The sequence below is a fragment of the Brevundimonas mediterranea genome, from assembly GCF_014196125.1.
GTDB lineage: Bacteria > Pseudomonadota > Alphaproteobacteria > Caulobacterales > Caulobacteraceae > Brevundimonas > Brevundimonas mediterranea.
The window spans coordinates 563,366-617,824 of the sequence record NZ_JACIDA010000002.1; the positions used below are offsets into that span (position 1 = coordinate 563,366).

At 68.1% G+C, this 54,459-nt stretch carries 56 protein-coding genes (2 of these 56 only partly in view); 18 read left to right on the forward strand and 38 right to left on the reverse strand.

Annotation, left to right across the window (positions count from 1 at the left end; all coding sequences use genetic code 11):
- The 4 genes from GGR11_RS11545 to GGR11_RS11560 all read right to left on the reverse strand — a co-directional run.
- A protein-coding gene (locus tag GGR11_RS11545; protein WP_008262883.1) for a PTS sugar transporter subunit IIA crosses the window boundary here: on the reverse strand, positions 1–105 show its 5' portion. Its footprint begins 300 nt before the window's first position; the window shows 105 of its 405 coding nt (coding positions 1–105); the start codon lies at positions 103–105; its stop codon lies off the left edge, out of view.
- 119 nt (positions 106–224) lie between these two features.
- Positions 225–653 (reverse strand): HPr kinase/phosphorylase, encoded by a 429-nt coding sequence (locus GGR11_RS11550; RefSeq protein ID WP_183197144.1) that lies wholly within the window; start codon positions 651–653, stop codon positions 225–227.
- Positions 650–2,290 (reverse strand): stimulus-sensing domain-containing protein, encoded by a 1,641-nt coding sequence (locus GGR11_RS11555; protein ID WP_183197146.1) that lies wholly within the window; start codon positions 2,288–2,290, stop codon positions 650–652. The genes GGR11_RS11550 and GGR11_RS11555 overlap by 4 nt, the downstream gene beginning before the upstream one ends.
- Positions 2,259–2,963 (reverse strand): two-component response regulator ChvI, encoded by a 705-nt coding sequence (locus GGR11_RS11560; RefSeq protein ID WP_183197148.1) that lies wholly within the window; start codon positions 2,961–2,963, stop codon positions 2,259–2,261. The genes GGR11_RS11555 and GGR11_RS11560 overlap by 32 nt, the downstream gene beginning before the upstream one ends.
- 200 nt (positions 2,964–3,163) lie before the next feature.
- On the opposite strand from GGR11_RS11560, the gene GGR11_RS11565 reads away from it, so the two are divergent.
- Positions 3,164–4,882, forward strand: coding sequence for a hypothetical protein (locus GGR11_RS11565; protein ID WP_183197150.1), 1,719 nt, complete (start codon positions 3,164–3,166; stop codon positions 4,880–4,882).
- Between the two features lie 3 nt (positions 4,883–4,885).
- Here GGR11_RS11565 and GGR11_RS11570 read toward each other — a convergent pair whose 3' ends face one another.
- From GGR11_RS11570 to ahcY, 3 genes are all read right to left on the reverse strand, one after another.
- Positions 4,886–5,245: a TFIIB-type zinc ribbon-containing protein gene (locus tag GGR11_RS11570; RefSeq protein ID WP_183197152.1), complete on the reverse strand. Its 360-nt coding sequence runs from the start codon at positions 5,243–5,245 to the stop codon at positions 4,886–4,888.
- Positions 5,246–5,480: 235 nt separating this feature from the next.
- Entirely contained in the window at positions 5,481–6,689 is a 1,209-nt protein-coding gene (locus tag GGR11_RS11575) for a BaiN/RdsA family NAD(P)/FAD-dependent oxidoreductase (RefSeq protein ID WP_183197154.1), read from the reverse strand.
- Between the two features lie 33 nt (positions 6,690–6,722).
- Positions 6,723–8,114 (reverse strand): adenosylhomocysteinase, encoded by a 1,392-nt coding sequence (ahcY, locus tag GGR11_RS11580; RefSeq protein WP_008261797.1) that lies wholly within the window; start codon positions 8,112–8,114, stop codon positions 6,723–6,725.
- Positions 8,115–8,260: 146 nt separating this feature from the next.
- Between ahcY and GGR11_RS11585 the strand changes: the two genes are divergently transcribed.
- Positions 8,261–8,662, forward strand: coding sequence for a Tat pathway signal protein (locus tag GGR11_RS11585; RefSeq protein WP_183197156.1), 402 nt, complete (start codon positions 8,261–8,263; stop codon positions 8,660–8,662).
- A gap of 17 nt (positions 8,663–8,679) precedes the next feature.
- Here GGR11_RS11585 and GGR11_RS11590 read toward each other — a convergent pair whose 3' ends face one another.
- Complete coding sequence (locus GGR11_RS11590; RefSeq protein ID WP_008263111.1) at positions 8,680–9,447, reverse strand: DUF6065 family protein; 768 nt, start codon at positions 9,445–9,447, stop codon at positions 8,680–8,682.
- Between the two features lie 36 nt (positions 9,448–9,483).
- On the opposite strand from GGR11_RS11590, the gene GGR11_RS11595 reads away from it, so the two are divergent.
- Positions 9,484–10,011 (forward strand): prolyl-tRNA synthetase associated domain-containing protein, encoded by a 528-nt coding sequence (locus tag GGR11_RS11595; RefSeq protein ID WP_183197158.1) that lies wholly within the window; start codon positions 9,484–9,486, stop codon positions 10,009–10,011.
- Between the two features lie 131 nt (positions 10,012–10,142).
- Positions 10,143–10,490, forward strand: coding sequence for a PilZ domain-containing protein (locus GGR11_RS11600; protein ID WP_052005148.1), 348 nt, complete (start codon positions 10,143–10,145; stop codon positions 10,488–10,490).
- Between the two features lie 6 nt (positions 10,491–10,496).
- Here the strand turns inward: GGR11_RS11600 and GGR11_RS11605 are convergent, their stop codons facing one another.
- Both GGR11_RS11605 and GGR11_RS11610 read right to left on the reverse strand, forming a co-directional pair.
- The gene (locus tag GGR11_RS11605) at positions 10,497–11,360 is read right to left on the reverse strand and encodes an HAD family hydrolase (protein ID WP_183197160.1); all 864 of its coding nucleotides are present in this window, start codon (positions 11,358–11,360) and stop codon (positions 10,497–10,499) included.
- A 41-nt stretch (positions 11,361–11,401) separates the two neighbouring features.
- Positions 11,402–11,941 (reverse strand): S-type pyocin family protein, encoded by a 540-nt coding sequence (locus GGR11_RS11610; RefSeq protein ID WP_246331776.1) that lies wholly within the window; start codon positions 11,939–11,941, stop codon positions 11,402–11,404.
- A gap of 115 nt (positions 11,942–12,056) precedes the next feature.
- On the opposite strand from GGR11_RS11610, the gene coaBC reads away from it, so the two are divergent.
- On the forward strand, positions 12,057–13,286 hold the full coding sequence (gene coaBC, locus GGR11_RS11615) for a bifunctional phosphopantothenoylcysteine decarboxylase/phosphopantothenate--cysteine ligase CoaBC (protein ID WP_183197161.1): 1,230 nt from the start codon (positions 12,057–12,059) through the stop codon (positions 13,284–13,286).
- A complete protein-coding gene (gene dut / locus GGR11_RS11620) occupies positions 13,283–13,741 on the forward strand; it encodes a dUTP diphosphatase (RefSeq protein WP_183197163.1) in 459 nt (152 codons plus the stop codon). The genes coaBC and dut overlap by 4 nt, the downstream gene beginning before the upstream one ends.
- A gap of 10 nt (positions 13,742–13,751) precedes the next feature.
- Here the strand turns inward: dut and GGR11_RS11625 are convergent, their stop codons facing one another.
- Positions 13,752–14,687, reverse strand: a complete 936-nt coding sequence (locus GGR11_RS11625; protein WP_183197165.1) for a DMT family transporter — start codon at positions 14,685–14,687, stop codon at positions 13,752–13,754.
- A 151-nt stretch (positions 14,688–14,838) separates the two neighbouring features.
- On the opposite strand from GGR11_RS11625, the gene GGR11_RS11630 reads away from it, so the two are divergent.
- Positions 14,839–15,207, forward strand: coding sequence for a hypothetical protein (locus GGR11_RS11630; RefSeq protein WP_183197167.1), 369 nt, complete (start codon positions 14,839–14,841; stop codon positions 15,205–15,207).
- Positions 15,208–15,451: 244 nt separating this feature from the next.
- Here the strand turns inward: GGR11_RS11630 and dapB are convergent, their stop codons facing one another.
- The 3 genes from dapB to dnaK all read right to left on the reverse strand — a co-directional run bounded on the left by dapB (position 15,452) and on the right by dnaK (position 19,481).
- Entirely contained in the window at positions 15,452–16,201 is a 750-nt protein-coding gene (gene dapB / locus GGR11_RS11635) for a 4-hydroxy-tetrahydrodipicolinate reductase (RefSeq protein ID WP_183197169.1), read from the reverse strand.
- The gene (gene dnaJ / locus GGR11_RS11640; protein ID WP_183197171.1) at positions 16,198–17,400 is read right to left on the reverse strand and encodes a molecular chaperone DnaJ; all 1,203 of its coding nucleotides are present in this window, start codon (positions 17,398–17,400) and stop codon (positions 16,198–16,200) included. The genes dapB and dnaJ overlap by 4 nt, the downstream gene beginning before the upstream one ends.
- Positions 17,401–17,573: 173 nt before the next feature.
- Complete coding sequence (gene dnaK, locus GGR11_RS11645) at positions 17,574–19,481, reverse strand: molecular chaperone DnaK (protein WP_183197173.1); 1,908 nt, start codon at positions 19,479–19,481, stop codon at positions 17,574–17,576.
- Between the two features lie 219 nt (positions 19,482–19,700).
- On the opposite strand from dnaK, the gene GGR11_RS11650 reads away from it, so the two are divergent.
- Positions 19,701–20,330 (forward strand): alpha-ketoglutarate-dependent dioxygenase AlkB, encoded by a 630-nt coding sequence (locus GGR11_RS11650; RefSeq protein ID WP_183197175.1) that lies wholly within the window; start codon positions 19,701–19,703, stop codon positions 20,328–20,330.
- Here GGR11_RS11650 and GGR11_RS11655 read toward each other — a convergent pair.
- Together GGR11_RS11655 and GGR11_RS11660 are read right to left on the reverse strand one after the other, a co-directional pair.
- Positions 20,317–21,126: a siderophore-interacting protein gene (locus GGR11_RS11655; RefSeq protein WP_183197177.1), complete on the reverse strand. Its 810-nt coding sequence runs from the start codon at positions 21,124–21,126 to the stop codon at positions 20,317–20,319. The two genes, GGR11_RS11650 and GGR11_RS11655, sit on opposite strands and share 14 nt — an antisense overlap.
- Positions 21,123–21,761 carry a PadR family transcriptional regulator gene (locus GGR11_RS11660; protein ID WP_183197179.1) on the reverse strand — a complete coding sequence of 213 codons (639 nt, stop codon included), beginning with the start codon at positions 21,759–21,761 and terminating at the stop codon, positions 21,123–21,125. Before GGR11_RS11660 ends, GGR11_RS11655 begins: the two co-directional genes overlap by 4 nt.
- 107 nt (positions 21,762–21,868) lie before the next feature.
- Here GGR11_RS11660 and GGR11_RS11665 point away from each other — a divergent pair, with 107 nt between their 5' ends.
- Genes GGR11_RS11665 through GGR11_RS11675 form a run of 3 tightly spaced genes read left to right on the forward strand, consistent with a single transcriptional unit; the run spans position 21,869 to position 24,085 of the window.
- Positions 21,869–22,618, forward strand: coding sequence for a dienelactone hydrolase family protein (locus tag GGR11_RS11665; RefSeq protein WP_183197181.1), 750 nt, complete (start codon positions 21,869–21,871; stop codon positions 22,616–22,618).
- Between the two features lie 56 nt (positions 22,619–22,674).
- Positions 22,675–23,154, forward strand: coding sequence for an Rrf2 family transcriptional regulator (locus GGR11_RS11670; protein WP_183197183.1), 480 nt, complete (start codon positions 22,675–22,677; stop codon positions 23,152–23,154).
- Complete coding sequence (locus GGR11_RS11675; RefSeq protein ID WP_246331778.1) at positions 23,132–24,085, forward strand: NAD(P)/FAD-dependent oxidoreductase; 954 nt, start codon at positions 23,132–23,134, stop codon at positions 24,083–24,085. Before GGR11_RS11670 ends, GGR11_RS11675 begins: the two co-directional genes overlap by 23 nt.
- A gap of 20 nt (positions 24,086–24,105) precedes the next feature.
- On the opposite strand, the gene GGR11_RS11680 is transcribed toward GGR11_RS11675, so the two are convergent.
- From GGR11_RS11680 to typA, 6 genes are all read right to left on the reverse strand, one after another.
- On the reverse strand, positions 24,106–24,570 hold the full coding sequence (locus GGR11_RS11680) for an OsmC family protein (RefSeq protein WP_183197185.1): 465 nt from the start codon (positions 24,568–24,570) through the stop codon (positions 24,106–24,108).
- Between the two features lie 14 nt (positions 24,571–24,584).
- Positions 24,585–25,280, reverse strand: a complete 696-nt coding sequence (locus GGR11_RS11685; protein WP_183197187.1) for a GNAT family N-acetyltransferase — start codon at positions 25,278–25,280, stop codon at positions 24,585–24,587.
- A 75-nt stretch (positions 25,281–25,355) separates the two neighbouring features.
- A complete protein-coding gene (trpS, locus tag GGR11_RS11690) occupies positions 25,356–26,396 on the reverse strand; it encodes a tryptophan--tRNA ligase (protein WP_183197189.1) in 1,041 nt (346 codons plus the stop codon).
- A 123-nt stretch (positions 26,397–26,519) separates the two neighbouring features.
- Positions 26,520–28,115 carry a murein biosynthesis integral membrane protein MurJ gene (gene murJ / locus GGR11_RS11695; protein WP_183197191.1) on the reverse strand — a complete coding sequence of 532 codons (1,596 nt, stop codon included), beginning with the start codon at positions 28,113–28,115 and terminating at the stop codon, positions 26,520–26,522.
- Between the two features lie 35 nt (positions 28,116–28,150).
- A complete protein-coding gene (glnD, locus tag GGR11_RS11700; protein WP_183197193.1) occupies positions 28,151–30,853 on the reverse strand; it encodes a [protein-PII] uridylyltransferase in 2,703 nt (900 codons plus the stop codon).
- A 46-nt stretch (positions 30,854–30,899) separates the two neighbouring features.
- On the reverse strand, positions 30,900–32,732 hold the full coding sequence (gene typA, locus GGR11_RS11705) for a translational GTPase TypA (protein ID WP_183197195.1): 1,833 nt from the start codon (positions 32,730–32,732) through the stop codon (positions 30,900–30,902).
- A gap of 225 nt (positions 32,733–32,957) precedes the next feature.
- Here typA and GGR11_RS11710 point away from each other — a divergent pair, with 225 nt between their 5' ends.
- Positions 32,958–33,263 carry a UrcA family protein gene (locus GGR11_RS11710; RefSeq protein ID WP_183197196.1) on the forward strand — a complete coding sequence of 102 codons (306 nt, stop codon included), beginning with the start codon at positions 32,958–32,960 and terminating at the stop codon, positions 33,261–33,263.
- Here GGR11_RS11710 and GGR11_RS11715 read toward each other — a convergent pair.
- From GGR11_RS11715 to GGR11_RS11745, 7 genes are all read right to left on the reverse strand, one after another.
- Positions 33,260–33,793 (reverse strand): GNAT family N-acetyltransferase, encoded by a 534-nt coding sequence (locus tag GGR11_RS11715; RefSeq protein ID WP_246331780.1) that lies wholly within the window; start codon positions 33,791–33,793, stop codon positions 33,260–33,262. The two genes, GGR11_RS11710 and GGR11_RS11715, sit on opposite strands and share 4 nt — an antisense overlap.
- Positions 33,748–34,212: a DUF6265 family protein gene (locus GGR11_RS11720; protein WP_183197198.1), complete on the reverse strand. Its 465-nt coding sequence runs from the start codon at positions 34,210–34,212 to the stop codon at positions 33,748–33,750. Before GGR11_RS11720 ends, GGR11_RS11715 begins: the two co-directional genes overlap by 46 nt.
- Positions 34,213–34,275: 63 nt before the next feature.
- The gene (locus GGR11_RS16950; protein WP_183197200.1) at positions 34,276–35,097 is read right to left on the reverse strand and encodes a DUF6597 domain-containing transcriptional factor; all 822 of its coding nucleotides are present in this window, start codon (positions 35,095–35,097) and stop codon (positions 34,276–34,278) included.
- A gap of 1 nt (position 35,098) precedes the next feature.
- Positions 35,099–35,533, reverse strand: coding sequence for a DUF1178 family protein (locus GGR11_RS11730; RefSeq protein ID WP_183197202.1), 435 nt, complete (start codon positions 35,531–35,533; stop codon positions 35,099–35,101).
- 7 nt (positions 35,534–35,540) lie between these two features.
- Complete coding sequence (locus tag GGR11_RS11735) at positions 35,541–36,380, reverse strand: carbon-nitrogen hydrolase family protein (protein ID WP_183197204.1); 840 nt, start codon at positions 36,378–36,380, stop codon at positions 35,541–35,543.
- Positions 36,381–36,384: 4 nt separating this feature from the next.
- Positions 36,385–36,642 (reverse strand): glutaredoxin 3, encoded by a 258-nt coding sequence (grxC, locus tag GGR11_RS11740; protein ID WP_008262738.1) that lies wholly within the window; start codon positions 36,640–36,642, stop codon positions 36,385–36,387.
- 62 nt (positions 36,643–36,704) lie between these two features.
- Positions 36,705–37,499, reverse strand: coding sequence for a ComF family protein (locus GGR11_RS11745; protein ID WP_183197206.1), 795 nt, complete (start codon positions 37,497–37,499; stop codon positions 36,705–36,707).
- Between GGR11_RS11745 and GGR11_RS11750 the strand changes: the two genes are divergently transcribed.
- Positions 37,498–38,412 (forward strand): methyltransferase domain-containing protein, encoded by a 915-nt coding sequence (locus tag GGR11_RS11750; RefSeq protein WP_183197208.1) that lies wholly within the window; start codon positions 37,498–37,500, stop codon positions 38,410–38,412. The genes GGR11_RS11745 and GGR11_RS11750 overlap by 2 nt on opposite strands.
- Positions 38,413–38,432: 20 nt before the next feature.
- Here GGR11_RS11750 and GGR11_RS11755 read toward each other — a convergent pair whose 3' ends face one another.
- Genes GGR11_RS11755 through GGR11_RS11770 form a run of 4 tightly spaced genes read right to left on the reverse strand, consistent with a single transcriptional unit; the run spans position 38,433 to position 41,372 of the window.
- Positions 38,433–38,612 carry a Flp family type IVb pilin gene (locus tag GGR11_RS11755; protein WP_183197209.1) on the reverse strand — a complete coding sequence of 60 codons (180 nt, stop codon included), beginning with the start codon at positions 38,610–38,612 and terminating at the stop codon, positions 38,433–38,435.
- Between the two features lie 24 nt (positions 38,613–38,636).
- Positions 38,637–39,050: a (deoxy)nucleoside triphosphate pyrophosphohydrolase gene (locus tag GGR11_RS11760; RefSeq protein ID WP_183197211.1), complete on the reverse strand. Its 414-nt coding sequence runs from the start codon at positions 39,048–39,050 to the stop codon at positions 38,637–38,639.
- The gene (argJ, locus tag GGR11_RS11765) at positions 39,047–40,441 is read right to left on the reverse strand and encodes a bifunctional glutamate N-acetyltransferase/amino-acid acetyltransferase ArgJ (protein WP_183197213.1); all 1,395 of its coding nucleotides are present in this window, start codon (positions 40,439–40,441) and stop codon (positions 39,047–39,049) included. The genes GGR11_RS11760 and argJ overlap by 4 nt, the downstream gene beginning before the upstream one ends.
- 1 nt (position 40,442) lies before the next feature.
- Complete coding sequence (locus GGR11_RS11770) at positions 40,443–41,372, reverse strand: peptidylprolyl isomerase (protein WP_183197215.1); 930 nt, start codon at positions 41,370–41,372, stop codon at positions 40,443–40,445.
- 281 nt (positions 41,373–41,653) lie between these two features.
- On the opposite strand from GGR11_RS11770, the gene secA reads away from it, so the two are divergent.
- The gene (gene secA / locus GGR11_RS11775) at positions 41,654–44,503 is read left to right on the forward strand and encodes a preprotein translocase subunit SecA (RefSeq protein ID WP_183197217.1); all 2,850 of its coding nucleotides are present in this window, start codon (positions 41,654–41,656) and stop codon (positions 44,501–44,503) included.
- Positions 44,504–44,590: 87 nt separating this feature from the next.
- On the opposite strand, the gene hemW is transcribed toward secA, so the two are convergent.
- Positions 44,591–45,763, reverse strand: a complete 1,173-nt coding sequence (gene hemW, locus GGR11_RS11780) for a radical SAM family heme chaperone HemW (protein WP_183197219.1) — start codon at positions 45,761–45,763, stop codon at positions 44,591–44,593.
- A complete protein-coding gene (gene rdgB / locus GGR11_RS11785; RefSeq protein WP_183197222.1) occupies positions 45,756–46,358 on the reverse strand; it encodes an RdgB/HAM1 family non-canonical purine NTP pyrophosphatase in 603 nt (200 codons plus the stop codon). Before rdgB ends, hemW begins: the two co-directional genes overlap by 8 nt.
- A gap of 461 nt (positions 46,359–46,819) precedes the next feature.
- Between rdgB and GGR11_RS11790 the strand changes: the two genes are divergently transcribed.
- The 3 genes from GGR11_RS11790 to GGR11_RS11800 are packed head-to-tail and all read left to right on the forward strand — an operon-like array spanning position 46,820 to position 48,335.
- Positions 46,820–47,476: a DUF2975 domain-containing protein gene (locus GGR11_RS11790; protein ID WP_183197224.1), complete on the forward strand. Its 657-nt coding sequence runs from the start codon at positions 46,820–46,822 to the stop codon at positions 47,474–47,476.
- Between the two features lie 23 nt (positions 47,477–47,499).
- The gene (locus GGR11_RS11795; protein WP_008258757.1) at positions 47,500–47,739 is read left to right on the forward strand and encodes a helix-turn-helix domain-containing protein; all 240 of its coding nucleotides are present in this window, start codon (positions 47,500–47,502) and stop codon (positions 47,737–47,739) included.
- Positions 47,736–48,335, forward strand: a complete 600-nt coding sequence (locus GGR11_RS11800; protein ID WP_183197226.1) for a Smr/MutS family protein — start codon at positions 47,736–47,738, stop codon at positions 48,333–48,335. The genes GGR11_RS11795 and GGR11_RS11800 overlap by 4 nt, the downstream gene beginning before the upstream one ends.
- 72 nt (positions 48,336–48,407) lie before the next feature.
- Here the strand turns inward: GGR11_RS11800 and GGR11_RS11805 are convergent, their stop codons facing one another.
- A complete protein-coding gene (locus GGR11_RS11805; protein WP_008261977.1) occupies positions 48,408–49,049 on the reverse strand; it encodes a TetR/AcrR family transcriptional regulator in 642 nt (213 codons plus the stop codon).
- Positions 49,050–49,249: 200 nt separating this feature from the next.
- Entirely contained in the window at positions 49,250–51,085 is a 1,836-nt protein-coding gene (locus GGR11_RS11810) for a cation:proton antiporter domain-containing protein (RefSeq protein WP_183197228.1), read from the reverse strand.
- 155 nt (positions 51,086–51,240) lie between these two features.
- Here GGR11_RS11810 and GGR11_RS11815 point away from each other — a divergent pair, with 155 nt between their 5' ends.
- Positions 51,241–53,361: a M13 family metallopeptidase gene (locus GGR11_RS11815; protein WP_183197230.1), complete on the forward strand. Its 2,121-nt coding sequence runs from the start codon at positions 51,241–51,243 to the stop codon at positions 53,359–53,361.
- 373 nt (positions 53,362–53,734) lie between these two features.
- Here the strand turns inward: GGR11_RS11815 and hisS are convergent, their stop codons facing one another.
- Positions 53,735–54,459 carry the end of a histidine--tRNA ligase gene (gene hisS / locus GGR11_RS11820; protein WP_183197232.1) on the reverse strand. The gene runs 766 nt beyond the window's last position, so 725 of the gene's 1,491 nt are visible here — the last part of the coding sequence; its start codon lies off the right edge, out of view; the stop codon is at positions 53,735–53,737.

Sequence of the window (54,459 nt, forward strand, 5' to 3'; positions counted from 1 at the left end):
GATGCATATGGCCGCGACGCCGCGCTGCGGCCCGACCACATGCTCCATCGCCGAAAGAAACTCCGAGGCCAGTCCCCCATGGGTGACGATAACCAGGCCAATCATGAGAACTTCACTCGCATCCCGCCCTGAACCGTCCCCGGACCTCCCCGCGCCCGCCAGGGAGGCCGGACGCATCCGTTTTGGACCGCAAGGGGCGTGTCATAGACCCGTTATGCGCGGGTTCAAAGCGTCTGAAGCGCGACTGCGACCATCTCGACGGCCGAGGCGGGGCGGGAGTCCAGCGCCAGCAGGGGCAGGTCGATCCCGCAGAAGCGCCGTGTCTGCGGCTCCGGAAGCCGTTCGACCGCCTCGGGAACACAGGCGACGGCCAGGACGACTCTGGCGACCAGCCGTGTCCTGACGGACACGATTCCGACCCCGCGCGCCTCGATCCGGCCGGCGATGGCGGCCGGGGCGGTCGCATGAAGCGCGCCGCCGGACGCCCAGACCCGGGTATAGTCGTCGCTGACCAGCCGCCAGCCCCGCCCGATCAGCCGCAGGGCCAGATCGCTCTTGCCGGCGCCCGACGGACCCAGGATCATCACCGCCGTCCAGGCCCCGTCCCGGCGGACGGCGACCGTGGTGGCGTGAACGGGCGACGGGTCGATCATGAGCGACGACCGGGCGACGCGGCGGACGGCAGGCCGATCTCGAACCGGGCGCCGATCACCTGGCCGTCTGCGCCGATCCGGTTGTCGGCCGTGACGCGGCCGCCATGCGCCTCGACGATCTGGCGGACGATGGACAGGCCCAGGCCCGAGTTGGAGCCGAAGGCCGCCCCCTTGGGCCGCGAGGTGTAGAAGCGCTCGAACACCGTCTCCAGATTTTCGGGCGGGATCCCCGGCCCCTGATCCTCAACCCTGATGCGGATGGGTAGGTCGCCCTCGACCTCTTCCAGCACGACCCGAACCTCGCCGCCGGCGGGGCTGAAGGAGCGGGCGTTGTCGATCAGGTTGCGGAACACCTGTCCCAGGGGGCCGTCGCGGCCGGCGACCCGGAGGCCCTGGGTCGGAGGTTCGAACCGGACGGGAACATCATCCGGCCGGGCGGTGGTCTCATAGACGCCGACGATATCGGCCAGCAAACGGTTCAGTTCGATGGCGCGGGGCCGGTCGCGCGACAGTTCGGCGTCCAGACGCGAGGCGTTGGAGATGTCGGTGATCAGCCGGTCCAGCCGGCGCACATCCTGTTGCAGCAGATTGGTCAGCTTCTCCCTCTGGGCGTCGGTCTTGACCAGGGGCAGGGTCTCCAGGGCCGAGCGGATCGAGGTCAGGGGGTTCTTGATCTCGTGCGACACATCGGCGGCGAACCGTTCGATGGCGTCCATCCGCGTGGACAGGGTGTCGGTCATCGATTCCAGCGACCGGGCCAGGTCGCCGATCTCGTCCTTGCGCTCCTCCAGGTCGGGCAGGGAGATGGCGCGGGCGCGCTGAAGCCGGACCTGGTCCGCCGCCGCCGCCAGCCTCAAGACCGGCCGCGCCACGAACAGATGCAACAACAGGGACGCCAGCAGGTTCACGGCCAGGGCCACCAGGGCGAAAGGCACCAGGGCGCGTCTCTGATCGTCCAGAATCTCATCGACATTGCCGGCTTCCAGGGTCAGCACGCCCAGCACCTGGCGGACATGCCGGATGGGGATGGAGACGGAGACGACGCGGTCGCCGGATTCGTTGCGCCGGACGGTCGTCTGCGGTTCTCCGGCCAGGGCGCGCTCGACCTCGGCGGCGACCTCGGCCTCGACAGCCTTCTTGTGTTCGGCGTCGCGAAGGCTCTTCTGGGCGATCTCCCCGGAGGGGGGCGTGCCGGCGGGACGCGCAGGCGGCAGGACTTGGCCGGGGATGTTCTCGGTCACCTCGTAGCTGTCGATGACCGGCAGGCCGTTGATGTCGTACAGGCGAACCCGCTGGCCGTTCGGGACGAAATTGTCGCGCAGCCATTTCGCCGCCTCGCCCACGTCCAGCTCCGGGGTCGGCACGCCCCGGCTGATGCCCAGTTCGCCCAGGACATTGCCCAGCAGTTCGGCCTGGACGGTCAGCGATTCCTGACGCGCCTGGATCAGCCCCTGACGCCATTCGTTCAGAACGAGGGCTCCGCCGAACAGGATCAGCAGGCTGAGAAGGTTGAGCGCCAGAATGAAGCCGCCCAGCCGCGAACCGCCGAAGCGGAACCTCGGCCGGCGGACAGGTTCCTCGTCGGGCTCGCGCCCGACGGGAAGATCAACTTTCGCGGTAGCGGTAGCCGACGCCATACAGGGTCTCGATCGCGTCGAACTCATTGTCCACGGCGCGGAACTTCTTGCGCATCCGCTTCACGTGGCTGTCGATGGTGCGGTCGTCGACATAGACCTGGTCGTCGTAGGCGGCGTCCATCAGGTTGTCGCGGCTCTTCACGAAGCCGGGGCGCTGGGCCAAGGCCTGCAGCAGCAGGAATTCGGTGACGGTCAGCTTCACCGGCTTGCCGTCCCAGGTGGATTCGTGACGGGCCGGATCCATGCTCAGCTTGCCGCGCTTGATCGCCTTGCCCGAAACCTCGGCCGAGGGTTCGGGGTCGATACCGTCGGCGCCGGTGCGGCGCAGCAGGGCCTTGACCCGTTCGATCAGCAGACGCTGGCTGAAGGGTTTGTGGATATAGTCGTCGGCGCCGAGGTTGAAGCCGAGGATCTCGTCGATCTCCTCGTCCTTGGACGTCAGCATGATGACGGGAATCTGCGACGTCTGACGCAGGCGGCGCAGCACCTCCATCCCGTCCATGCGCGGCATCTTCACGTCGAGGATGACAAGGTCGGGCGGCGCGCTTTCCAGCGCGGCGAGACCTGAGGCTCCGTCGTGATAGGCCGTGATCTTGTGGCCGTGGCTTTCCAGCGCCAGCGAGACGGACGCCACGATGTTCTCGTCGTCATCGACCAGGGTGATGTTGGCCAAGGTTGTCTTCTCCTGAACTTCCCGTTCCCGCGAACGAGAACGCACGGCAAGCGTAACCGTTCGATCACGGTCACATTAGGGCTAAGGCAGATGGGCCGCCAACCCGGATGTTTCAACGATAGCCGGGTTCGTTTCCAACGGCGCGATGAAAATTCGTCGTGAAAACCCCCCTTTAAAGCCTTGGCCCTCAATGATCCCGGATGGCCGGTCCGATCCACTACGAAGTCTATGTCCGAAAGACCGCTCCGGCGGGCTGGACCCTGTTGATCGCCACCGAGGACCGCAAACACGCCCTGGAAACGGCCGAGGACCAGCTGCGCGACCGGCTGGCCGCCGCCGCCCGCGTCACCAAGGAGACGCTGGATCCGGACACGATGGAGTTCAACAGCCTCAACATCCTGACGATCGGCGCGCCCGAGGAGAGGAAGAAGCCCAAGACTGTCGAGGCCGTTCGCCCGGCGTGCAGCGCCCCGGCCGAACTCTATACGCCCCACGCCCGCGCCCTGATCGGCCGTGTTCTGGAGGACTGGCTGAAGCGCCAGGGGGCGACGGCGTTCGAACTCCTGCACCGGCCAGACCTGGCCGAGCGACTCGACGCCTCCGGCGTGGAGCTTCAGCACGCCGTCCAGAAGGTCGCCGTGCCGGAAAGCCAGGCCAGCGGCCAGGACCTGCACAGCGTCGTGCGCCACTACCAGCGGCTATCGGAGGATGCGGTCGCACGGCTGCTGAAGGCGGGCCGCTCGGGCCTGTTTCCGTCCTTGGAAAAACGGTCGATCGCCGAGCTGGCGCAGGGGTTGAGCGGATCGGCGGACCGCGCCTTCGTCATGGGCGGCGTCGTCGCCCAGGCCCTGGCCGACCGCAAGGGGGCGCGGGACCGGCTGGACGGCCTGATGGACATGATCGACGCCGCGCCGCCGGCCGGGCCGGCGCGCGGGCTCGTCGTGGGCGCCGTCGAACAGATCGCGGCCGAAATGCTGGCGGTGCGCGCCAACCTGGCGGAAATCCTGGGCCCGTCTCTGGACCACGGCGCCAGCCTGGCCGCAGTGGTGCGCATGGTGGCCCCCCGAGAGGTCGAACGGCTGATCGGTCTGGATCCCCGCATGGCCCTGATGACGCCGGCGGTCGAAGGTCCCGCCGCACGACTGGGCGCGCGCCTGGCGGGGGGCGAGCTCCCGCAGCTGTCGGCGTCCCTGGCGCGGATGGTGACGCGCGAACTGGCCAGCCCGCGGCGGCTGCGGCCCAACGACCCGGTGGGGGAGATCGACATCCTGCGCACCCTCGCCATGGCCCTGACGGCGGCGGCGGGCCGGCTTCTGACCTTGGAAGAGGTGCAGAACGCCTTCGTCGACCGATCCAAGAGCCTGGTCACGCCCGATTTCGTCGGCGCCTATGTCCGCCAATGCCCGACCGCCCTGTCCGAGGCCGAACTGCTGACGCGGCTGTGCGAGAACGTCACCGGAGGGGCCAACAAGCGGGCGGCGGCGCGCTGGCTCAGCGCCTGCGTGGCCTCCGTCCGGCTGGAAAGCGAGATGCGCCAGTCGGCGCCGGGCGGCCCCAGCGTGTCGCAGAAGCTGCTGGTCCTGGCGCGACTGCAGCGGTCGGTGCGGGCCGTGCAGCTGGGCGAACTGGATGAAAGACAGATTTCGACGGCCATCGGCGCCCTGGGCGGAACCCTGGAGGCGGACGCAGGGCTGCTGGCCCAGATCGGCCGGGCCCAGGCCACGCCGGTTCAGAAGCTGACGGCCCTGATGAAGATGACCAACGGCGAGACCGCGCCCCTGGGGCCGGCCGCGGACCGCGCCCGCGCCGAGGCGGTCAAGATGCTGCGAATTCCCGAAATCCGCGAGGCGGCGGACGCCGATACGGAAGCGTCTGCGGCGCTGCAGAGCCTGATGCAGGCGGCCCGGCTGAAGGTCTGAGCCTCAGTCGAAGATGTCGAAGATGCTGTCGCGTTTCTTCTTCTTGTAGCGATAGTCGTCGTCCCGATGGCGATCATCGCCGCGCCGGTCGTCCCTATAGCCCCGGTCGTCGGCATAGGGCCGCCCCCCGCCCCAGGGCTGGGACTGGGGTTGGACAGGCGCGACATGGGCTTGAGGCTGAGCCTGGGGGGCGGCGGGGGCCGCGGACGCGCGACCGTCTTCGGCCGCCGAGGCCATCAGTTTTTCCAACTCGCCGCGGTCCAGCCAGACGCCGCGGCAGGCGGGGCACATGTCGAACTGCACGCCGTCCCGATCCAGCGTCTGCATGGCGGAATTGTCGTTCGGGCACATCAGAAGAGGCATCGGGGCTCCAGATCAGTCAGGAATCGGTCGGTTCGGGCGTCGGCGCGACCGGCCCAGAGGGGGGCACAGACCTATCGCGCCGACGCATCCGTGCGGTCCGACATCGCGTCGATACGAGGCGGCGAAAGGAAGACGCCGGATCGCGAAGACGCCAGAGGGGCCCGTTCCGCAGGATCCAAGCTAGGCGCCCGGCCGGCTCGCCGCCATGCGTCGTGGCGCCACAGGCCTTCCCCGCTCAGCAGACCTGACCGGCGGCCCAGCCGGAGGACCAGGCCCACTGGAAATTATAGCCGCCCAGCCAGCCGGTGACATCGACCGCCTCGCCGATGAAATAGAGGCCGGGAACCGTTTTGGCGGCCAGAGTCTGTTGGTCCAGGGCGGCGGTGTCGATCCCGCCCAGGGTCACTTCTGCGGTGCGATAGCCTTCGGACCCGACCGGCTTGACGCTCCAGGCATTGACCGCCTGATCCAGCCGCCGCAGCGTCGCGTCGGACAGATCGGCCAGATTGCCCGCCGCGCCTTCCCGCTCGCACAGGCTTTCCGCCAGCCGCCGGGGCACGATATGGCCCAGGGCCGTGTGGACGGCCTGGCGGCCGTTGGCGGTCTTGGCGGCCTTGAGCTCGTCGAAGACATTGCGCCCCGGCGCCATGGCCGCGACGATGGCCTCGCCCTCGCGCCAATAGGAACTGATCTGCAGGATGGCCGGACCGCTGAGGCCGCGATGGGTGAACAGCATGGCCTCGCTGAAACTGGCCTTGCGCGCCTTGGCCCCTTCGGGCGCCGAGGCGACGCGCGCGTCCACCGCCACGCCGGCCAGCGGGATCAGGGTCTCAAGCAGGCCGGCCTCGAAGGTCAGGGGAACCAGGGCCGGGCGGGTGTCGGTGACGCGAATATCGAACTGGCGCGCGACCTCATAGGCCCAGCCGGTGGCGCCCATCTTGGGGATCGACTTGCCGCCGGTCGCCACGACCAGGGCCGTCGCCGTGACCTGGGTTCCGTCCGACAGATCGACGCTCCAGTCCTCGCCGGACTTGGTTAGGCGGTCGACGCCGGTCTTCATCTTCAGGGTCACGCCCGCCGCCGCCATGTCGTCGGTGAGCATGCGGACGATCTGTTTGGCGCTGTCGTCGCAGAACAGCTGGCCCAGCGTCTTCTCGTGCCAGGCGATGCCGGCCCGATCCACGCGCTTGACGAAGTCGTGCTGGGTGTAGCGACGCAGGGCCGAGGTGGCGAACCGGGGGTTCTCACCCAGGAAATTCGCCGGCCCGCAGCCCAGATTGGTGAAATTGCACCGACCGCCGCCGGAGATGCGGATCTTCTCGCCGGGATTGGCGGCGTGATCGACCACCAGAACCCGACGTCCGCGACGCCCGGCCTCGATCGCGGCCGTCATCCCGGCCGCGCCGGCCCCGACGACGAGGACGTCGTAAGACGCCCTCGTCATTTGGAACCTCGCGGTTCCGGCCTCGGGGAGAGCTTAGTAACGGTAGTGGTCCGCCTTGAACGGGCCTTCGACCGGCACGTTGATATAGTCGGCCTGGTCCTGGGTCAGGACGGTCAGCTTGGCGCCCAGCTTGGCCAGGTGCAGCAGGGCGACCTTTTCATCCAGGTGCTTGGGCAGGGTGTAGACCTGGTTCTGATAGGACTTGGCGTTGGTCCACAGTTCGATCTGGGCCAGGGTCTGGTTGGTGAAGGAGGCCGACATCACGAAGGACGGGTGGCCCGTGGCGTTGCCCAGGTTCACCAGACGGCCTTCCGACAGCAGGATGATCTTCTTGCCGTCCGGGAATTCGATGTGGTGGACCTGCGGCTTGATCTCGTCCCACTTGAAGTTCTTCAGGCCGGCGACCTGAATTTCCGAGTCGAAGTGGCCGATGTTGCAGACGATGGCGTTGTTCTTCATCTGCCGCATGTGTTCGACCGTGATGACGTCCTTGTTGCCAGTCGTCGTCACATAGATGTCGGCGCGGCCGGCGCTGTCGTCCAGGGTCTGGACCTCATAGCCTTCCATCGCGGCCTGAAGCGCGCAGATCGGGTCGATTTCGGTCACGATCACGCGTGCGCCGCCCTGGCGCAGCGAGGCGGCCGAGCCCTTGCCCACGTCGCCGTAACCGCAGACCACGGCGACCTTGCCCGACAGCATGACGTCGGTGCCGCGACGGATGGCGTCGACCAGGGATTCACGGCAGCCGTACAGGTTGTCGAACTTGGACTTGGTGACGCTGTCGTTGACGTTGATGGCGGGGAAGGGCAGTTCGCCCTTTTCGGCCATCTGATACAGGCGGTGAACGCCCGTGGTCGTCTCTTCCGACACGCCGCCGATGGCGTCGCGGATGGCCGAGTAGAAGCCGGGCTTTTCGGCGATGTAGCGTTTCATCACCTTGAAGAGGGCTTCTTCCTCTTCGTTCTGGGGATTGGCCAGGACCGAGATGTCCTTCTCGGCCTTGGGACCGAGCACGCACAGCAGGGTCGCGTCGCCGCCGTCGTCCAGGATCAGGTTCGGATAGCCGCCGTCAGCCCATTCGAAGATCTTGTGCGCGTAGTCCCAGTATTCTTCCAGGGTCTCGCCCTTGGTGGCGAAGACCGGGGTGCCCGAGGCGGCGATGGCGGCGGCGGCGTGGTCCTGGGTCGAGAAGATGTTGCACGAGGCCCAGCGCACTTCGGCGCCCAGGGCTTCCAGCGTCTGGATCAGAACGGCCGTCTGGATGGTCATGTGCAGGCTGCCGGCGATCCGGGCGCCCTTCAGCGGCTGGCTGGCGCCGAACTCTTCGCGCAGGGCCATCAGGCCCGGCATTTCCGTCTCGGCGATCGCGATTTCCTTCTTGCCCCAATCGGCCAGAGAAATGTCGCGGATGATGTAGTCGGTCATGGGGGCTCCTGGCCGCAGGGGACTTTCCAGCCCTCATAGCCTGTGGAGCATGAAGGAGCAATAAACACATAAGGATATCCTTATATGCATTATGCCCGATGTCGGGCTGAGGGTTTTCTTAAGCGATCCCCGTTAGGGAGTACGGCATGGAACGCCGCGCTCTTCTCGGTCTCGCCCTTGTCGCGACGGCCGCCGCCTCGACTCCCGCCCGCGCCTCGTCGAGCGGCGGCGCCGCCCCGTCGGCCGACACCTATTTCCGCCTGCCGGTGGTCACGGGCTCGATCCCGCGTCCCGGCGGCCGGCGCGGCGTCCTGTCGGTCGAAGTCGGCGTGGATGTGCCCGACGCGGCCCTGCGCACCCGGGCCCAGCAGTCTGCGCCGCGTCTGCGCGCCGCCTACAACACCGCCGTCCAGCGGTTCGCCACCGGCCTGCGTCCGGGCGCCGCGCCGAACATCGACCAGCTGGCCGCAGATCTGCAGGCCGCCACCAACACCACCCTGGGCCGCGCCGGGGCCCGGGTCCTGCTCGGCACGGTGATGGCGCTCTAGGCCGCGGCTGACCGGCCTCAGCCGACGCGGGGCGACTTCAGGCGGCGCTTGTTCGAATGGGTCGGCGGCGCCGCGCCCAGATCCTCGGGCACCTCGCCCTTGAAGTAGTAACGCTGCCAGGCCTCCTTGGCCGCGTCGGGATCGCCGCCGGCCAGACGCTGGTTGAAGTCGGTGCGGGCGCGGTTCCAGGCCTCGAACTGGCCCTTCATCACCGGGTTGGATTCCAGGGTGCGGATCACCGGCTGGAACTGCTCCACCTTCTTGTGCTCGATCAGATTGATGAAGCAGAAGGGTTCCCCTTTCTCGAACTTCACCCGGCCCGGCCGCGTGAAGATCCAGTTCATGGTGAAGGGGAAGGGCAGCCAGTCGGTCTCGATCAGACCGACCAGGGGCTGAATCCCGTCCTTCAGGTGATTGGGCGAACCGGAGCACATCATCCCCCAGCCCGGCGGGGTGCGGAACAGATACTGCGGGTGCATGGTCAGGACCCCGCGCGAAAAGTGCGAGGTGACGAAATGGTCCAGGTCGTGCTGGGGCCGGTCGGGCGTGATGACGATGTCTTCCTGGCGCGGCCCGCCGTTCCACTCGGCCGTGAAGCCGAACGGGCACAGGATCTCCCACCCGGTGGTGTTGGCCATGTTCAGCGGCAGGCACCGATAGGGGTGGCGGCTGATGAAGGCGTCCATCCAGTTGCGCGACTGGCGGCCGGGCACCAGGTCCGGCGGCCGGGCCGTCATCGGATAGCATTCCAGTTCCAGCGGGCGCGTCTGCACGGTATCGACCATGCGTCTTCCTAACGCTGCAAACGCGACTGCTCAACCATGACCCCAGACCTTGCGCCTGAACCCGCTTTCGACCGCGAGACCCTGACCGCCTGGCTGGCCGAACACGGCGTGGCCCACACGAGCCACGATCACCCGGCCGTCTTCCGCGTTAAGGAAGGCCTGGACCTCAAGGCCGACCTGCCCGGCGCCCACACCAAGAACCTGTTTCTCAAGGATCACAGAGGCCGGCTCTGGCTGATTTCGGCCCGCCAGGACACGGTCATCGACCTGAAGCGCGCCGCGACCGCCATAGGGGCGGGCCGGCTGTCGTTCGGCAACGAAGCCCTAATGTGGGAGACGCTGGGCGTCCGCCCGGGTTCGGTCACGGCCCTGGGTCTGATCAACGACGTCGAGCGCCGCGTGACCTTCGTCCTGGACCGGCGGCTGTGGGACGCCGACATCGTCAACTTCCATCCCCTGGTCAATACGGCGACCACGTCTCTGGAACAGGCGGCCTTCCGCCGGGTGATGGCGGTCTGGGAGCGAGAGCCGATCGTGTTGGATTTCGGCGCCCTGACGGGTTGAAGCCCGGTTCCGGGGCGGAGCGCGCGTCGAAAGGCGGGAACCGACGTTCGATGACCCGTCTCTCTTCCTGACCGGCTCGAAGTCCGCTACCGGCACAGAGGATCGCACGGCGATACTGTGCGTCCTGAGGCATGCGTATGTTTGGACCCAAGCCCGTTTCTCAGCCGGACCGACGCGGCGAACCCCGTCGGGCGGTCAATGCGCGGGGCGTCGTCTGTGCGCCGGGTGTGGAGACGGCCTGCGTGATCGTCGATCTGTCGGACGGCGGCCTGAAGCTCAGGCTCGACCGGGGCGCGGCCCTGCCGCCCGAGGTGGTGGTGGTGGATATTGCGGAGGCGGTGGCCTATCCGGCGACGGTGGTCTGGCAGAAGGGGCAGGAGGCCGGGCTGAGGCAGACCGGGGCCAAGTCCCTGCGCGGCCTGGCCCCAGCGCGGCTGATCGGGGCCCGCGACGCCTGGATCAGGGCCGGCGGGCGCTGAGGATCGCTACAGACCCGCCGGCATGGAGCCGGCGTTGATGGCGATGCGGCCGACCAGGCCCTTGACGATCAGGTCCAGGGCCGAACCCTCGCGATAGTCGGCGGCGGCGACGAAATTGACCCGGTCCTCGGAGATCAGGGAATAGACCTTCTTCTGGTCCTTCTCGTTCGAGCGGGGGTCATAGACGGCGATCGAGAAGCCGCCCTTGGTGTGCATCATCTTCATGGTCGGCACGTCGGTGTCGCCGTCGCCGATGAAGATCATCCGCTCGAACGGCACCGGCCGCTGGTCGTCGGGGATGAAGTGGTTGATCCGCTCGTGCTCCCAGTGGTTCTTCACCCCCTTGTTGATGCGGAACAGATACTGGGTCTTGGTGGTGTAGTTGACGCCGACCGCAGGCCAGGCCGCCTCTCCCTTGTCGTCATAGACATAGTGGGAGGCGAAGACATGGGTCAGGGCGGGGCGGATCGGCGTGCCGTCGATCATCTCCTCCAGGCCGGCCGAGACGATATAGTGTTCGATCTCAAGTCCGTAGCGCGCCCCGAAGGCGTTCATCCGGTCGAACCAGCTGAGGTCCTTCAGGCCTTCGAACAAGGCCACCGCCTCGCCGTGCCGGCGCAGGGTCTCGCGCGTCACCGGCGAACCGTTCTGGCGCGCATGGTGCAGCATCAGCTGCATGTACATCAGGATGCCGTCGCCGTCGGCCTCCTTGGTCATGCGCTCGGCCTCTTCCCAGAAGGCGCTGATCCCCATGCCGACGGAGGGGATGAAGCTGACCTCCTGCATGTTGCCGCGCGCCAGGGTGCCGTCGAAATCATAGATCAGGGCGGTCTTCAGCAAGGGCTTGTCGCCGGAAGGGGCGTCGGACATCGGGCGGACTCCAGAGCGTCGGTCGGACCCCGCCCTCTATATCAGCCCGCCGTCTGCGTCGATTGTCGCCTCTGGCCGAAGCGGGGCGCCGCCGTCTTCTGCTCGGCCCAGTAGTCGGCGCCCGTAGTCGGCTTGAACATGGTGCGGGGCGTGCCGTCGCGCGCCACCACGGCGAAGGTGTTGGTCGAGGCCTGATAGATCAGGGTGTCGCCGTTCGGCCGTTTCACCGTCTCGGCGTCCCGTGGGGGCTTGGCCGTAAAGGCGGTGACCTTGTCCAGATAGTCTTCGGCCGATCCCGCGCCGAAGTCGGCGCCGTTGCGCTGGTACAGGCGGGCGATCTTGTCATCCACCGTCTCGCGACGGCTGGCCGTCAGCACCGGCTTGGCCTGGGGCGTCGTCGAAACCTGGTCGCCGCCGTCCGTCCCGGACGCCGTAACGGCGAGCGGCGTCGCCTCGGCCGTAGTGCGGTCGCGCGTCTGGACCGCCGAGGCGTTGTCGCACCCCGCCAGCGCCATCACCGCCAAACCGAACATCATCAGCCTCAGTCCTGTGGCCGCACCCTGTCGCTTGTCAGACGTCATCCTCGCCTCCCCCTTTGGACACCCGCTCTCCGCGAGATAAGCACAACCTTCATGTTCCTGCAATGTTCTTTTCGGCCGTCTCGACGGCGTCGTCATGGACGGCTAGACGAAGGCCATGGACAGCCGCCCTCTCGCAAATCGCAAAATCCTGCTGATCGTCGGCGGCGGCATAGCGGCCTACAAGGCGCTGGAGCTGGTGCGGCTGATCGCCAAGGCGGGGGGCCAGACGCGGGTGATCCTGACCGAATCCGGGGCCGAGTTCGTGACGCCCCTGTCGCTGGCGGCGCTGAGCGGACATCCGGTGCGGTCGGGCCTGTTCCACCCCGACGACGAGACCAGCATGGGCCATATCGAGCTGTCGCGCTGGGCCGATCTGGTGGTGGTGGCGCCGGCGACGGCGGGGTTGATCGCCAAGGCGGCGAACGGCTTGGCCGACGACCTGGCCTCGACCACATTGATCGCCACGGACAAGCGGGTGCTGCTGGCCCCGGCGATGAATGTGCGGATGTGGGAGCATCCGGCGGTCCAGACCAATATGGAGCGGCTGAAGGCCTTCCCCGGCTTCCACGGCGTGGCCGTGGTGGGGCCGGACGACGGCGAGATGGCCTGTGGCGAATACGGACCCGGCCGGATGGCCGAGCCGGCGGCGATCCTGGACGCGATCCAGGGCCTGCTGGCGGGCGCGGCTGGGCGGCCCCTGGCGGGTCGTAAGGCGGTGGTCACGGCCGGGCCGACCTTCGAACCCATCGACCCGGTGCGGGGCCTGACCAATCGCTCCAGCGGCAAGCAGGGCTACGCCATCGCCGCCGCCCTGGCCGAGCTAGGGGCCGAGGTGACCCTGGTGTCCGGACCCACGGCCTTGGGCGCGCCCGTGGGCGTGTCGCGGATCGACGTGGAGAGCGCGCTGGAAATGCAGGCGGCGACTCAAGCCGCCTTGCCGGCCGACATCGCCGTGCTGTCGGCCGCCGTGGCCGACTGGCGCGTGGACACCATCGCCGGCGGCAAGATCAAGAAGGGACCGGGCGGCCCGCCGACCCTGGCCCTGATCGAAAACCCCGACATCCTGGCCGGGATCGCCGCGCCGGGTCCGAACCGGCCGGCCCTGGTGATCGGCTTCGCCGCCGAGACCACGGACCTGGAGGCCAACGCCCGGGCCAAGCTGTCGCGCAAGGGCTGTGACTGGATCATCGGCAACGACGTGTCCGACGACGTCTTCGGCTCGGACGGCAACGCCGTCCTGCTGGTCACCGCCGACAGGACCGAAACCTGGCCGCGCCAGTCCAAATCCGCCATCGCCCGGGCGGTCGCCGCCCGTATCGCCGACCATTTCAAGAGCGTCCAATGACCCAGCCCGTCGCCGTCCAGATCCTGCGCCTGCCCCATGCCGAGGGCCTGCCCCTGCCGGCCTATGAGACGGCGGGATCGGCCGGGATGGACCTGCGCGCCGCCGTGCCCGAGGACCAGCCGATGACCCTGGCGCCCGGCCAGCGCGCCCTGGTGCCCACAGGACTGAAGATCGCCCTGCCGCTGGGCTATGAGGCCCAGGTGCGGGCGCGCTCGGGCCTGGCGTTGAAGCACGGCATCATCTGCCCCAATGCGCCGGGCACCATCGACAGCGACTATCGCGGCGAGTGCGGCGTGATCCTGGCCAATATCGGCGCGGAGCCCTTCGTCATCCGGCGGGGGGAGCGGATCGCCCAGCTGGTGATCGCCAAACACGAGCGCGCCGACTGGGTCGAGGTCGAGACGCTGGACGAGACCGCGCGCGGGGCGGGCGGGTTCGGATCGACGGGACGGTAGAAAGACGCTCTTAAACCGGCGGCGCGGTCGGCTGGATCAGGGCGGCCTTGCGGCGGACGTGTTCACGCCAGGCGGTGTAGAGGCCGCTGGCGGCGATGAGGGCGGCGCCGGCCAGGGTGTTCAAAGTCGGGGTCGTGGACATCAGCCACCAGCCGAAGATTACAGCGCCGACGATCTGGAGATAGTCGAAGGGCGCGACCACGGCGACCGGGGCCTTTTGCAGCGAGGCGGTCATGAACAGTTGGGCCAGGCCGCCGGCGATCCCCGATCCGATCAGCAGGGCGAAGGTCAGGGGCGAATGCCAATGGCCGACGAAGGGCAGCAGGATCGCCCCCACCCCGGATGAACCGACGAAGAACCAGAAGACGATGGCGGCGACATGCTCGGTGTCGCGCAACTGGCGCAGGGTGATGGTGACGCTGGCCGTCAGCAGGGCCGCCATCAGGCCAAAACCTATGCCCTCGAGCGGCATGGCGTGACCGCCCCCCGAGACGAACGAAAGGGGACGCATGACGATGACGACGCCGATGAAGCCCACCGCCACGGCGGTCCAGCGGCGCGGCCCCACCGCCTCCTTCAGGATGAAGAAAGACAGGATGGTGGCGAAGATGGGTGCGGTGAAGCTGAGGGTGGTGGCGTCGGCCAGGGGCAGCAGGGTCAGGGTCTGGAAGAGGCACAGGATGGAGACGACGCCCAGGGCGCTGCGTCCCGCATGGGCCCAGGGGCGGCGCGTGGTCAGGCCGGCGAGGCCGCCCGGCTGGGTCAGCACCCAGGCCAGGACGACGGGAAGGCCGAAGAAGGCGCGGTAGAACAGCATCTCGGGGGCGACCACGCCGTCCAGAGAGGCCAGTTTCAGCACCGCCGACATGACGGAAAAGGCGCCTGCCGCCGCGATCCTGAGCGCGATGCCGCGGGCGATGTCCTCGCCGCCGATACGTCCCGTCATGACGTCCTTTCGATGTTGCGGCGCACTCATAGGCCCGCGTCGCCTTCACGCCCACCCCCGAGGGAGCCTTTCCGCGCGAACGGCGTTAACCGTGTCGAACCGGCCAAGCTTGACCGGCGCCGATTGTTTTTGACCTTTCAGGAGAGACGACGTGGAAAATCTGATCGATCAGATCGGCGATTTCCTGAGTGGAATCGCGGGTCTGGCCAGCGCCGGCTTCGACGGCGTCAACCAGGTGATGGGGCTGATCATCGCCATCATCGCCGCCCTGCTGATGGTGGACTGGCGGTCGCTGGCCTCGACTGCCCTGGGCGCGACCCTGGTGCATCTGATCGTGCTGGCGGTCCTGCCGGTGCTGAACGGCGGCGAGTTCGCCCTGCCGGCGATCCTGACCGTCGGTTTCTGGATGACGGCCTTGGCCCTGTTCCTGGGCTATGCGATCGTCATCGCCATCTTCTTCTTCATCAAGACCCTGCTGACGGGCACGGCGTTCCGTGGCCGACGGCGGGTGGTGCACTGATTTTTGCGGGGGCTATGGCGCTTCGTGCGACTTGAGGCCGGAAGGCCCCCCTCTCCGTCATCCTCGGGCTTGACCCGAGGATCGGCTGCTCAGCCGCACATACGGCGGGGGCTGGTCCCCATCGTATGATCGCGCCGACGGTCCGGTCCTCGGGTCAAGCCCGAGGGTGACGACGCGTGAAATGCGCTCAAGCCGTGAGCGACCGCGTCGCGAGCGTAGCGCGGCGCGAAGCGCCCCCTAAGCGTCAGGCCTGCCTGAAGCCCAGCACGTCCTGCATGTCGTACAGGCCGGGCCCGCGCGTGCGGACCCAGGCGGCGGCGACGACGGCGCCCTTGGCGAACAGGGACCGGTCGATGGCCGAGTGGCTGAGGGTCAGGACCTCGTCTTCCGAGGCGAACAGGACCGTATGTTCGCCGATGATGCCGCCGGCGCGGATCGAGGAGAAGCCGATCTTGCCGCTCTCGCGTTCGCCCTGAACGCCGTCATAGGGGGCGGAGCGGATGTCGGCCAGGTCGGTGAACCGGCCCTCGGCCGCGGCCTCGCCCAGCATCAGGGCGGTGCCGGACGGAGAATCGACCTTGCGGCGGTGGTGAGCCTCGGTGATTTCGATATCCCAGTCCTGGGCGTCCAACCGCTGGGCCGCGTGCTGGACCAGGCCGATCAGGATGTTCACGCCCAGGGAGAAGTTGCCGCTCTTGACGATGGCGATCTTCTCGGCGGCCTTCATCAGCTCGGCCTCCTGCTCCGGCGTGAAGCCGGTGGAGCCGATGACCAGGCTGGGGCCGCCGCGCTCGGCCGCACTCTGCGCCAGGGCGACCGAGGCGTCCGGAGTCGAAAAATCGATGATCACGTCGCACAGGGAGATGTCGGCGGTTTCGCCCCAGTCGAACCGGGCGGCGACGACCACGTCCTCGCGCGCATCGAGAACCTGGGACACGGCGCGACCCATCCGGCCGCGATAGCCGGAAATGCCGGCGTGGAAGATTGCGCTCAAACCACGTTTTCTTTCGACCCGTCCGCATCCTGATTGCGCAGGATGTCGGCCCAGAAGCGCTTCGCCTTGCCGGCGAAGCTGGAGTTGCGGGGGTTCTGCCCCTCTCCGAACGACAGGGCAAGCTCTTGCAGCAGTTCCTTCTGACGGGGGGTCAGGTCGGTGGGGGTCTCGACGAACAGTTCGACCACCAGATCGCCGCGCGCGCGGCCATTCAGATGGGGCATGCCCTTACCCTTAATGCGGACGGTCTTGCCGGTCTGGGCGCCGGCGGGCACGGCGACGGAGGCCTTGCACTTGCCGTCGCAGGCGTCGGACACCAGACAGGGGGCGTCGATCTCGCCGCCCAGGGCCGCCACCGTCATCGGCACGGGCACGGTGACCAGCAGGTCCAGGTTGTCGCGCTCGAACAGGTCGTGCGGGGTCACCGACAGGAAGACGTACAGGTCGCCGCGCGGACCGCCGCGCTGACCGGCGTCGCCCTCGCCTGACAGGCGGATGCGCGAGCCGTCGTCGACGCCGGCGGGGATTTTCAGGTTCAGGGTGCGGGTCTTGCGGACCTGGCCGTGGCCGTGACAGGTCGTGCAAGGATCGGCGATCATCTGGCCCGCGCCGTGGCAGCGGGGGCAGGTCCGCTCGACCTGGAAGAAGCCGTTGGCCTGGCGCACGCGGCCGGCGCCGTTGCAGGTGGTGCAGGTGACGGGCTTTGTGCCGGGCTTGGCGCCCGAGCCTTCGCAGGTCTCGCAGGTCAGGGTGGCGGGGATGTCGATCTCGACCTCGGCGCCCTTGTAGGCCTGTTCCAGGCTGATCTCGAGATCATAGCGCAGGTCCGAGCCGCGACGCGGTCCGCCCTGCTGGCCCCTGCCCGCCTGGCGGCCGCCGAAGGCGTCCCCGAAGGCGTCGCCGAACACCTGGGAGAAGATGTCGTTGATGTCGGAGAAGCCCTGCTGGCCCTGGCCGAAGCCGCCGCCTGCGCCGCCGTTCACGCCGGCGTGGCCGAACCGGTCATAGGCCGCACGCTTATTGTCGTCCGACAGGACCGTGTAGGCCTCGGAGATTTCCTTGAACTGGGCCATCGACTCTTCCGAGCCGCCGTTGCGGTCCGGGTGATGGATCATGGCCAGTTTGCGATAGGCCGATTTCAGACCGGGCGCGTCGATGGTCCGTTCGACGCCCAGTATCTCGTAATAGTCACGCGCCATCGGGCGTCAGTCCTCATTACTTCCCCTGCCGCCTGCCCTGAACCTCTGCGGGTTCTGGAAAAGACGGTGTCCCGGCTGACATGGGGGCCGGGACGAATGATGCAAGTTTCATGAAAAGACCCCGCCTATCGCAAGACAAGCGGGGCCGTATCATTTCGCCGACCTGTTGCGGATCAGGCGCTCTTCTTTTCGTCGCCGTCGGCGTCCGAGACATCCTCGAACTCGGCGTCGACCACGCCGTCGTCGGCCGGGGCCGCGTCGCCTTCGCCGGCGCCCTGTTGCTGGGCGTACATGGCTTCACCCAGTTTCATCGAGGCCTGGACCAAGGTGTTGGTCTTGGTGCGGATGTCCTCGGCGTCCGTGCCCTCGCGGGCGGTCTTCAGCTCGGTCAGGCCCGTCTCGATGGCGGTCTTGACGTCGGCCTCGACCTTGTCGCCGTGTTCGGCCAGGGCCTTCTCGGTCGAGTTGATCAGGCTGTCGGCGGCGTTCTGGGCCTCGACCAGATCCTTGCGGACCTTGTCGGCGGCGGCGTTGGCCTCGGCTTCCTTGACCATCTTGTCGATGTCGGCGTCCGACAGGCCGCCGTTGGCCTGGATGCGGATCGACTGCTCCTTGTTGGTCGCCTTGTCCTTGGCCGAGACGTTGACGATGCCGTTGGCGTCGATGTCGAAGGCGACCTCGATCTGCGGCATGCCGCGCGGCGCCGGCGGGATGCCCATCAGGTCGAACTGACCCAGCATCTTGTTGTCGGCCGCCATCGGACGCTCGCCCTGGAAGACCCGGATCGTCACGGCCGACTGGTTATCGTCGGCGGTCGAGAAGGTCTGGCTCTTCTTGGTCGGGATGGTCGTGTTGCGCTCGATCAGGGGGGTGAAGACGCCGCCCAGGGTCTCGATGCCCAGGGTCAGGGGCGTCACGTCCAGCAGCAGCACGTCCTTGACGTCGCCTTGCAGCACGCCGGCCTGAACCGCGGCGCCTAGGGCCACGACTTCATCGGGGTTGACGCCCTTGTGCGGCTCCTTGCCGAAGAAGGCCTTCACGGCCTCCTGCACCTTGGGCATGCGGGTCATGCCGCCGACCAGGACGACTTCGTCGATGTCCGAGGCCTTCAGGCCGGCGTCGGCCAGGGCCTTCTTGCACGGCTCGATGGTGCGGGCGACCAGGTCGTCGACCAGGGCTTCCAGCTTGGCGCGCGACAGCTTGATGTTCAGGTGCAGCGGGCCCGAGGCGTTCATGGTGATGAACGGCAGATTGACCTCGTACTGGGTCGTGGAGCTGAGCTCCTTCTTGGCCTTTTCCGCTTCTTCGCGCAGGCGCTGCAGGGCCAGCTTGTCCTGGCGCAGATCGACGCCCTGTTCCTTCTTGAACTCGTCGGCCAGATAGTCGGCCAGGCGCACGTCGAAGTCCTCGCCGCCCAGGAAGGTGTCGCCGTTGGTCGACTTCACCTCGAAGACGCCGTCGCCGATCTCCAGGATCGAGACGTCGAAGGTGCCGCCGCCCAGGTCATAGACGGCGATCTTCTGGCCGTCGTTCTTTTCCAGGCCATAGGCGAGGGCGGCCGCGGTCGGCTCGTTGATGATGCGCAGGACTTCCAGCCCGGCGATCTTGCCGGCGTCCTTGGTGGCCTGGCGCTGGCTGTCGTTGAAATAGGCCGGGACGGTGATGACGGCTTGCGTCACCTTCTCGCCCAGATAGGCCTCGGCGGCTTCCTTCATCTTGATGAGGGTGAAGGCCGAGATCTGTTGGGGCGAATAATCCTTGCCGTGGGCGCGGACCCAGGCGTCGCCGTTCGGACCCTTGACGATTTCATAGGGCACCATGCCCTTGTCCTTCGCCACGACGGGATCGTCGAAGTTGCGGCCGATCAGGCGCTTGATGGCGAAGAAGGTGTTGGCGGGGTTGGTGACGGCCTGACGCTTGGCGGGCTGACCCACCAGGGTCTCGCCGCCGTCCTGAAGGGCGACCACCGAGGGGGTGGTGCGGGCGCCTTCGGCGTTTTCGATGACCTTGGGGTTCTTGCCGTCCATGACGGCCACGCACGAGTTGGTGGTGCCGAGGTCGATGCCGATAATCTTGGCCATGGGCGTACTATTCTCTCCGTATGGCGGGCGATGCGGCGGCCTTCGACGAAGCGCCGCGCGTGACCGCCCCCTGTGGGTTGGCGTGATGGATGCCGGATAGCCCCAAACTTCTCGGGGTTTCTCCGAAGCTGGCCCCGATATGGGAAAGTCCCATAGGCCTGCAAGGGCGTTCTGCGATTCAGCGATGCGGCGGAACCGGTTTTCGCTCAGGATGGGGCCATGTCCGCGATTTTAGAGGTCAAAACCGCCGTCGAAGGCTTCCGCCTTTGGCCCGGCGCCCTGGACGCCCAGGCCCAGACTGATCTGGTCGATGCGGTGTTCGCGCGGCTGGAAGCGGGGCCCTTTTACCGGCCGCAGACGCCGGGCGGGCGGCCGTTTTCGGTGCAGATGAGCAATTTCGGGCCGCTGGGCTGGGTCTCGGACCCGGTCGGCTATCGCTATCAGCCGACGCATCCGGAGACGGGGCGGGCCTGGCCGGATATTCCGCCGGTGTTGCTGGACCTTTGGGACGCGACGGTCGGCGAACCCCGGCGGCCGGACGCCTGTCTGGTCAATCTGTACCGTGAGGGGGCCAAGATGGGCCTGCACCAGGACAAGGACGAGGCCGATCTGGGCGCGCCGGTCCTGTCGGTGTCGCTGGGCGATGCGGCCATGTTCCGCATCGGCGCCGCTCAGGGCGGGCGCACCACGACGCTGCGACTGGACAGCGGCGACGTCTGCGCCCTGACGGGACCGGCGCGGCTGGCCCGGCACGGGATCGACCGCGTGCTGGAGGGCTCGTCGCGCCTGATCCCCGGCGGCGGGCGGCTGAACCTGACGCTGCGCGTGGCGGGGATCAGTCCTCGATGACCTCGTGGGCGCCCGCGCCGCCCAGCCGCCAGTAGCCGGCCGCCTTCATCGACTTGGCCGAAAAGCCGAGAGCCAGCACGCGCGTCCGCAGAGCCTTGGCCACAGCGGATTCGGCGGCGATCCAGACATAGGCGTCTTGCGGGCTAACCCCGGTCAGGGCTGTGTCGAGCGCGGCAAGAAGGAAGTCGGCTCGGCCGCGTGGGGCGCCGTCGCGGACGGCCCAGGTCACGGCAACCTGGGCGGCGCTGTCGAAGGTCCATGTCGAATCTACGTCCGAGACCTCGACCACCACATGGGCGCGGACGCCGGCGGGCAGTTCCTCCAGACGACGGGCGATGGCGGGCAGGGCCGTTTCGTCGCCGATCAGGACATGGTCGGCGAAGGCAGTGGGCACGATGAAGGAGCCGCGCGGACCGCCGACGCCGAGGACCGAGCCGACCCTGGCCGCCATGGCCCATTCGGTCGCCGGACCGCCGTGGCCGACGACAAAATCCAGCGTCAGGCGGCGGGCGGCGGCGTCATAGGCGCGGGGGGTGTAGTCGCGCGCCACGGGACGGGGATCGGGAAAGACCGGGCCGTCGGGGCCCGGGGTCGGCAGGACCGGCGCCTGACCCTCGGCGACCGGGAAGATCTTCACATGGTCGTCGAAGCCCAGGGAGACGAAGCCGTCCAGATCCGCACCCTCCAGCAGGATACGGCGATAGGTCGGCGTCAGGTCCTCGACCGAGGCGACGCTCAAGATGCGGAACTTCAGTTCGTGCCGCACGCGGCGAGGGATGCGCAGGGTGTCGGTCATGCCTGTTCCACCTTGTCGGCGGCCTCGGCCAGAATGGCGGCGATGGCCTGGACCTGGGCCTCGGTCAAAGCGGTCTCGTCCGTCAGGCGGCCGTGGATCGTGTGGCGCAGACGGCCGATGGCGTCTTGAATAGCGGTCGGCCGCAGGGCGCGGGAGGCGAACTTGTCCATGGTCGCCTCGGCGGCGCGCAGGACCTCGGCGTTCTCGGCCAGCAAGGCGCGGCCGGCCTCGGTGATGGAGTACAGTTTCTTGCCGCCCTGGGCCTCGGACTCCAGCGCACCCATCTCCTCCAGCAGGGTCAGGCTGGGGTAGATGACGCCGGGGCTGGGCGAATAGGCGCCGCCCAGTTTCGTCTCGACCGCCTTGATCAGTTCGTAGCCGTGGCTGGGTTTCTCCGCGATCAGTGACAGCAGGACCCAGCGCAATGTGCCGTGGTCGAACAAGCGCGCGCCGCCGCCGCGTCGGCCATGGCCACGCCCCTCGCCGCCTTCCCAGCCCGGCCCGAAGCCGGCGCCGCGTCCGCCGCGCATCCCGCGCCCGAACGCATGACCAAACCCATGGCCGAAGCCGCCGTGGCGGCCGTGTTTTTCGCCGCATCCGTCGCGGCGGCCTTGAAAGATCCCCTTGGACCTCATGATCGATTCCTTTTCGATATATCTGTTCACAAGCGATTAGATATATCTGAATAACGAAATGCGCAAGGGGGCTGGCGTTCAGGCGCAAGCTGCGGCGTAAATCGGGGATGGACGACCTGAAGCGCCGCTGGGCCCGCCTCGAACCCCATCTCACGGTTGTCGGCCCCGACGACGACCGGCCCAGGCCGGCGGTGCTGCTGTTCCACGGCTGCGGCGGTCTGCGCGATCACCTGCCCCGCTACGCCGAGGCGGCGAAGGCGGCGGGCTGGCGGGCCTTCATCGTCGATTCCTACGGCCCGCGCGGCTGGGGCCGGGCCTTCACCCTCACGGCGGTCTGCACCGGCCTGGCCTTCCGGGGATACGAACGGGGCGGCGACGTGCTGGCGGCCATCCAGGGGATTTCCGCCCGGCCGGACGTGGATGCGACCCGGCTGACCCTGGCCGGATGGAGCCACGGCGGCTGGTCGATCATGGAGATGATGAGCGCCGACCCCGCGCCGAACACCCTGGGAGTCGCCGATCCCGGCGCGGCCGACCTGTCGGGCGTCCGGGCCGTCTGGCTGGCCTATCCCTATATCGGCCCGTTCGCCTTCAATCGGATGAAGCCGTGGCGGCACTGTCCCAAGGTGCTGGCCGTCACCTGCAAGCGCGACCACCTGACCACGGTGCGCAACGCCGAACAGGTCAACGCCATGATCCGCAATTGCGGCGCCGAGGTCGAAAGCTGGGTCGCCGCCGGCACCCACGCCTTCGACGAACCGACCAACAACGGCCCGATGCGTCACGACCCGGACCTGACCGAGGACTCCCTGCGCCGCTTCCGCGCCTTCCTGACCGACGTCGCGCCCAACGTCTGAAAAGAATTCCGGTCGGCGCCTTGACGCAGGGCACGTCACGTAACAATTGAAGTTACATGAAAAGGGATTCCCGCCTCTCGAACATCCTCCACGCCCTGCTGCACATGGCCGAGCATGAGGCGCGGACCGGCGCGCCCATGACCTCGGACCAGCTGGCCGTCTGCCTGTCGACCAATCCGGTCGTGGTGCGCCGGACCATGGCCGGCCTGCGCGAGCAGGGGCTGGTGGCCTCGGAAAAGGGGCATGGCGGCGGCTGGCGGCTGGCCCTGCCGCTGGACCAGGTGACCCTGGGCCAGGTCAACATGGCCCTGGGCGAACCCGGCCTGTTTCCCGAAGCCCCGCCGGTCGAGGCCGACGGCTGTCTGGTCGAGGCGGCGGTCAACGACGCATTGGCCGGGACCTACGCCGCCGCCCGCGCCCTGCTGGTCGCGCGACTGAACGAAATCACCTTGGCCGATCTGGCGGCGGACTTCGCGCGCCGGATGGCCGACCACCCGAAGAGGGATTTGCTCCATGCCCACCGCCACCCGTCCTGAACCCCGAGACTCTGAACCCATGCCGCACGACGCCCTGATCATCGGCGGTTCCTACGCCGGCCTGTCCGCCGCCCAGCAGTTGGTCCGGGCCCGTCGCCGGGTGCTGGTCATCGACGACGGCAAGCCGCGCAACCGCTTCGCCGCCCGCGCCCATGGCGTCCTGACCAACGACGGCAAGCCCGGCGCCGAGATCGCCGCCGCCGCCCGGTCCCAGGTCGCCGCCTATCCCACCGCCGCCTTCCGCATGGCCGAGGCGGTCGCGATCGAGCGGATCGACGGCGGCTTCTCGGTCGCCTTCGCCGACGGCACGCGCACGCGCGGCCGCCGCCTTCTGCTGTCGCATGGGGTCGAGGACGTCCTGCCCGATATTCCAGGCGTCAAGGAACGCTGGGGCCGCACGGCCCTGCACTGCCCCTGGTGCCACGGCTATGAGATTGGCGGCGGTTCCATCGGCGTGCTCGGGCGCGGCGACCATGCGGTCCAGTACGCCGCCACCGTGGCGGAGTGGGGCCAGGTCACCCTGTTCATGGGGCTGGAGGTCGGGCTGTCGCCGGAGGACGCCCATCTGCTGTACCGGCGCGGCGTCACCATAGAGACCACGCCCATCGCCCGGCTGGAGGGCGAGGCCCCGACGCTGACCGGGGCCCGCCTGACTGACGGCCGCTTCGTGGAGCTGAAAGCCATCTTCGTCGGCGCCAGCGTCCGCGTCGCCAGCCCCTTCGCCGAGCGGCTGGGCTGCGAGATGACCGACACCCCGATGGGCCGGGTGATCAAGGTGGACGCCATGCAGGCGACGACCCAGCCGGGCGTGTTCGCCGCCGGCGACCTGGCGCGAGCCGCGTCCAACATCACCCTGGCCACCTCGGACGGCATGGTCGCCGCCCACGGCCTGTTCCGCTCGTTGGTCGAGGAAGAGACGGCCCCCGCCTAGCCTCAGCCGCCTGACCGGACCTAGCCGATCGTCGCCTCGACCGTGATGGTCGCGCGGACCGAGTGGGCCATTTCGCAGTGGTCGTGGGCCTGGTGGTGCAGGGCGTCGATCTCGGTCTGGTCCGGTTCGCGGCCGGTGAAACTGGTGAAGGGGCGCAGGGTGACCTCGGCGAGATAGCTCTTGCCGTTTTCGTCCTTGCCCATCTTGCCCGAAGCCTCGTCGACATAGGTGTCGACCACCAGGCCGGCGTTGGCGGCGAAGGCCAGGAACCACAGCATGTGGCAGCTGGACAGGGAGGCGATCATCGCCTCTTCCGGATCAACCGCGGCCGGGTCGGACATCGGCACGGGCACGCTGACCGGGGCCGACGACCCCGGCACCACCGCGCCGCCGTCGAAGGTCCAGGAATGGGCGCGGCTGTAGCGCTTGTCGAGGAAGGGCTGGTCGCCCCGGCTCCAGGCGATCTTGGCTTCGTACACGCCCATGGTGGTCTCCCCTGTCAGTCGGCCAGGATCGTATAGACCATCGGCGCCCGAACCTCGAAGCCCAGCGAGCGGTAAAAGGCGATGGTCGCCTCATGGTCGGCGAAGGCGTGGAGGAAGGCGGCTTCGCCCGAGGCGTGGATCTGGCCCACCACCGCCCGCGACAGGGCGGCCGCATAGCCGCGCCCGCGGTGGTCGGGGTGGGTGCACACCCCGCTCAGTTCGGTGAAGCCGTCCAGGCGCAGACGGCGCCCGGCCATGGCGACCAGTTGGCCGTCCTGTTTCACTCCGATGAAGGGGCCGAGTTCGCGCGTTCTTGAGCGGAAGGGACCGGGCCGGGTCAGGGTGGCCAGGGCCAGCATGGCCGGAGCGTCGGCCGGGGTCAGGGTCTCGAAGGCGATCACCGGCGCCTTGCCCGGCGTCAGCGCGACACAGGTCATCTGCACCAGACCGATGCGACGATCCACGGCGATTCCGTCCGGCAGGACGTCGGCCATCGGTCCGTCGGCGTGCTCGACCAGGCTCGCGCCCGGGTGCAGGCGGGCAAGTTCTGTCAGGCGGGCCCGGCTTTCGCGAGAGGCGTCGGCGGCCGACAGGAAAACCCCGACCTCGGGATCGATGCGCACGGCGCGCGTGTCGGACTCCGGCGTCGTGAACGACGACAGACGGGTGGTCAGGGCGTTCCAGACGGCGCGATCAAGGGGATGATTCATGGTCGGGCTTCTAACCCCGACGGCGCGGGGGCGGAACCGGTCGCCGCGACGCCGCGTCCGAAAACCGCCAGCGCCCTACCCCCTCCAGAAGCCGACGATCTTCTTGACCTCGTCCACCACCGGGTCGGCGACGGCCGCGGCGCGTTCGGCGCCGTCCTTCAGCACGCGGTCGATCTCGGCTGGGTCGTCCATCAGGCGGCGCATCTCGGCCGTGACCGGCGCCAGTGAGGCCACCGCTAGGTCCGCGAGGGCCGGCTTGAAGGCGCCGAAGCCCTGGCCGCCGAACTGTTCGATCACCTGTTCGCGCGTCAGCCCGGCCAGGGCCGCGTAGATGGCCACCAGGTTCTTGGCCTCGGGCCGGTCGTTCAGTCCGTCCAGGGTTTCCGGCAGGGGCTCGGGATCGGTCTTGGCCTTGCGGATCTTGGACGCGATCGTGTCGGCGTCGTCGGTCAGGTTGATGCGGCTGTTGTCGGACGGGTCTGACTTGGACATCTTGGCCGCCCCGTCACGCAGCGACATGACGCGCGTCGCCGGCCCCTGGATGATGGGCTCGGGCACGGGGAAATAGCCGGGGACGCCGAAGTCGTTGTTGAACTTGGCGGCGATGTCGCGGGTCAGTTCCAGATGCTGTTTCTGGTCCTCGCCGACCGGCACCTCGGTCGCCTTGTACAGCAGGATGTCGGCGGCCTGGAGCACCGGATAGGTGTAGAGGCCGACCGAGGCCCGTTCCTTGTGTTTGCCCGACTTCTCCTTGAACTGGGTCATCCGGTCCAGCCAGCCCAGGCGGGCGACGCAGTTGAAGATCCAGGCCAGTTCGGCATGGGCGCGCACGGCGGACTGCGGGAAGATGATCGACTTGGCCGGATCCAGGCCCGAGGCCAGATAGGCGGCGGCGATCTCGCGCGTCTGGGCGGCCAGCTTGTCCGGCTCCTGCCAGACGGTGATGGCGTGCATGTCGGCGACGAAGACGAAGACGGGCGCGCCCTGGTCCTGCAGTTCGACGAACCGCTTCAGGGCGCCGAGATAGTTGCCCAGGTGAAGCGCGCCGGAGGCCTGGATGCCGGACAGGATGCGGCGCGGGCCGGTGTAGAGGGCCGGGGGAGTTTGGTCGGTCATGGATTCGGGTCTCGAAAAGGCAGGGTCAGGCGTGGCGAAGGATGCGGCGGTTCAGCCGCGCCATCGCCAGGTGGAGATCAGGCCCGAAAGGATCATGGCTCGCGCTTATCGCCTCGACGGGGTTCAGTCCAGACCCGAGACGGCCGAACCGCCGGGCTCGCGCCGCAGGGTCGCCTGCAGTTCGGCCAGGGTGACGGCGCGGAAGGCCAAAAGACAGGCGCCATAGATGCCCGCGCCCAGGCCGCAGACCGCCAGGATGGCGATCTCCTTGGCCAGCAGCACCTGGCTGAGCAGTCCATAGTTGATCCCGGCGAGCAGCAGCAGGCCGGCCATGACCGCGCTGGCGGCCAGGACGCGGGCGATGCGCGAGAGAAAGGCCGGTGACGGCCGCCAGCTGTTCTCGCGGATCAGGACCCCGGCCAGCAGGCCCACATTGACCCAGGCCGAGACGCTGGTGGCGATGGCCAGACCCAGCACCCCGTCCCAGCCCTGGGCGCTGAACCAGAAGAACAGGCCCGAGCCCAGGATGACGGTGATGACCACGCTGACGACCGCGAAGATCATCGGCCGGCGCGTGTCCTGGCGCGCGAAGAAGGGCGGGGTCAGGACCTTGGCCAGGACGAAGGCCGGCACGCCCCAGGCGAACTGGCGCAGCACGTCGGCGGTGCGGGCGGCGTCGGCGCTGGTGAAGGCGCCGCGCGTCACCGTGGCGTCGATGATGAAGAAGGGGATGACAAACAGGGCCACGGCGGCCGGCAGGGTGAAGGCCATGGCCAGGTTGATCCCGTCGTCCAACGTCTTCTGCCCGCCCACGTGATCGCCATCAACGAAGGCCTTCGTCAGGCGCGGCACCAGGGCCAGGCCGATGGCGACCCCGACCAGACCCAAGGGAAGCTGATATAGCCGGTCCGCGTTATACAGCACCGACCGCGCGCCCTCGTCCGATCCGGTCAGGAACTGCGACACCAGGGAGTTGATTTGCAAGGCGCCGCCGGCCAGAGCGCCTGGCACGGCCAGGGCTAGGGTGTGTCGGACATTGGGCGTGATCCGGGGCAGGCCGATCTTTAGCTTCACGCCCAGCCGCCGCACGCCCCACCACAAGAGACCGGCCTGAATGACGCCTGACACCGTCACCGCAGCCGTCACCATCAGCAGCACCGTCTCCTGCGGGACGGGCAGGATCATCGGTGGAATCAGGGCGGCCAGGGTGCATAGGTTCAAAAACACCGGCACAGCGGCCGACAAAGCGAACCGCCCGCCGGTGTTCAGCACGCCCGACAGCAGCGAGGCCACGGTCATGCAGGCCAGATAGGGCATGGCCAGCTGAGTGGCGATCACGGCGGCGCGCAGCACCTCGGGCTGGCCCTGATAGGCCGACAGCAGCCAGGGCATGATCCAGGGCATCACGACCTGAAGCAGGATGCAGAAGCCGGCGACCACCGCCAGCATGAAGCTGAGCGCTTCGGACGCGGTGACGGCGGCTGCCTCTTCGCCCTGGCGCGCCCGGACGCCGCCGTAGACCGGCACGAAGGCCTGGGCGAAGGCGCCCTCGGCGAACAGGCGACGGAACATATTGGGCAACATGAGCGCCGTGGTGAAGGCGTCCATCATCGGCCCCTGGCCGAAGCGCGCCGCCAGCGCCATGTCACGGACGAATCCCAAAATGCGGCTGCCCAGGGTCAGGCTGGACTGAACCAGGGTGTTGCGGGCGAGGCTCATGCGGACCGGTGGCGAAAGACTGGGAGGGGTGACGCTTAGCGCGCTTCCTGGGGCGGCGATATGGCCTTGGCGCGGGTCCGGCGGCCCAGGTCCGAGACGTCGCGCGCGCTGGCGCGGGCCGAGGCGACCTTGCGGCCCTCGGGGGCCGGGGCGCGGCTGTCCAGCACGGCCTCCAGGGCAGTGCGCAGTTCGGCGATCCGCTGTTCGGACGTGATCTTGCGCCCCTTGCGATCGACCACATAGAAACTGTCCACCGCCCGTTCGCCATAGCTGGCGACATGGGCCGAGCGGATGTTCAGCCCCTCGTCGCTGAAGACCCGCGACAGGGCGGCCAGCAGGCCGGGCCGGTCGGCGCCCGAGACCTCGACCACGGTGGCGGCCTCGCTGGCGTGGTGATCGACCATGACCACGGGCCGGACCTCGAAGGCGGCCTTTCTGGCGTTGCCGGCGGGGGCGGGCGCCTTGCTGATGCGGCCCTCGCCGCGGGCGGCCTTCTCCAGGGCTTCCACCAGGGCCTTGAGCCGGCGCGGTTCGGCCTGGCCGTAAGGCAGGCCCGCCCCGTCCTGAACCCGGAAGACGTCCAGGACCACGCCCTCGCTGGTCGTCGCCACCCGGGCGTCAGTGACGTCGGCGCCCAGGGCGGCCATGGTCTGGGCCAGGTCGGCGAACAGGCCGGGCCGGTCTGTGGCGGCGATGGAGATCTCGGTAGCCTGGACCGGCAGGCCCTCGACCGGGGTCAGGGGCGCGGCCTGGGCGGCGGCGCCGGTCTGGCGGGCCCGCTGCACCAGGGCCGGATGCGCCGCCAGCGGATCCTCGCGCGCCACGTCCTCGCCCCGGAACAGCGCGGCGACCTGGTCGTAGAGGGTGCGCATCAACTGCCCCTTCCAGCCGTTCCAGACCCCCGGCCCCACGGCGCGGATGTCGGCCACGGTCAGGACCAGCAGCATGCGCAGCCGCTCGGGATCGCCGACCAGTTCGGCGAAGGCGCGGATCGTGGCCGGATCGGACAGGTCGCGCTTCTGGGCGTAGTCCGACAGGGCCAGGTGGCTGCGCACCAGCCAGACCACCAGTTCGATGCGGCGCGGATCGACGCCCAGGCGTTCGCAGGCCCGGCGCGCGGCGATGGCTCCGTCCTCCAGCTGCCCCCGCTCGCCGCCCTTGCCGACGTCGTGCAGCAGCATGCCCAGCATCAGAGCCTCCATGTCCGAGATCAGATGCACGATCTCGGTCGCCATCGGATGGTCGGCCTTCAGCTTGCCGCGCGCGATGTCGTTGATGATGCCGATGGCCTGGAGCGTGTGCTCGTCCACCGTATAGGCGTGGTACATGTTGAACTGGGTCTGGCCGACGATCCGCCCCCATTCGGGCAGGAACCGGCCCAGCAGGCCCGTCTCGTTCATGATGGTCAGGGTGCGATAGGGCCGCTGTCCGTGCGTCAGGACGTTCAGGAAGGCGCGCGTCGCCTCCGGATCACGACGCAGCCTGGGCGTCACCAGCGACAGGCTCCGGCTGACGGCCGAGAAGGCGTCGGGGTGCAGGTCCAGGTCGTGGCGGTCGGCGCAGACGAACAGGGTCAGAAGCTTGACCGGATCGGCGGTGAAGACCTCGGGCCCCTCGACCGACAGACGCCCCTGATCGACCCAGAAGCCCTCGACCTCCAGCTTGCGGCGGTTGGGCCGGAACGGGGTCATCAGGCGCGACAGGCCCTGGGTGGGCTTCTGGTGGCGGGCCTCCAGCTTGGCCGACATGGCGCGGGTCAGGGCGCCGACGTCGCGGGCGACCAGGAAATAGCGGCGCATGAACCGTTCCACCGCCGGCTCGTCGCCACGCCCGCGCCACCCCATCCGCCGGGCCACCTCGGGCTGCATGTCGAAAGTCAGCTTCTCCTCGGCCCGCCCCGCGACCAGATGCAGATGGATCCGCACCCGCCACAGAAAATCGAACGCCTCATCCGAGGTGCGGCGTTCGCGCGGGGTGAACATCTCGTCCATCACCGTCGCGCCCAGCCGGCTTTCCGGCGCCAGGGAGCGGGCGATCCAGTACAGGGTGTTCAGGTCGCGCAGCCCTCCCTTGCCGTCCTTGACGTTGGGCTCGACCTTGTAGCGGGTCACGCCCGCCTTCTGGTGACGGAGGGCGCGCTCCTCCAGTTTGGCGGCGATGAAGGGGCGGGGGTCGGACTTGGCCACCATGTCGCGGAAGCGGCCGATCATCAGGTCCGAAAGTCGGGCGTCCCCGGCCAGCGGCCGGGCTTCCAGCAAGGCGGTGCGCACCGTCATGTCGGTGCGCGACAGGGCCAGACAGTCTTCGACCGACCGCACCGAAGGCCCCACCTTCGCCCCCAGATCCCACAGGACATAGAGGATGAACTCGATCACCCGCTCGCCGCGCGGCGTCGGCTTGCCGGGCCGCAGGAACAGCAGGTCCAGGTCGGAATAGGGCGCCAGGACGCCGCGGCCGTAACCGCCCACCGCCACCAGCGACAGGCGTTCGCACTCCACAGGCGATACGGGATGAAGGGTCTGGGTCGCCACCCGCCACAGGGCCGCCAGCATGTCGTCGGCGGCCGTGGCGTACAGGCGGGCGACCTCGCGCCCGTTCAGCCCCCCGTCCAGTTTGCGTTCGGCGCGGGCGCGGGCGGCGTCGTAGCTGTCCCTCAGAACGGACGCGACCGCCGCGCGCGGATCTCCCGCGCGGGCGGCCTCGTCAAGGCGGTCATCCAGACTGGGCGAAGCGGTCATGCCAGCCACCTATAGGCCGCATCCCCCTTCGCGTCAGTGGAGGATATTACTCGGGGCGAACGCGCTTCTTGCGGAACGACGGGTTCAGCGTCTGCTTGCGCAGACGGATGGACTTCGGCGTCACCTCGACCAGCTCGTCGTCGTCGATATAGGCGATGGCCTGTTCCAGCGACATCTGGCGCGGCGGTGTCAGGCGCACGGCCTCGTCCTTGCCGGAGGCGCGGACGTTGGTCAGTTGCTTGCCCTTGATCGGGTTGACGTCCAGGTCGTCCCAGCGCGCGTTCTCGCCGATGATCATGCCCTGATAGGTCTTCTCGCCGGCGCCGACGAACATGACGCCGCGATCTTCCAGGTTCCACAGGGCGAAGGCCGCCGTGTCGCCGTCCGAGTTCGAGATCAGCACGCCCTTCAGACGACCGGCGATCGCGCCCTTGTATTCTTCGTAGTGGCTGAAGACCCGGTTCAGCACGCCCGAACCGCGCGTGTCGGTCAGGAACTCGCCCTGATAGCCGATCAGCGAGCGTGACGGGCATTTCAGGCTGATGCGGGTCTTGCCGGCGCCCGACGGCCCCATGTCGGTCATTTCGGCCTTACGGGCCGACAGCTTCTCGATGACGATGCCCGAGAATTCGTCGTCGACGTCGATCATGACGTCTTCGATGGGCTCCATCTTCTCGCCGTTGGGGCCTTCCTGGAAGACCACGCGCGGACGCGAGATCGAGACCTCGAAGCCTTCGCGGCGCATGTTTTCGATCAGAACGCCCAGCTGGAGTTCGCCACGGCCGGCCACTTCGTAGGCGTCGCCGCCTTCGGTGGTGGTGACGCGGATGGCGACGTTGGCTTCGGCTTCCTTCAGCAGACGGTCGCGGATGACGCGCGACTGAACCTTGTCGCCTTCGCGGCCGGCCAGCGGGCTGTCGTTGACCGAGACGGTCATGGAGATGGTGGGCGGATCGATGGGTTGAGCCGGCAGGGCGTCGACGACTTCCATGGCGCACAGGGTGTCGGCCACGGTCGCCTTGGACATGCCGGCGATGGCGACGATGTCGCCCGCTTCCGAACCCTCGTCCAGAGCCGTACGCTTCAGGCCGCGGAAGGCCAGGACCTTGGTGATCCGGCCGCGTTCGATTTCCTTGCCTTCGCGGTCCAGGGCGTGGATCGCCATGCCGGGGATCGCCTTGCCGCTCTCGATGCGGCCGGTCAGAATCCGGCCCAGGAAGGGGTCGGACTCGATCAGCACGTTCAGCATCTGGAACGGCTTGTCTTTATTTTCTTGAACCTTGGGCGGCGGGACGTGGTCGACGATCAGGTCGAACAGCGGGGCCAGGTTGTCGTTGGGCTGGTTCAGATCCATCGTCGCCCAGCCGTTGCGGCCCGAGGCGTAGATGTGGGGGAAGTCCAGTTGCTCGTCCGTCGCGCCGATGGCGGCGAACAGGTCGAAGGTCTCGTTGTGGACGCGGTCCGGATCGGCGTGGGCGCGGTCGACCTTGTTGATGCACAGGATCGGGCGCAGGCCCATCTTTAGGGCCTTGGTCAGGACGAACTTGGTCTGGGGCATGACGCCCTCTTCGGCGTCCACCAGGATGACGCAGCCGTCCACCATGCCCAGGATCCGCTCGACTTCGCCGCCGAAGTCAGCGTGGCCGGGGGTGTCGATGATGTTGATGCGGGTTTCGCCGGCCTTGCCGTTCCAGAGCACCGAAGTGCACTTGGCCAGGATGGTGATGCCGCGTTCCTTCTCCTGGTCATTGGAGTCCATGGCGCGCTCTGTCGTCGCCTCATTGGCTCGGAAGACGCCGGACTGGGCCAGTAGTTGGTCCACCAGGGTCGTCTTCCCGTGGTCGACGTGGGCGATGATGGCGACGTTGCGCAGGTTCATTTGATAATCGCGAAAAGGCGCGGCCGGGATGCAGGCGGCCGCTGGTCATGAAAAGGCATGCAGGGAGCGCGCGCCTCTTACAGGCATGTGGACGGAAAGACCAGAGCGGGCGTTTCACCGTCCGCCGCCGCCTTACCGATATTTCATTCCCGACGCCGCATCTGTGGGGCATGGCGGCTCCCTCTATTCCCGTGACGGCATGACCGTTCAGGAATGGAGAAGACGATGTCGGCCTTGATGGGAATGATTATGGCGGGTCTGCTGGCGACAGGGACTGCGCCGGACATGCGGGTGGACGCCCGCGATCTCGCCATGGCCCGCCCGGGCGACGCTGCGGTTCTGGCCGAGCGTATTCAGGCGGCGAGCCGAAGCTGGTGCGCCCGCTATCGCGGCCTTCTGACGCCGAACGACGTGGGCATGCCCAGCGTCTGCGAGCGTGAGATGAAGCGTCGCGCCTTCTACCAGCTCCCTAGGGAACAGCGTCGCCTCTTCGTACAGGCAGGGGGACGGCGGACCCTGAACCGGCCCTAGAGGCGGCGGATCATATAGCGGGCGTCGGCGCCATAGCTGGCCAGCTTGGCCGCCATGCCCGGCGCCGCGTGTTCTGCAAACCCGCGGCGACGCCAGAAATTCACGGCGTCATTGACGGCGACCAGGGCGATGGCGGGCCAGCCGTCCCCGGCCGCCTGTTCCGCCAGCCGCTCGACGACGGCCCCCGTAACCCCGCCCCCGCGCGCCTGGGGGTGCAGGGCCAGGTCGTGCAGATAGATCAGGGCCGGTTCCGCCGGCAAGCCCTCGATCACCGTGTTCAGCGGCGGCGCGCTGTCGGCCCGCCACGGATAGGCGATCAGATAGCCTTTCGCCGCAGCCTCGCCGTCCGCCAGCACGAAACAGCCGCGCGGATAAAGCGCCAGCCGGTTCTGGAAACAGGCCCGGTCCTCGAAATGGTCCGGGAAGGACAGGCGGGCGGTCTCGACCACGGCGTCGATGTCGGTCGGCCGCATGGGCCGCCAGGTCAGGTCGGGCAGCGGCTGTTCAGTTCCGTCTTGTGAAATCGCCATTCGACCGTCTTCGTCTCTCCGCCTGCATCGCCCTCGATACGGGCGTACAGGGTGTCGCCATCGCGTTCATAGACGATGCGCTTTGGAAAGTCGTCGTCGGCCGCCTGCTCGAAAACGACGCGGTTTGCGCCGGAGGCGACCACAGGGAAGACCGTGACCGGCAGGCCGTCCGGTTGAGCGAAATAGGCGAGAGGAGCGTCAGGCGCGGGGCCGGTCGGCGCGATGCGCGAGTGTTCGAAGCCCACCCGGTCCCCCAGGACCGTCACCGTCATTCCGGTCATCAGCGACAGACGCGGCGTGGTCCAGGTTTCGGACACCTCGCGCCCCGGATCGCAGACCCGCCAGGCGCCGGACATCCATTCCAGGTCCGGGCGCAAGTCCGCCTGCAGGGCGGCGGTCATCATCAGCGCGGTCAGCATGTCGGGTCTCCCTCCGTGTCGATGTGGATCGGTAAACCTGCTGGGCGCGTCCGGCTTGTAGGTTTACGACGCAACACGCGCTTGCGAAGCGATGGCGCGGGCCAACGCGTGCTGATCGCGGGCCCAATCGGTCGCGGTGCAACCCAGAAACCGGCGAAAATCGCGCGCCATCTGCGGCTGATCGAAATATCCGGCCTGAAGCCCCGCCTCCAGCCACCCCTCTACGTCTTCGCCGGGGTGGGCGGCGTGGTCGAACACCCGCCGAAAACGGAAGATGGAACGCAGCAGGCGCGGCGACACGCCCACGCGGTCGGCGAAACGCCGTTGAAGCGCGCGCTGTGCGCTGGCGGCCCGAGCCGAAGCGGGGGTCGGAGCCGGCGCTTCCGTCTCGGCCGCGGTGATCTCGGCGCGAACCACGGGATCGATCCACCAGACCGTTCGGCGTCGCTGATCCTCCAGCCAGGCGACGAAGGCGGCGACCTGGCCTGCGGGATCGCCGGGCGGCGGGGCGAACCCGGCCAGCCGCTCGACCATGTCCAGCCGCCGATCCGTCGCCGCGCTGAGCGGAAAGCCCAGAAAGTCTCGTGCGCCGTCCGGTTCGAAACGCACGGCCACCAGTTCCGTCGGGCCGGTGGGATGCATGACCAGCGGCCGGGTCATCTGGCCGGCGAACAGGGCCGGGGGTTGCAAGCGAAAGACCCCGTCCTCGCCCTGTTCGGCGTAGGGGGCGCCGAGGTCGAAGACCAGTTCGGGACACCCGTCCGGGGCGATGCGCTGGATCGTCCGCGACGGATCGGGAGCCGCATAGGTCCAGATCGTGCGGACGAAGGGCCGAAGCGCGGGCGGCGGCGCGAACTCCTGATACCTTTCCTCCCCCGAGGCCACCTCAGTTCACCTTGGACGGATCCGGCGGGGCGTCAGGCAGGGCCGAGACGGGCACGCCGTCGTCCTTTAGCTTCTTCACCTCGGCGGGGGTGGCCTCGCCGTAGATTTCGCGCTTCTCGGACTTGCCTTCATGGATGTCGCGGGCTTCGCGGGCGAAGGCGTCGCCGACATAGTCGAAGTTCGCCTCGACGTGGGCGCGGACTTCCCGGGCGGCGGCCATCATGACGGTCTGCATCCTGGCGGCCATGTCCGAGGCCGGATCGGCCTGGCGTGCGCCGCCGACCGCAGGGGCCATCACGGCCTTCTCCACCCTGTTGGAGCCGCAGAACGGGCATTCCACCAGGCCGCGCGCGGCCTGGTCGTCGTAGTTGGCCGAAGAGCCGAACCAGGCCTCGAAACCGTGGGTCTGGTCGCATTTCAGGGCGTATCGGATCATGGGCGGATCATTGGGCGGGCTGGAAGTCGCGGTCATGGGTCAGGGCGGGCACCGCCGCGCGGGCCTTGGCCACCGCCTCCATGTCCAGTTTCGCCGTCAGGATGCAAGGGTCGTCGTGATCCGCCCGGGCCAGGATCTCGCCCCAGGGTCCGACCACGGTCGACCGGCCCCAGGTGCGGCGCCCGTCCTCGTGCAGGCCGCCCTGGGCCGGGGCCAGGACGAAGGCGCCGGTCTCGATGGCGCGGGCGCGCAACAGGGTCTCCCAGTGCGCCTGGCCCGTCGGCGCCGTGAAGGCTGCCGGGACCGCAATCATCGCCGCTCCGGCCTTGGCCAGGTGGCGATACAGGTAAGGAAAGCGGACGTCATAGCAGATGCTCAGGCCCAGCCGACCCCAGGGGGTGTCGGCGACCGCCGCCGCATCGCCGGGCCGCACCGTCGCGCTTTCGCGGTAGCGTTCGCCGTTCGGCAGATCGACGTCGAAGACATGCAGCTTGTCATAGCGGGCGACGATCCCGCCGGCCGCGTCGATCAGCAGCGACCGGTTGGCGGCGCGGCCGTCGCCGACCTGGCCGGAGCGGACGATGGCCGAGCCGATCAGCAGCCAGACGCCCAGCTCTGCCGCCAGACGACGCAGGCCCAGGACGACGAGGTCGGCGTCCTCGTCCGTGACGACGGAGTCGCGGCGGTCGCGGCGCTGCTCCAGGACATTGGTCCCTTCGGGCGTCAGGATGAATTTCGCCCCGCCGGCCGCCGCCTCGCGGACCAGGGGCTCGACATGGGCCAGGGCCGGCGGCGCCGTCGCCGGCGTGCGGGTCTGGATCAGGGCGATGTCGAGCCCGCCGCTCATGGGATCAGGCCGCCAGAAGCGGGTCGAGCTTGCCCTCGCGGTCCAGGGCGTGGATGTCGTCGGATCCGCCGACGTGGTTCCCGGCGATGAAGATCTGCGGGAAGGTCATGCGGCCGCCGGATTTCTCGACCATCTCGGCCTTCTTGGCCGGGTCGTTCGAGGCGACGATCTCGGTATAGTCAGCGCCCTTCTTCTTCAGCAGCGCCATGGCGCTGTAGCAATAGGGGCAACCGGGCTTGGTGTAGATGACGACGTCGGCCAATTCGGATCTCCAGAATGATGCGCCCAAGGGCGTCGGACGGCCTAGCCGCCCGTATTTGAGTTCTACATAGTCAGTTCACGGGCGTTTCGCACCCTGGCGATGACGGCGAGATCCACCGCCCTGGCCCCGGCGTCGATCAGGGCGCGGGCGCAGGCCTCGCCGGTCGCGCCCGTGGTCAACACGTCGTCGATCAGAAGGATGCGCCGGCCCTTGATCCGCCGCCGACAGATCTCGCTGACGATGAAGGCCTTCTTGACGTTCAGCCGCCGTCCGCGCCGGCTCTTGCCGCCCTGGCTGGTCGTGTGGGTCCTGCGCGTCAGGGCGTCGGGCAGATAGTCGAGCCGGGCGTGGCCGGCCAGGGGGCGGGCGATCTCGGCCGCCTGGTTGAACCGCCGCGACAACAGGCGAAACGGGTGCAGCGGGACGGGGACCACGGCGTCGGCGTCCTGGATCAGATCCGTGGCGGCCCGGCCGATCCAGCGAGCGAACAGGGAGGCGAACTGCTGCTGGTCGCCGTGTTTGTAGCGCAGGATCAGACTTCGCGAGTGGTCGTCATAGACACAGGCCGCCCTGGCCCGCGCAAAGACATAGGGTTGGGCGATGCAGGCGGCGCAGCAGGTTTCGGCAAAGGCGCCGCCGTCGAATTCGAAGGCCGCGCCGCAGCCGTCGCACACCGGCGCGTCGAGGAATTTGATCCGGCTCCAGGCGTCGGGCGTCAGACCGGCCGCCGCCGTCGCCTCGCGGCTGTCGTGAGCCAGGGGCGGCAGGACGATATCCGCCAAACCGCGCCCCACGTCGCGCAACTGACGCCCCGCCCCTTCCCAGGCGCGGCGCCAGCCCCCATCCTGCATCATCATGACCGCCTTCCCCGAAGCAACGTCCGCATCCTCCAGCGCCCCGCCCCGCATCTTCGACGCCTGGCGACGCGAGGCCCGTCTGGCCCGTGCGGCCCATCGACTGGGCCAGGCCGACTTCCTGCACGTCCGGGCGGCCGAAAATGCAGCGGGCAGCCTGGAGGCCATCCTGCGCGACTTTCCGGTCGCCGTCGATCTCTCGGCCCATTCCGGCCCGTTCGCCCAGGCCCTCGCCGCCAGCGACGCCGCCGGCCGGGTGGGCGTCGTCGCCAGCCCCACGTCGCGCGCCGAGCGGGCCGCGCCGGGCGCCGCCGCCCTGCCGCTGGACGAGGGATCGACCGATCTGATCGTCTCCCTGCTCAGCCTGCACTGGGCCAACGACCTGCCCGGCGCCCTGGCCCAGATCCGCAAGGCCCTGAAGCCGGACGGGCTGTTCATCGGCACCCTGTTCGGAGCCGGCACACTGAAGGAGCTGCGATCGGTCCTGACCGAGGCGGAGCTGGCCGAGCGCGGCGGGGCCCAGGCGCGGGTCTCGCCCTTCGCCGACGGCTATGACGGCGCCGCCCTATTGCAGCGCGCCGGCTTCGCCCTGCCGGTCTCGGACGTGGATCGGTTCACCGTCCGCTATCCCGACCTGTTCGCCCTGGTCCGCGACCTGCGGGCCATGGGCGAGACCAATGTGCTGGACGGGCCGATCCGCCCGCTCAGCCGCGCCGTGATCGCCCGCGCCGCGTCCCTGTACGCCGAACGCCACGGCGACGCCAACGGCCGCATCCCCGCCACCTTCGAGATCATCCATCTGGCCGGCTGGAAGCCGCACGAGAGCCAGCAGAAGCCGCTGCCGCGCGGGTCGGCCAAGGCCCGGCTGGCGGATGCGCTGGGCGTGAAGGAGATGACCGGCGACGAGGTCGACTGACGAACGTCTCCGGGTTTGCTTCAGCGGTTCAGGGCGTCTGCGATCTTTTGCATGGCCTGATTATAAAGACCGCCGTTCGCTGCGCCCAGCGCGTTCAGCCCGCCGAGAATGGCGACGAAGATCAGGCCGCAGATGAGGCCGTATTCGATGGCGGTCGCGCCCCTGTCGTCATTCAGGAACCGGGCGGTGAAACGTCGCATGGCCGGCCTCCTGGTCGGCGGTGATCAGAGCAGGTCGCGCAACCAGGCGACCAGGGGTTCGTCCGCCGGCGGCATAGGATAGGCCGACAGCTTGTCCGGCTTCACCCAGGCCAGCGCGTCGTGTTCGCGCGCGGCGACCACGCCGTTCCAGCGGCGGCACAGATACAGTGGCATCAACAGGTGAAAGGAATCGTAAGCGTGGCTGGCGAAGACGAAGGGCGCCAGGCAGGATTCGCTGACCTCTATGCCCAGCTCCTCGCGCAGCTCGCGGATCAGGGCCGCCTCGGGCCGCTCGCCCGGCTCGACCTTGCCGCCTGGAAACTCCCACAGCCCCCCCAGGGCCTTGCCCTGCGGCCGTTTGGCGATCAGCACCCGCCCATCGACATCGATCAGGGCGACGGCGACGACGAGGACGGTAGGGAGAGGCGTATCAGTCACGAGCGATAATCGCCGTTGATCTCAATATAGCCCTTGGTCAGGTCGCAGGTCCAAACCGTGGCCGAGGCCCGGCCCGCCCCGACGTCGACGGTGATGTCGATCTCGGGGTTCTTCATATAGGCGGTCATTTTGGCCTCGTCGTAGGTCGGGGACGGGGCGCCGTCGACGGCGGCGACATTGGGGCCGAACCGGATGCCCAGTCGGTCGCGATCGACCGGTTCCTCGGTCTTGCCCACGGCCATGACCACCCGGCCCCAGTTGGCGTCCTGACCGGCGATGGCGGTCTTGACCAGGGGGCTGTCGGCGATGGACTTGGCCAGTTTACGGGCCGAGGCCGGGCTGGCGGCGCCGTCCACCGTCACCTTGACGAACTTGGTCGCGCCCTCGCCGTCGCGCACCAGCTGGTGCGCCAGGTCCAGCATCACCTTGTCGAGCGCGGCCGAGAAACTTTTCAGCCGGCGGTCGCCGACCCGGCCGATCCGCGGCGCGCCCGAGGTTCCGGTGGCGAACAGCAGGGCGGTGTCGTTGGTCGAGGTGTCGCCGTCCACCGTTACGCTGTTGAAGGTGGTGCGGACATGCAGGCCCAGCAGGGCCTGAAGCACGTTCGGATGGATGTCGGCGTCGGTGACGATGAAGGCCAGCATGGTCGCCATGTCCGGCGCGATCATGCCTGAGCCCTTGGCGATCCCGGCGATCCTGACCTTGTAGCCTTCGATCTCGGCCTCGGCGTAGGACCCCTTGGGGAAGGTGTCGGTGGTCATGATGCCGCGTCCGGCCCGGGCCCACTGCTCGGACGGATGGATGTCGGCGTCCAGGCGGCTTTCGATGTCGGGCAGTTTGGAGACGATCTTCTTTTCGTCCAGCACCACGCCGATGACCCCGGTCGAGGCCAGCATGACGTCGCGCTGGCGACACCCGAACCGTTTGGCGACCTCTGAGGCGGTGCGGCGGGCGGCGTCGGCGCCGGCCTTGCCGGTGAAGGCGTTGGCGCAACCGGCGTTGACCACCAGGGCGCGCACGTCCTTGCCGCCGTCCGCCCCGCCCAGCGCCTTCTTGCACCAGTCGACCGGGGCCGAGCCGATCTTGTGGCGGGTGAAGACGCCGGCGCAACTGGTGCCCCGCGCGAACCGGAACACCACCAGGTCGTCGCGCTCGTGCTTGTAGAAGCCGGCTCGGGCGGTGGCGATCTCGACCCCGCCGATGGGCGGGATGGTGGGGAAGGGCACGGCCAGGGGCGACACGGCCAGACCTGGCTTCCCGGCGGCGGGCGCGGGGGCCGGGGCGGGCTCGGCCGGGCGGGTGGCGCGTTTCAGGGCCGTGGCGAACGGATCCAGGGCTTTTTCGAACGCCTGTTCGATCTTCTGGCCGGTGGTCGAGGGGGGCTTGTTCATGTCAGGCGGCCGGGGCGGAGGCGGAAGTCGGGGAGGGGGCGTCGGCGGGCGGGGGGGCGCTGGGAGCGGCGGGCGGCGGGGCGGAGGCCGGCTCCTCGTTTCGCCCGGCGGTTTCGCCCGCCAGCAGGACGTCGACCTTGGCCTTGCCACGCAACTGCTCCAGCAACTGCCGCACCCCCTCATAGGTCAGGTAGCGGACGATCTGGGGCCGGGCCTGCTCCAGGGTCGGCGGGCTTTCCTTGCGCCGGTCCTCGACCCGCAGCACGGCCCAGCCGCCTTCGGTCTGGAACGGACCGACGGTGGAGCCTGCCGGTTTGTCGCGCAGGGCGCCGGCATAGGCCTGGGGCATGACGTCCAGGGTCGAATAGCCCAGGTCGCCGCCAGAGAAGCGCGTCGCCTCGTCCACCGACCGCTCCATGGCCACGGCCTCGAAACTGGCGCCCTGGCCCAGGATGCCGATGACCGCCTCGGCCTCCGGCTTGGTGCGCGACAGGATCAGGCGGACGCGAATCTCCTCCGACGTCTTCGCCAGCCGAAGCTGCTCATTGTACAGGGTCTGGACCGCCTGGTCGGAAATGGCGCCGTTGACCACGCTCTCGACCAACATGTCGCCCAGGATTCGTTCGCGGGTCGCCTCGAGGCGACGCTGGGCCAGGGGCGAGGCGTCCAGGCGACGGCGCTCGGCCTCCTTGGCGAGCAGTTTCTGGTCGATCACCTCGTCCAGCACGCGCCGGAACAGGTCCGAGGTCACGTCCAGCGGCTCGCCCTCGCCCACCAGCCCTTGGGCCACCGCCTCGCGCTTCACGTCGGAGGCCCAGACGGTCTCCTCCTGAACCTTGGCGACCGGCCGGTCGCCCGGTTCCGGGGCCTTGTCGTCGCCGCCGCCGCGCGAACAGGCGGCGACCGTCAAGACCGCAGCCAGAAGAGCCATGGAAAACAGGCCGAAAGGTCGCCGAAATGGGGTCAAGAGGGCGCTCCGTAGAAGGCGGCCGAAAGCCCCTCGCGTTGACAGGGGTTAGGCCGGTGCTTAAGTCCCGCCTGCGCCCAAGTCGAGGGGTTTTGATCGTCTGCGCGGCCCTTCGCGCGCGCCAGTTCCGGCGCATCGGGGTCGCCACCGGTTCGGGCCCCTCTCGCGGCGTCCGTATCGCCGCCCCTCACGGGATTTCCAGAGCCGCTCAGCTCGCAGACGCTCGACCGCTTACCGGATCCAATATGCTCGGCTTCGCCAAGAAACTTTTCGGCTCTTCCAACGACCGCAAGGTCAAGGCCTTCCAGGACCACGCCCAGCGCATCAATGCGTTGGAGCCCAAGTTCGCCGCCCTGTCCGACGACGAACTGCGGATGATGACCGACGCCTTCCGCGACCGGGTGGCGAACGGCGAGACGCTGGACAAGATCCTGCCCGAGGCCTTCGCCGTGGTGCGCGAGGCGTCCAAGCGGGTGCTGGGCCAGCGTCAGTATGACGTCCAGCTGGCCGGCGGCATGATCCTGCATGAAGGCGGCATTGCGGAAATGCGGACCGGCGAGGGCAAGACCCTGGTCGCCGTGGCCCCCGTCTATCTGAACGCCCTACCCGGCAAGGGCGTCCACGTCATCACCGTCAACGACTATCTGGCCCGCCGCGACGCCGAGACCATGGGCAAGGTCTATCGCTTCCTGGGCCTGGAAGTGGGCGTCATCGTCAACGGCCTGAGCCAGGGCCAGCGCCAGGCCGCCTATGCCGCCGACGTCACCTACGGCACCAACAACGAGTTCGGCTTCGACTATCTGCGCGACAATCTCGTCTATGACCGGCGCGAGATGGTGCAGCGCCCGCACAACTTCGCCATCGTCGATGAAGTCGACTCCATCCTGATCGACGAGGCGCGCACGCCTCTGATCATCTCGGGTCCGACAGAGGATCGATCGGATCTGTACAAGATCCTGGACGGCCTGATCAAAGACCTGATCAAGGACAAGGACACCTACGAGCTCGACGAGAAGCAGAAACAGGTCCTGCTGACCGAGCTGGGCTCGGAACGGATGGAAGAGGCGCTGGAAGCGGGCGGCTATTTCGCCGCCGACACCACTGGCCTTTACGACGCCGCCAACATCAGCCTGGTCCACCATTCCAACCAGGCCCTGCGCGCCAACACCCTGTACCAGCGCGACAAGGACTATATCATCAAGGGCGGCGAGATCGTCCTGATCGACGAATTCACCGGTCGGATGATGACCGGCCGCCGCCTGTCCGAAGGCCTGCACCAGGCCATCGAGGCCAAGGAAGACGTCAAGATCCAGCCCGAGAACCAGACCCTGGCCTCGGTGACGATCCAGAACTATTTCCGCCTTTACCAGAAGCTGTCGGGCATGACCGGCACCGCCGCGACCGAGGCGCAGGAGTTCGGCGACATCTACAAGATGGACGTGCTGGAGGTGCCGACCAACCGGCCGATCCAGCGCAAGGACTATGACGACGAGGTCTATCGGACCCATGCCGAGAAGAACCAGGCCATCGCCAAACAGATCGCCGAATGCCACCTGGCGGGCCAGCCCATCCTGGTCGGCACCGTCTCGATCGAGCGTTCGGAACAGCTGTCGGATCTGCTGAGCAAGTTCGAATACAAGGTCGAGGTCTCGCGCAAGCTGAAGCCCCAGTACGAGGGCAAGGCCAAGGAAGCCGAGAAGATCGGCGACGCCGCCTATGACATCACCTACGAAACCAAGCTGCGCGGCATCCCGCACTCGGTCCTGAACGCCCGCCAGCACGAGCAGGAGGCCTATATCGTCGCCGACGCCGGTCTGCCGGGCGTGGTGACCATCGCCACCAACATGGCCGGCCGCGGCACCGACATCCAGCTCGGGGGCAACCTCGAGATGAAGATGCAGAAGTGGCTGCTGGAACAGCGCAACATGGCCGTCGAGGTCACGCCCGAGATGGAGAAGGCGCAGGAGGCCCAGTACAAGGCCGACATCGCCGTGCAGAAGAAGATCGCCCTGGACGCCGGCGGTCTGTTCGTCCTGGGCACCGAGCGCCACGAGAGCCGCCGGATCGACAACCAGCTGCGTGGCCGCACCGGCCGTCAGGGCGACCCCGGCACCTCGAAATTCTACCTGTCCTGCGAGGACGACCTGCTGCGCATCTTCGCCGGCGACCGTCTGGACTCGATCATGAAGACCTTCGGCGTGGCTGAGGGCGAGGCCATCACCCACCCCTGGCTGAACCGCGCCATCGAGACCGCCCAGAAGCGGGTCGAGACCCGCAACTACGACATCCGCAAGAACCTGCTGAAATACGACGACGTCGTGAACGACCAGCGCAAGGCCGTGTTCGAGCAGCGCCAGGAGTTCATGGACTCCGAGGATCTGTCCGAACTGGTCGGCGACTTCCGCCGCGACGTGGTGTCCGATCTGGTCGAACGCTTCATGCCGCCCAAGGCCTATGCCGAACAGTGGGACATCGACGGCCTGGACGAAAAGGTCCGCACGACCCTGGGCCTGGAACTGCCGCTGCACGACTGGGCGGCCGAGGAAGGGGTGTCGAACGAGGAGATCGAGGAGCGGCTTCTGGCCGCCGCCGACGCCCGCGCCGCCGAACGGCTGGAACAGATCGGCGCCGACCAGACGCGCGGTCTGGAGAAGCAGTTCATGCTGCAGATGATCGACATGCAGTGGCGCGAGCACCTGGTCCATCTGGACCATCTGCGCGGCGTGATCGGCCTGCGCGGCTACGGCCAGCGTGATCCGCTGAACGAATACAAGACCGAGGCCTTCGCCTTGTTCGAGAACCTGCTGTACGACCTGCGCCACAACGTCACCCGCTGGCTGATGACGGTCGAGTTCCGCTTCCAGGCGCCGCCGGAAATGCCCGAGTTCCAGGAGATTCACCTGAACCCCGGCACCGGCGAGAACGAGATGGCCAATCCGTCGGCCCAGAACCCGGAAGGGACCCTGATCGGCGACGACCGCTCCAAGCTTCCGGTCGAGGCCCTGCCGCCCGGCTGGGAAATGACCGGCCGCAACTCCCCCTGCCCCTGCGGCTCGGGCCGCAAGTTCAAACACTGCCACGGGGCGCTGGTCTAAGACCCTCTTCCCCCCATCCGTCACCCTCGGGCTTGTCCCGAGGGCGCACGGCGGCTGCGGATGCGGGCGTTTGCGCGGGGCGAAAAGCTACGTCAGCAACGCCTTCAACACCCCGTCCAGCACGGGCCGCCCGCGCGGCGTGGCCACCAGTCGGTCGCCACTGAGTCTCAGGAAGCCGTCCGCGATCAGATCCGCCGTCGGTGCCGCCTCCGCTGACAGCCCCAGGTCCGCGAGCAAGCCCACCGGCGCCCCCTCGACCGTGCGCAGGCCCAACAGCAGCCGCTCTTCGGCCGCGCCGGCGGCGTCCAGCCGTTCCGTCTCCATCCAGGGTGATCCCGCCTCGACCCCGGCGTCATAGTCGGCGATCCGGCGATGGGCGACGGTGGCGGTGCGCGTCCCGTCCAGCGTCAGCCGCCCGTGGGCGCCCGGCCCCAGGCCCAGATAGTCGCCGCCCCGCCAGACATGCAGATTGTGCGCCGACCGCGCCGACACGCCCCGCGCATGGTTGGACACCTCGTAGGCGTCGAAACCGGCGGCCTCCAGCACCGTCTGGGTGGTCTCGTACAGGGCTGCGGCCTGGTCCTCATCGGGCGGGGTCAGGGTCCCGCGCGCCAGGGCCCGGCCGAAGGCGGTCGTGGGCTCCAGGGTCAGCTGATAGGGCGAGACATGCTCGAACCCCATGTCCAGGGCCGCGCCCAGCTCGGCGGCCCAGTCGGCCGGCGTCTGGTCCGGCCGGGCGTAGATCAGGTCGACGGACAGGCGCGAAAACGCCCGCCCGGCCAGAGCGACCGCGCGCCGCGCCTCGGCCGCCGAATGATCCCGCCCCAGGAACCGCAGGGCGGCGTCGTCCAGCGCCTGCACCCCCATCGACAGCCGGTTCACCCCGGCCCCCGCCAGGGCGGCGAACCGGGCCGCCTCGGCGTCGGTCGGATTGGCCTCCAGCGAAATCTCGGTCGCGCCCGCCGGGGGGAACAGATCGCGCGCCTGGGCGATGATCCGCGCTGCGGCCTCGGGCGCCATCAGCGACGGCGTGCCGCCGCCGAAGAAGATCGAGGCCAGCCGGCGCGGCCCCGTCAGCGCGCGTTGCGCCCGCATGTCGGCCAGGATCGCCTCGACCAGTCCCGCCTGTTCCTCGACCCGCCCCCGGTCGCGCACGACGTTGAAGTCGCAATAGGGGCAGATGCGCGAACAATAGGGCCAATGGACATACAGGCCGACGTCCGAACCGGGGTTCGCCCAGGTCTCTGAGGAATCAGTCAATCAACGCGGCCCGCAGCTTGGCGAAGGCGCGGGTGCGGTGGCTGATGGCCTCCTTGGCCGCCGGCTCCATCTCGCCGAAGGTCAGCGCGCCGCCCTCAGGAATGAAGATGGGGTCATAGCCGAAGCCCCGGTCGCCACGCGGCGGGAAGGTCAGGACGCCGTGCACCTCGCCCTCCACCACCACGCATGGCCCGTCCGGCCAGGCCACCGCCAGGGCCGAGGTGAACCAGGCGGCCCGGTCCGTCGCCCCGATCTCCTCCAGCCGCTCCTCGACCTTCTTCATCGCCACGGCGAAATCCTTGCCCGGCCCGGCCCAGCGCGCGGAAAATATGCCCGGCGCCCCGTCCAGGGCCGCCACCGACATTCCCGAGTCGTCGGCCAGGGCGACCTCGCCTGACAGGGCGGCCGCGTGACGAGCCTTCAGCATGGCGTTGCCGGCGAAGGTTGTCTCGGTCTCGTCCGGCTCGGGCAGATTCAACTGGCCGGCGGTGAGGATCTCGTAATCTTCACCCAGAAGGGCGGCGATTTCCGGAACCTTGCCCGGATTATGGGTGGCGGCGACGATCCGCATCCCCTTGAAAAGCTTGAGAGTCATCGACGATCACGGCCCTGAAACAGTCTATTGCCAAAGTTTAATATCGTTAAACGATATGTAACGTGCTTTTTAGCAGCGCACGGCCTATCTATTGATCGTCAGGAACGGGGCCGCGCCGTTCAGGACTTCCGGAAAAACCGGAACGATCATGCGGATAACAAATGAAACGGGTGATTATCACCCATACAGGAAAAAACGGAGAACCCTGATGCATACGATGAACATGTCGCTCTGGCTCGACAAGGTCTGCGCCGCTTTCGTCAACACGGTCCTGATCGCCGCCCTGCCGACCGCCCTGGTCGCCATTCTGGTTCAAGCCTTCTGATCGCCCCCAAGTCCAGCCCTGTATCGATCACGAGAGCTTTGACGACCTTGACGAAGACCGCGATGTATAGAGCTGCGCGCGGGTTCGCCGGACCCCGCGCAGCCGTCGCGCCCTTCCCTCCGGCCTGAGACCGACCATGCGCCTGCTCCCGCCGCGACATCCGCTGAAGCGAGGCGAGGCGCTGAGTCCAAAATGGCTGACCCCGAAATGGCCCGCTCCTCGCTGGCTGCGCGCCATGATCGCGCCGCTGAAGGCCACGTTCCGCGCCCTGGGGCCGGGTTCGGTCTCCAGCGTGCTGAAGGTGGCGCTGGACGTCGCCTATATCCTGCTCTGGCTCATCACCGGCCTGCTGTTGTTGCTGCTGGTCGCCGCCGTCTTCATTCCCCTGGACAATGTGAACATCACCGTCAGCGGCGAGTCCGGCGGGCGACAGCTGCCGCTGACCCGTATGCTTCTGCTGTTCGGCCTGGGGGCGGCCACCGCCTATTTCGGCGGCTTCATGCTGATCCTGCGCAGCCTGCGTCGGATCTTCCGCACCTTGACCATGGGCGATCCTTTTCATCCCGACAATGTCCGCCGTCTGCGCCAGATCGGCCTGACCCTGGCGGTCGTGACCGGCGGCGTCTGGCTGGCACAGGGCTTCGTCGCCGCCCGTCTGGCGCCAGGCGTCATGGACCCCCAGGGGCTGGGTGAACTGCTGACCCCGATCTTCTCCGTCCTGATCGTCTTCGTCCTGGCGGAGGTTTTCCGCGAGGGGGCGCGCCTGCGCCGCGAATCCGAACTGACGATCTGAGCCGTTTCCAGTAGGACTTCCCCATGGCCATCCGCGTCCAGCTTGATCGCGTCCTCGTCGAACGCCGCATGTCGCTGACCGAACTCGCCGACCGGGTCGGGGTGACGGTGGCGAACCTGTCGATCCTGAAGACGGGCAAGGCGCGCGCCGTGCGTTTCTCGACCCTCGACGCCCTGTGTCGCGAACTGGATTGTCAGCCCGGTGATCTGCTGGTTCACGAACCCGGTCCGGGCGACGCCTTCGACGACGACGCCGAGGCATGAAGCGCAAGGGCCCCGGCCGTGACGAGAACGGGCTGACGCCCGAGGACCGTCGCATCTGGAGCCGCATCACCGGCACGGTCGCCGCCCCGCGCAGCCGCAAGGCCGCCCGCGTCACCCCCGGCGCCGAGGCTCCGGCCCATGTCGTGGTCGCCCCGCCCGAGCATCCGCGTCGCCTGCCCAAGGTCTCGCCGCAACGCAACCTGCCGACCGCCCCGCCGGTCGACTCCCGCCCCCCGGCGTCCCGCCCCGCCGCCTCGCGTGTCCGCTCCGCGCCCGAGGATCTGGAGCCGCGCCGCAAACTCCGGCTGTCGCGCGAGCGGGACCCCATCGAGGCGCGCATCGACCTGCACGGCTTCGGCCGGTTCGAGGCCGAGGATCAGCTGCTGGCCTTTCTGACGTCGTGCCAGGCGCGGGGCATGCGGGCGGTCCTGGTCATCACCGGCCAGGGACGGCTGGGCGGCGGAGTGATCCGCGCCTCGTTCGGAGAATGGATGCAGTCGCCGGGCCTGCGCGGCGTCGTGTCCGGCTTCACCGTCGCCCACCAGAGGCACGGCGGCAACGGCGCCTTCTACGTCACCCTGAAGCGTAAGGCCTGAACGCGGAACGCCGGGCATGAAAAAGGCCGGGACCGCGCGGCGGCCCCGACCTTTTCAGGCGCTTCGATTGGACTATTTGGCGGACAGCGCGCCGGCCAGGATCACGTCGATCTGCTTGCCCATATGGTCGGACAGGGCTTGAGCGTCCCATTCGTCATAGGCGGCGCGGCGGTAGTTCGACAGATAGGCGTCCCAGATCAGCTCGACCAACAGGCGGATGTCGGCGTCCTTGTTCACTTCGCCCTTGGCGACGGCTTCCTGGAGGATGCCGCCGATCGCCAGCAGCAGGTTCTTGGTCGCGGCGCGGGCGCGCATCTCGGCGGCCAGGGGCTGGAACCACGACCGGGCGACGATGGCCTGGAACAAGGGCAACTGGTCCAGCGAGGAGTGATAGCCGGCGCTGAGGGCGCCCAGCAGTCGCTGGCGAACGGGTTCGCCCTGGGGCGCGCCCGCCTCGACCACCTCGGCCAGGCGGGTCATGTCCTCGGTCAGGACGGCTTCGAACAGTTCGGCCTTGTCCTGGAAGTTGGCGAAGACCGCCCCGGTGGACATGCCGGCGCCCTTGGCGATGTCGCGGATCGTGGCCGGCTCATAGCCGCGCTCGGCGAACAGGGAGCGGGCGGCGTCCAGAACCTTCTGGCGAGTCCGGACCTTGGCGGCCTGACGGCGGTTCAGGCGGGGAGCGGCTTCGGTCGAGAGAACGGTATCGGTCATGAAATCAGGCTTTTACTCTACGCATTTCGGAAGCCCTGACGGCCCGAAGTTGACTGGGTCAGTCGCTTAGACCGCGAGGCGAGACGTTATGTTGCTTCGCCCGCCAACCGCGCGATGCTGAAGCAGGGCTTGCATCACGGAACCATGACGAAAATGGGTCGCAAAAGCTAATGTCGCGGTTAACAGCCCGATTTCTAAGCTTAACTGTTATGGTTACCTGTCCCAATCTGAGGCATTCTCAACGCGCGGGTGGTTCTACTGCGTCCTCCGGCGGGTATGGCGGCCTGGAAGGTGCGGCGAAACTGATCCCGCTTCTCGTGGATCGAGGCCAGAACCAGACCCATGGGCACGCCCAGATCGACCAGGGTGTTCTCCGCCAGCTGCAGGCTGGCCTCGGTCGTTTCGGGCACCGCGTCGGTGACGCCCAAGGCATAGAGGCGCGCCGCATGTTGGTCGTCGCGGGCGCGGGCGATGATGATCAGGTCGTCGCGCAAGGCGCGAGCCGTGGTCACCACCTCGTCCACCTTGGCCGGGGCGTCCATGGTGACGATCAGGGCGCGGGTGGACAGGACGCCGCAATGCGCCAGCATCTCGGCGCGACCCGCGTCGCCGTAGAAGATGTCGAATCCGTCGCGACGTCCCGCCGCCACGGCGGCGGCGTCGGTGTCCAGGGCGATAAAGGCCTGGTCGTGTTCCTTCAGCAACTCCCCGATCAGTCGTCCAACCCGGCCGAAGCCGACGATGATGACGGCGCCGTCGGCCTGTTCCGGCGGGGCTGCGCCCTCGGGCGTGGTCGGCAGGGCCGGCGCCTTTTCGCGCGACAGCCTCTGACCCAGCAGGGCCAGGAGGGGAATGGAGAAGATGCTCAGGGTCGCCGACAGGGCCACGGTGCTGGTCAGGGCCGGCGGGGCGATCCCCTCGACCATGCCGGTGGCGAAGACCACGAAGGCGAACTCGCCCGCCGGCGCCAGGACCAGGGCGGTCTCCAGCGCCGGACGCGCGCCCAGGCCCCACAGGCGCGCCAGGCCGAAGATGACGCCGGTCTTGACCACGGTGATGGCCAGGGCCAGGCCGAACAGCAGGACCGGATTGGCCGCGACCGCGCCCAGGTCCAGGCCCAGGCCGACCCCGACGAAGAAGACCCCCAGCAAAAGACCCTTGAACGGTTCGATGGAGACCTCGACCTCGCGCCTGAACTCGGTCTCGGCCAGAAGCACCCCGGCGACCAGGGCGCCGATGCTCATCGACAGGCCGCTGGCCTGGGCCGCCAGTCCGGCGACCACCACGACCAGCAGGCTGGCGGCGACGAACAGCTCGCCGCCCTGCGCCGACTTGCGCGCCTGGGCCACCGAGCGGAACATCGGCCGCAGCACCACACGACCCATAAGGACCAGCAGGCCCAGGCCGATGGCGGCCGGCACCAGGGTGAACAGCGACCGTCCCAGAACCGCCGGATCCAGCGACCCGCCCGCCTGGGCGACCGCGGCCATCACGCTGACGGTGATCAGGATGGGCGCGACCGACAGATCCTGGGCCAGCAGAATGGCGAAGGTCGACCGACCGACCGTACCCTTCAGCCGCCCGCTTTCGGCCAGGACCGGCATGACGACCGCCGTCGAGGACAGGGCCAGGCCCATGCCCAGCACCGCTGCGCTGACCAGGCTCTGGCCCAGCAGCACGAACAGACCCGCCAGCACCAGGGTGCAGACGACGACCTGCATCAGCCCCAGGCCGAAGACCAGCCGCCGCATGGCGCGCAGCCGTTCCCACGACAGCTCCAGCCCGATCATGAACAGCAGGAAGGCGACGCCCAGTTCCGACAACTGCGCCAGCTGAACCGGATCGCTGATGGTGAAATAGGAGAGCCAGGGAAGCGTGTCCGAAAACCGCGCCAGCCCGCTGGGGCCCAACACCACCCCGGCGGCCAGAAAACCCAGAACCGGACTGATCTTCAGCCGATTGACCAGGGGCACGATCACCCCCGCCGCCGCCAGGAAGACCACCAGATCCTTGTAGTCTGCGCCGTGCCCCTGCATTCGCCCTCCGTATCCCCGGCATGTGACCCGGAACCGCCGTCCCTGGCGAGACGTCGCGACCGTTTCATGAACTTTTTTTAAGGCGACAGCCCCAACCTCGGGTCTAGGGTCCGCTCCGACCTGCCCGCTCCAAGGGTGGAACCTAGGATACAGTGATGAAAAGACTGCTTATCGGCGCCGCTGTCGGCGCCCTTTTGGCGCCTGCCGCCGCCTTCGCCCAGGACATCGACCACGACCACGCCTGTATCGACGAGACCTGCTCGATCGTCTCGCTGTTCTCGGGCGAGGAGACCGCAGCCGGCTGGCAGGGCGTGGACGCCCCCCGCTACGGAACCTGGGGCTTCGATCTGAACGGCCGCGACACCTCGGTGAAGCCGGGCGACGACTTTTTCCGCTACGCCAACGGCGCGGCCTTCGACAAGCTGGTCATCCCGTCGGACCGCACCAGCTACGGCTCCTTCGCCCTGTTGCGCGAACTGTCGGACAACCGGATGAAGGAACTGGTCACCGGCCTGGCCGCGCGCACCGACCTGACGCCCGGCTCGGACGAGGCCAAGGTGGCCGACGCCTATCGGTCCTACATCGACCAGGCGCGCATCGATCAGCTGGACGCCCAGCCGCTGCAACCCTATCTGGCCGCCATCCGCGCCGCCGACAGCCATGAGAAGATGGCCGTCTACATGGGCCAGACGGTCGGCCGTTTCGGCGGCTCCTTCTTCGGCACCGGCATCACCATCGATGCGAAACAACCGACCCGCTACGTCGTCTCGACCGGTCAGTCGGGCATAGGCCTGCCGAACCGCGACTATTATCTGGACGCCCGCTACGCCGACAAGAAAGAGAAGTATCAGGCCTATGTCGCCGACATGCTGGGCATGATCGGCTGGGCGAACCCGGTCGAGACCGCCGCCCAGATCGTCGCTCTGGAGACCAAGATCGCCGAGGCGCATTGGACCCCGGTCGAGAACCGCAACCGCGACAAGACCTACAACGAGGTCACTATCGCCAAACTGACCCAGGACGCGCCGGGCTTCGACTGGCAGGCCTATTATGATGCGGCCGAACTGGGCGGCGTGCCCCGCCTGATCGTGCGCCAGGACACGGCCATGCCCAAGATCGCGGCCCTCTACGCCGAGACCCCGGTCGAACTGCTCCAAGCGTGGGAAGCCTTCCACACCGCCGACGATATGGCCCCCCTGCTGTCGCAACGGTTCTCGGACGCCCAGTGGGGCTTCCGCTCGCGCGATCTGTCGGGCCAGCCCGAACAACGCACCCGCGAGAAACGCGCCATCTCCTTCGCCGAAGGTTCGCTGGGCGAGGCGACGGGCCGGCTCTATGTCGCCCAGTATTTCCCGGCCGAATCCAAGGCCAAGATGGAAGACCTGGTCGCGAACCTGCGCACCGCCCTGTCGCATCGGATCGACAACCTGAGCTGGATGGGCGCAGAGACCAAGGCGGCGGCGCAGGAGAAGCTGCGCAAATTCACCGTCAAGATCGGCTATCCGGACAAGTGGCGCGACTATTCGGCCTTGGAGATCCGCGCCGACGATCTGGTCGGCAACGCCGAGCGTCAAGGCCTGTTCGAATGGAACCATGACCTGTCGCGCCTGAACGACCCGGTCGACAAGTCCGAATGGGGCATGACCCCCCAGACGGTGAACGCCTATTACAACTCGGCCAATAACGAGATCGTCTTCCCGGCCGCCATCCTGCAACCGCCCTTCTTCGATCCGAACGGCGATCCGGCGGTCAACTACGGCGGCATCGGCGGCGTGATCGGCCACGAGATCGGTCACGGCTTCGACGACCAGGGCTCCAAGTCCGACGGCGACGGCGTGCTTCGCAACTGGTGGACGCCTGCGGACAAGGCCAATTTCGAGGCCCTGACCGCCCGTCTGGGCGCGCAATACGCCACCTACGAACCGATCGCCGGCTACACCATCAACCCCGGCCTGACGATGGGCGAGAATATCGGCGACGCGTCCGGCGTGGCCGTGGGTCTGGAGGCCTATCACCTGTCGCTGGCCGGGAAGCCCGCCCCGGTGCTGGACGGAACCACCGGCGACCAACGCTTCTTCTACGGCTGGGCCCAGGTCTGGCAGTCGAAGTATCGCGACGAAGCCCTGAAGCAGCAGGTCGCCACCGACCCGCACTCGGCGGCCCAGTTCCGGGTCATCGGCCCGCTGCGCAACGTCGACGCCTGGTACGACGCCTTCGACGTCCAGCCGGGGACCAAATACTATCTGACGCCGGAAGAGCGCGTCCGCATCTGGTAGGCGGAGCCCATTCGAGAACGGAAAAGGCCGGGGTTCGCCCCGGCCTTTTTCATGGGCGGACGCCTCGACAAATCGCTCCGGAAACCTCGAGACCACATCGAAATAGTCCACATATTGTCCATGGTGCGGGCGGCTCTAGGCGCGAAAAAGCCCGCTGCGGGGGATACATCGCAGCGGGCTTTCGCGCTCTTTGAAGAGCGGACGTTTCCTCCCCGAAACGCCTTCGAGTGCTGCGCGCTTGAGCAACGCTTGCCCTCGAGTGAGTTCATTTGGCCTATCGGACCCTGCGGCGTCAACGCACGTATTGAGGGGAGTCGAACTTTCTTCGACTTATCATTGATAAGTCATATTTGACGCACTATTTTCTCGAAGCTTATTCGATAATAGTTTTGATCGCAGCGATCAGGCCGTCGCGGGGGATCTTCATCTGGCCCGGACGTTCGGCCTTCCAGGCGTCGTTGTCGGTGATGGCGGCTGCGGCGGCGCGGCCGGCGTCCAGGTCTTTGATGGTGACTTCGCCCGCTGCGATCTCGTCGCCGCCCAGGATGACCGCGGCCGGAGAGCCGCGCCGGTCGGCGTATTTCATCTGGGCCTTCATGCCCGCACGGCCCAGATAGAGTTCTGCGGCGATTCCGGCGGCGCGCAGTTCGGCGACGGCGGCCAGGTAATGGGCCATGTCGTCGTCGGAGAAGACGATGACGACGACGGGGCCGCGCACGGCGTCTTCCGCCCCGCGACCGGCGGCGCGCAGGGCCGAGGCCAGGCGCGAGACGCCGAAGGAGAAGCCGGTGGCGGGCACGCTCTGGCCCGTGAAGCGGGCGACCAGATCGTCATACCGCCCACCGCCGCCGATGGAGCCGAACCGGACCGGGCGGCCCTTGTCGTCCGTGGTCTCCAGCAGCAGTTCGGCCTCGAACACCGCGCCGGTGTAATATTCCAGCCCCCGCACGATGGTGGGATCGAACTTCACCGCGTCCTGGCCGACCCGCATGGCGGCCAGCGCCCGGTCGATGGCGGCCAGCTCGTTCAGCGCCGCCTCGCCCGCCGTCCCCAGGTCGCCCGAGCGGGCGACCGCATCCAGGGTCTCGGCCCGCGACA

Coding starts and splice junctions, on each gene's coding strand:
- GGR11_RS11550 (WP_183197144.1), bottom strand. CDS start 653: ATGATCGACCCGTCGCCCGTTCACGCCACCACGGTCGCCGTCCGCCGG.
- GGR11_RS11555 (WP_183197146.1), bottom strand. CDS start 2,290: ATGGCGTCGGCTACCGCTACCGCGAAAGTTGATCTTCCCGTCGGGCGC.
- GGR11_RS11565 (WP_183197150.1), top strand. CDS start 3,164: ATGGCCGGTCCGATCCACTACGAAGTCTATGTCCGAAAGACCGCTCCG.
- GGR11_RS11570 (WP_183197152.1), bottom strand. CDS start 5,245: ATGCCTCTTCTGATGTGCCCGAACGACAATTCCGCCATGCAGACGCTG.
- GGR11_RS11575 (WP_183197154.1), bottom strand. CDS start 6,689: ATGACGAGGGCGTCTTACGACGTCCTCGTCGTCGGGGCCGGCGCGGCC.
- ahcY (WP_008261797.1), bottom strand. CDS start 8,114: ATGACCGACTACATCATCCGCGACATTTCTCTGGCCGATTGGGGCAAG.
- GGR11_RS11585 (WP_183197156.1), top strand. CDS start 8,261: ATGGAACGCCGCGCTCTTCTCGGTCTCGCCCTTGTCGCGACGGCCGCC.
- GGR11_RS11590 (WP_008263111.1), bottom strand. CDS start 9,447: ATGGTCGATACCGTGCAGACGCGCCCGCTGGAACTGGAATGCTATCCG.
- GGR11_RS11595 (WP_183197158.1), top strand. CDS start 9,484: ATGACCCCAGACCTTGCGCCTGAACCCGCTTTCGACCGCGAGACCCTG.
- GGR11_RS11600 (WP_052005148.1), top strand. CDS start 10,143: ATGCGTATGTTTGGACCCAAGCCCGTTTCTCAGCCGGACCGACGCGGC.
- GGR11_RS11605 (WP_183197160.1), bottom strand. CDS start 11,360: ATGTCCGACGCCCCTTCCGGCGACAAGCCCTTGCTGAAGACCGCCCTG.
- GGR11_RS11610 (WP_246331776.1), bottom strand. CDS start 11,941: ATGACGTCTGACAAGCGACAGGGTGCGGCCACAGGACTGAGGCTGATG.
- coaBC (WP_183197161.1), top strand. CDS start 12,057: ATGGACAGCCGCCCTCTCGCAAATCGCAAAATCCTGCTGATCGTCGGC.
- dut (WP_183197163.1), top strand. CDS start 13,283: ATGACCCAGCCCGTCGCCGTCCAGATCCTGCGCCTGCCCCATGCCGAG.
- GGR11_RS11625 (WP_183197165.1), bottom strand. CDS start 14,687: ATGACGGGACGTATCGGCGGCGAGGACATCGCCCGCGGCATCGCGCTC.
- dnaJ (WP_183197171.1), bottom strand. CDS start 17,400: ATGGCGCGTGACTATTACGAGATACTGGGCGTCGAACGGACCATCGAC.
- dnaK (WP_183197173.1), bottom strand. CDS start 19,481: ATGGCCAAGATTATCGGCATCGACCTCGGCACCACCAACTCGTGCGTG.
- GGR11_RS11650 (WP_183197175.1), top strand. CDS start 19,701: ATGTCCGCGATTTTAGAGGTCAAAACCGCCGTCGAAGGCTTCCGCCTT.
- GGR11_RS11655 (WP_183197177.1), bottom strand. CDS start 21,126: ATGACCGACACCCTGCGCATCCCTCGCCGCGTGCGGCACGAACTGAAG.
- GGR11_RS11660 (WP_183197179.1), bottom strand. CDS start 21,761: ATGAGGTCCAAGGGGATCTTTCAAGGCCGCCGCGACGGATGCGGCGAA.
- GGR11_RS11665 (WP_183197181.1), top strand. CDS start 21,869: ATGGACGACCTGAAGCGCCGCTGGGCCCGCCTCGAACCCCATCTCACG.
- GGR11_RS11670 (WP_183197183.1), top strand. CDS start 22,675: ATGAAAAGGGATTCCCGCCTCTCGAACATCCTCCACGCCCTGCTGCAC.
- GGR11_RS11675 (WP_246331778.1), top strand. CDS start 23,132: ATGCCCACCGCCACCCGTCCTGAACCCCGAGACTCTGAACCCATGCCG.
- GGR11_RS11680 (WP_183197185.1), bottom strand. CDS start 24,570: ATGGGCGTGTACGAAGCCAAGATCGCCTGGAGCCGGGGCGACCAGCCC.
- GGR11_RS11685 (WP_183197187.1), bottom strand. CDS start 25,280: ATGAATCATCCCCTTGATCGCGCCGTCTGGAACGCCCTGACCACCCGT.
- trpS (WP_183197189.1), bottom strand. CDS start 26,396: ATGACCGACCAAACTCCCCCGGCCCTCTACACCGGCCCGCGCCGCATC.
- murJ (WP_183197191.1), bottom strand. CDS start 28,115: ATGAGCCTCGCCCGCAACACCCTGGTTCAGTCCAGCCTGACCCTGGGC.
- glnD (WP_183197193.1), bottom strand. CDS start 30,853: ATGACCGCTTCGCCCAGTCTGGATGACCGCCTTGACGAGGCCGCCCGC.
- typA (WP_183197195.1), bottom strand. CDS start 32,732: ATGAACCTGCGCAACGTCGCCATCATCGCCCACGTCGACCACGGGAAG.
- GGR11_RS11710 (WP_183197196.1), top strand. CDS start 32,958: ATGTCGGCCTTGATGGGAATGATTATGGCGGGTCTGCTGGCGACAGGG.
- GGR11_RS11715 (WP_246331780.1), bottom strand. CDS start 33,793: ATGGCGATTTCACAAGACGGAACTGAACAGCCGCTGCCCGACCTGACC.
- GGR11_RS11720 (WP_183197198.1), bottom strand. CDS start 34,212: ATGCTGACCGCGCTGATGATGACCGCCGCCCTGCAGGCGGACTTGCGC.
- GGR11_RS11730 (WP_183197202.1), bottom strand. CDS start 35,533: ATGATCCGATACGCCCTGAAATGCGACCAGACCCACGGTTTCGAGGCC.
- GGR11_RS11735 (WP_183197204.1), bottom strand. CDS start 36,380: ATGAGCGGCGGGCTCGACATCGCCCTGATCCAGACCCGCACGCCGGCG.
- GGR11_RS11750 (WP_183197208.1), top strand. CDS start 37,498: ATGACCGCCTTCCCCGAAGCAACGTCCGCATCCTCCAGCGCCCCGCCC.
- GGR11_RS11745 (WP_183197206.1), bottom strand. CDS start 37,499: ATGATGATGCAGGATGGGGGCTGGCGCCGCGCCTGGGAAGGGGCGGGG.
- GGR11_RS11755 (WP_183197209.1), bottom strand. CDS start 38,612: ATGCGACGTTTCACCGCCCGGTTCCTGAATGACGACAGGGGCGCGACC.
- argJ (WP_183197213.1), bottom strand. CDS start 40,441: ATGAACAAGCCCCCCTCGACCACCGGCCAGAAGATCGAACAGGCGTTC.
- GGR11_RS11770 (WP_183197215.1), bottom strand. CDS start 41,372: ATGGCTCTTCTGGCTGCGGTCTTGACGGTCGCCGCCTGTTCGCGCGGC.
- secA (WP_183197217.1), top strand. CDS start 41,654: ATGCTCGGCTTCGCCAAGAAACTTTTCGGCTCTTCCAACGACCGCAAG.
- rdgB (WP_183197222.1), bottom strand. CDS start 46,358: ATGACTCTCAAGCTTTTCAAGGGGATGCGGATCGTCGCCGCCACCCAT.
- GGR11_RS11790 (WP_183197224.1), top strand. CDS start 46,820: ATGCGCCTGCTCCCGCCGCGACATCCGCTGAAGCGAGGCGAGGCGCTG.
- GGR11_RS11795 (WP_008258757.1), top strand. CDS start 47,500: ATGGCCATCCGCGTCCAGCTTGATCGCGTCCTCGTCGAACGCCGCATG.
- GGR11_RS11800 (WP_183197226.1), top strand. CDS start 47,736: ATGAAGCGCAAGGGCCCCGGCCGTGACGAGAACGGGCTGACGCCCGAG.
- GGR11_RS11805 (WP_008261977.1), bottom strand. CDS start 49,049: ATGACCGATACCGTTCTCTCGACCGAAGCCGCTCCCCGCCTGAACCGC.
- GGR11_RS11810 (WP_183197228.1), bottom strand. CDS start 51,085: ATGCAGGGGCACGGCGCAGACTACAAGGATCTGGTGGTCTTCCTGGCG.
- GGR11_RS11815 (WP_183197230.1), top strand. CDS start 51,241: ATGAAAAGACTGCTTATCGGCGCCGCTGTCGGCGCCCTTTTGGCGCCT.